The organism is Pseudomonas sp. YA1 (genome assembly GCF_058680555.1).
The window spans coordinates 57,198-111,451 of record NZ_JBZWBG010000015.1; the positions used below are offsets into that span (position 1 = coordinate 57,198).

At 67.9% G+C, this 54,254-nt stretch carries 55 protein-coding genes and 1 tRNA gene (2 of these 56 cut by a window edge); 31 read left to right on the forward strand and 25 right to left on the reverse strand.

The window, feature by feature from the left end:
• The 4 genes from AC4OR5_RS21300 to selB form a co-directional block, all read left to right on the forward strand.
• Window positions 1-122: the 3' end of a formate dehydrogenase subunit gamma gene (locus AC4OR5_RS21300; RefSeq protein WP_003095316.1), read on the forward strand. Its footprint begins 505 nt before the window's first position; only the last 122 of its 627 coding nucleotides appear in the window; the start codon falls outside the window, past its left edge; the stop codon is at window positions 120-122.
• 132 nt (window positions 123-254) lie between these two features.
• Window positions 255-1,184, forward strand: coding sequence for a formate dehydrogenase accessory protein FdhE (gene fdhE, locus AC4OR5_RS21305; RefSeq protein ID WP_003116089.1), 930 nt, complete (start codon window positions 255-257; stop codon window positions 1,182-1,184).
• Window positions 1,185-1,262: 78 nt separating this feature from the next.
• A complete protein-coding gene (selA, locus tag AC4OR5_RS21310) occupies window positions 1,263-2,669 on the forward strand; it encodes an L-seryl-tRNA(Sec) selenium transferase (RefSeq protein ID WP_003135280.1) in 1,407 nt (468 codons plus the stop codon).
• Window positions 2,666-4,591, forward strand: a complete 1,926-nt coding sequence (selB, locus tag AC4OR5_RS21315; protein ID WP_023092651.1) for a selenocysteine-specific translation elongation factor — start codon at window positions 2,666-2,668, stop codon at window positions 4,589-4,591. Before selA ends, selB begins: the two co-directional genes overlap by 4 nt.
• 3 nt (window positions 4,592-4,594) lie before the next feature.
• Here the strand turns inward: selB and AC4OR5_RS21320 are convergent, their stop codons facing one another.
• On the reverse strand, window positions 4,595-5,278 hold the full coding sequence (locus AC4OR5_RS21320; protein WP_004365407.1) for a response regulator transcription factor: 684 nt from the start codon (window positions 5,276-5,278) through the stop codon (window positions 4,595-4,597).
• Between the two features lie 281 nt (window positions 5,279-5,559).
• Between AC4OR5_RS21320 and AC4OR5_RS21325 the strand changes: the two genes are divergently transcribed.
• From AC4OR5_RS21325 to AC4OR5_RS21340, 4 genes are all read left to right on the forward strand, one after another.
• The gene (locus tag AC4OR5_RS21325) at window positions 5,560-6,966 is read left to right on the forward strand and encodes an aminotransferase (RefSeq protein WP_003111398.1); all 1,407 of its coding nucleotides are present in this window, start codon (window positions 5,560-5,562) and stop codon (window positions 6,964-6,966) included.
• A gap of 48 nt (window positions 6,967-7,014) precedes the next feature.
• A complete protein-coding gene (locus AC4OR5_RS21330) occupies window positions 7,015-8,412 on the forward strand; it encodes an APC family permease (protein ID WP_058155646.1) in 1,398 nt (465 codons plus the stop codon).
• 94 nt (window positions 8,413-8,506) lie between these two features.
• Window positions 8,507-9,124 carry a class I SAM-dependent methyltransferase gene (locus AC4OR5_RS21335; protein ID WP_003095305.1) on the forward strand — a complete coding sequence of 206 codons (618 nt, stop codon included), beginning with the start codon at window positions 8,507-8,509 and terminating at the stop codon, window positions 9,122-9,124.
• 131 nt (window positions 9,125-9,255) lie between these two features.
• A tRNA-Sec gene (locus tag AC4OR5_RS21340) sits at window positions 9,256-9,351 on the forward strand.
• A gap of 40 nt (window positions 9,352-9,391) precedes the next feature.
• Here the strand turns inward: AC4OR5_RS21340 and AC4OR5_RS21345 are convergent.
• Window positions 9,392-10,114 (reverse strand): carbon-nitrogen hydrolase family protein, encoded by a 723-nt coding sequence (locus tag AC4OR5_RS21345; RefSeq protein ID WP_058156336.1) that lies wholly within the window; start codon window positions 10,112-10,114, stop codon window positions 9,392-9,394.
• 262 nt (window positions 10,115-10,376) lie between these two features.
• On the opposite strand from AC4OR5_RS21345, the gene AC4OR5_RS21350 reads away from it, so the two are divergent.
• From AC4OR5_RS21350 to AC4OR5_RS21360, 3 genes are all read left to right on the forward strand, one after another.
• Entirely contained in the window at window positions 10,377-10,745 is a 369-nt protein-coding gene (locus AC4OR5_RS21350; protein ID WP_079980180.1) for a hypothetical protein, read from the forward strand.
• A gap of 295 nt (window positions 10,746-11,040) precedes the next feature.
• Complete coding sequence (locus tag AC4OR5_RS21355; RefSeq protein WP_058156338.1) at window positions 11,041-11,841, forward strand: class I SAM-dependent methyltransferase; 801 nt, start codon at window positions 11,041-11,043, stop codon at window positions 11,839-11,841.
• Complete coding sequence (locus tag AC4OR5_RS21360) at window positions 11,811-12,416, forward strand: P-loop NTPase family protein (protein WP_196740612.1); 606 nt, start codon at window positions 11,811-11,813, stop codon at window positions 12,414-12,416. Before AC4OR5_RS21355 ends, AC4OR5_RS21360 begins: the two co-directional genes overlap by 31 nt.
• A 22-nt stretch (window positions 12,417-12,438) precedes the next feature.
• Here the strand turns inward: AC4OR5_RS21360 and AC4OR5_RS21365 are convergent, their stop codons facing one another.
• The 5 genes from AC4OR5_RS21365 to AC4OR5_RS21385 all read right to left on the reverse strand — a co-directional run bounded on the left by AC4OR5_RS21365 (window position 12,439) and on the right by AC4OR5_RS21385 (window position 15,162).
• Entirely contained in the window at window positions 12,439-13,167 is a 729-nt protein-coding gene (locus AC4OR5_RS21365; protein ID WP_003111408.1) for a GrpB family protein, read from the reverse strand.
• 116 nt (window positions 13,168-13,283) lie between these two features.
• Window positions 13,284-13,751 (reverse strand): glycine cleavage system protein H, encoded by a 468-nt coding sequence (locus AC4OR5_RS21370; protein WP_058159916.1) that lies wholly within the window; start codon window positions 13,749-13,751, stop codon window positions 13,284-13,286.
• Entirely contained in the window at window positions 13,748-14,125 is a 378-nt protein-coding gene (locus tag AC4OR5_RS21375; RefSeq protein ID WP_003095286.1) for a DsrE family protein, read from the reverse strand. Before AC4OR5_RS21375 ends, AC4OR5_RS21370 begins: the two co-directional genes overlap by 4 nt.
• Window positions 14,115-14,597 carry a GNAT family N-acetyltransferase gene (locus AC4OR5_RS21380; protein WP_003135262.1) on the reverse strand — a complete coding sequence of 161 codons (483 nt, stop codon included), beginning with the start codon at window positions 14,595-14,597 and terminating at the stop codon, window positions 14,115-14,117. The genes AC4OR5_RS21375 and AC4OR5_RS21380 overlap by 11 nt, the downstream gene beginning before the upstream one ends.
• A 1-nt stretch (window position 14,598) precedes the next feature.
• On the reverse strand, window positions 14,599-15,162 hold the full coding sequence (locus tag AC4OR5_RS21385) for a DUF4136 domain-containing protein (protein WP_003095282.1): 564 nt from the start codon (window positions 15,160-15,162) through the stop codon (window positions 14,599-14,601).
• A gap of 130 nt (window positions 15,163-15,292) precedes the next feature.
• On the opposite strand from AC4OR5_RS21385, the gene AC4OR5_RS21390 reads away from it, so the two are divergent.
• On the forward strand, window positions 15,293-16,228 hold the full coding sequence (locus tag AC4OR5_RS21390; protein WP_003111412.1) for a glycerophosphodiester phosphodiesterase family protein: 936 nt from the start codon (window positions 15,293-15,295) through the stop codon (window positions 16,226-16,228).
• Here the strand turns inward: AC4OR5_RS21390 and AC4OR5_RS21395 are convergent.
• The 4 genes from AC4OR5_RS21395 to AC4OR5_RS21410 all read right to left on the reverse strand — a co-directional run bounded on the left by AC4OR5_RS21395 (window position 16,213) and on the right by AC4OR5_RS21410 (window position 18,889).
• Window positions 16,213-16,833: a DUF4136 domain-containing protein gene (locus AC4OR5_RS21395; protein ID WP_023098143.1), complete on the reverse strand. Its 621-nt coding sequence runs from the start codon at window positions 16,831-16,833 to the stop codon at window positions 16,213-16,215. The genes AC4OR5_RS21390 and AC4OR5_RS21395 overlap by 16 nt on opposite strands.
• 65 nt (window positions 16,834-16,898) lie before the next feature.
• Window positions 16,899-17,648 carry a methyltransferase domain-containing protein gene (locus tag AC4OR5_RS21400; protein ID WP_016562387.1) on the reverse strand — a complete coding sequence of 250 codons (750 nt, stop codon included), beginning with the start codon at window positions 17,646-17,648 and terminating at the stop codon, window positions 16,899-16,901.
• The gene (locus AC4OR5_RS21405; RefSeq protein WP_058159915.1) at window positions 17,645-17,950 is read right to left on the reverse strand and encodes a nucleotide pyrophosphohydrolase; all 306 of its coding nucleotides are present in this window, start codon (window positions 17,948-17,950) and stop codon (window positions 17,645-17,647) included. Before AC4OR5_RS21405 ends, AC4OR5_RS21400 begins: the two co-directional genes overlap by 4 nt.
• 81 nt (window positions 17,951-18,031) lie before the next feature.
• Window positions 18,032-18,889, reverse strand: coding sequence for a MaoC family dehydratase (locus AC4OR5_RS21410; RefSeq protein ID WP_058156340.1), 858 nt, complete (start codon window positions 18,887-18,889; stop codon window positions 18,032-18,034).
• Between the two features lie 260 nt (window positions 18,890-19,149).
• Here AC4OR5_RS21410 and AC4OR5_RS21415 point away from each other — a divergent pair, with 260 nt between their 5' ends.
• The gene (locus AC4OR5_RS21415; protein WP_003095270.1) at window positions 19,150-20,151 is read left to right on the forward strand and encodes an AraC family transcriptional regulator; all 1,002 of its coding nucleotides are present in this window, start codon (window positions 19,150-19,152) and stop codon (window positions 20,149-20,151) included.
• Window positions 20,152-20,261: 110 nt separating this feature from the next.
• Here the strand turns inward: AC4OR5_RS21415 and AC4OR5_RS21420 are convergent, their stop codons facing one another.
• Window positions 20,262-21,617 carry a 3-oxoacyl-ACP reductase gene (locus AC4OR5_RS21420; RefSeq protein WP_003161349.1) on the reverse strand — a complete coding sequence of 452 codons (1,356 nt, stop codon included), beginning with the start codon at window positions 21,615-21,617 and terminating at the stop codon, window positions 20,262-20,264.
• A 254-nt stretch (window positions 21,618-21,871) separates the two neighbouring features.
• Here AC4OR5_RS21420 and AC4OR5_RS21425 point away from each other — a divergent pair, with 254 nt between their 5' ends.
• Complete coding sequence (locus AC4OR5_RS21425) at window positions 21,872-23,149, forward strand: acetyl-CoA C-acetyltransferase (protein WP_003095263.1); 1,278 nt, start codon at window positions 21,872-21,874, stop codon at window positions 23,147-23,149.
• A 168-nt stretch (window positions 23,150-23,317) separates the two neighbouring features.
• On the opposite strand, the gene AC4OR5_RS21430 is transcribed toward AC4OR5_RS21425, so the two are convergent.
• Window positions 23,318-23,785 carry an Lrp/AsnC family transcriptional regulator gene (locus tag AC4OR5_RS21430; RefSeq protein WP_003095262.1) on the reverse strand — a complete coding sequence of 156 codons (468 nt, stop codon included), beginning with the start codon at window positions 23,783-23,785 and terminating at the stop codon, window positions 23,318-23,320.
• 154 nt (window positions 23,786-23,939) lie between these two features.
• On the opposite strand from AC4OR5_RS21430, the gene yedA reads away from it, so the two are divergent.
• The 6 genes from yedA to AC4OR5_RS21460 all read left to right on the forward strand — a co-directional run bounded on the left by yedA (window position 23,940) and on the right by AC4OR5_RS21460 (window position 28,961).
• Window positions 23,940-24,830, forward strand: coding sequence for a drug/metabolite exporter YedA (yedA, locus tag AC4OR5_RS21435; RefSeq protein ID WP_003102245.1), 891 nt, complete (start codon window positions 23,940-23,942; stop codon window positions 24,828-24,830).
• A 33-nt stretch (window positions 24,831-24,863) separates the two neighbouring features.
• Entirely contained in the window at window positions 24,864-25,109 is a 246-nt protein-coding gene (locus AC4OR5_RS21440; RefSeq protein WP_003102243.1) for a hypothetical protein, read from the forward strand.
• A gap of 107 nt (window positions 25,110-25,216) precedes the next feature.
• Window positions 25,217-26,398 carry a cyclic di-GMP phosphodiesterase gene (locus AC4OR5_RS21445; protein ID WP_003095256.1) on the forward strand — a complete coding sequence of 394 codons (1,182 nt, stop codon included), beginning with the start codon at window positions 25,217-25,219 and terminating at the stop codon, window positions 26,396-26,398.
• Window positions 26,399-26,521: 123 nt separating this feature from the next.
• Entirely contained in the window at window positions 26,522-27,415 is an 894-nt protein-coding gene (locus AC4OR5_RS21450) for a PA4780 family RIO1-like protein kinase (protein WP_058159914.1), read from the forward strand.
• 89 nt (window positions 27,416-27,504) lie between these two features.
• Window positions 27,505-28,398: an EamA family transporter gene (locus AC4OR5_RS21455; protein WP_003095252.1), complete on the forward strand. Its 894-nt coding sequence runs from the start codon at window positions 27,505-27,507 to the stop codon at window positions 28,396-28,398.
• Complete coding sequence (locus AC4OR5_RS21460; RefSeq protein ID WP_003095249.1) at window positions 28,395-28,961, forward strand: nucleotidyltransferase family protein; 567 nt, start codon at window positions 28,395-28,397, stop codon at window positions 28,959-28,961. The genes AC4OR5_RS21455 and AC4OR5_RS21460 overlap by 4 nt, the downstream gene beginning before the upstream one ends.
• On the opposite strand, the gene cueR is transcribed toward AC4OR5_RS21460, so the two are convergent.
• From cueR to AC4OR5_RS21505, 9 genes are all read right to left on the reverse strand, one after another.
• Window positions 28,930-29,328, reverse strand: coding sequence for a Cu(I)-responsive transcriptional regulator (cueR, locus tag AC4OR5_RS21465; RefSeq protein ID WP_003095248.1), 399 nt, complete (start codon window positions 29,326-29,328; stop codon window positions 28,930-28,932). The two genes, AC4OR5_RS21460 and cueR, sit on opposite strands and share 32 nt — an antisense overlap.
• Before the next feature lie 63 nt (window positions 29,329-29,391).
• Window positions 29,392-30,825 (reverse strand): two-component system sensor histidine kinase PmrB, encoded by a 1,434-nt coding sequence (gene pmrB, locus AC4OR5_RS21470; protein ID WP_031639494.1) that lies wholly within the window; start codon window positions 30,823-30,825, stop codon window positions 29,392-29,394.
• A 23-nt stretch (window positions 30,826-30,848) separates the two neighbouring features.
• Window positions 30,849-31,514 carry a two-component system response regulator PrmA gene (gene pmrA / locus AC4OR5_RS21475; protein ID WP_003095244.1) on the reverse strand — a complete coding sequence of 222 codons (666 nt, stop codon included), beginning with the start codon at window positions 31,512-31,514 and terminating at the stop codon, window positions 30,849-30,851.
• A 12-nt stretch (window positions 31,515-31,526) separates the two neighbouring features.
• Window positions 31,527-32,387, reverse strand: coding sequence for an RMD1 family protein (locus AC4OR5_RS21480; protein WP_019485585.1), 861 nt, complete (start codon window positions 32,385-32,387; stop codon window positions 31,527-31,529).
• Window positions 32,388-32,389: 2 nt separating this feature from the next.
• On the reverse strand, window positions 32,390-33,517 hold the full coding sequence (locus AC4OR5_RS21485; protein ID WP_016254383.1) for a fused MFS/spermidine synthase: 1,128 nt from the start codon (window positions 33,515-33,517) through the stop codon (window positions 32,390-32,392).
• Window positions 33,517-33,999 (reverse strand): adenosylmethionine decarboxylase, encoded by a 483-nt coding sequence (gene speD / locus AC4OR5_RS21490; protein ID WP_023434625.1) that lies wholly within the window; start codon window positions 33,997-33,999, stop codon window positions 33,517-33,519. The genes AC4OR5_RS21485 and speD overlap by 1 nt, the downstream gene beginning before the upstream one ends.
• 630 nt (window positions 34,000-34,629) lie before the next feature.
• On the reverse strand, window positions 34,630-37,446 hold the full coding sequence (locus tag AC4OR5_RS21495; protein ID WP_058160329.1) for an FAD-binding and (Fe-S)-binding domain-containing protein: 2,817 nt from the start codon (window positions 37,444-37,446) through the stop codon (window positions 34,630-34,632).
• A gap of 66 nt (window positions 37,447-37,512) precedes the next feature.
• On the reverse strand, window positions 37,513-38,658 hold the full coding sequence (gene lldD, locus AC4OR5_RS21500; protein ID WP_003100494.1) for an FMN-dependent L-lactate dehydrogenase LldD: 1,146 nt from the start codon (window positions 38,656-38,658) through the stop codon (window positions 37,513-37,515).
• A gap of 155 nt (window positions 38,659-38,813) precedes the next feature.
• Window positions 38,814-40,496, reverse strand: coding sequence for a lactate permease LctP family transporter (locus AC4OR5_RS21505; protein WP_058160328.1), 1,683 nt, complete (start codon window positions 40,494-40,496; stop codon window positions 38,814-38,816).
• Between the two features lie 328 nt (window positions 40,497-40,824).
• On the opposite strand from AC4OR5_RS21505, the gene AC4OR5_RS21510 reads away from it, so the two are divergent.
• Window positions 40,825-41,598: an FCD domain-containing protein gene (locus AC4OR5_RS21510; RefSeq protein ID WP_003095221.1), complete on the forward strand. Its 774-nt coding sequence runs from the start codon at window positions 40,825-40,827 to the stop codon at window positions 41,596-41,598.
• Between the two features lie 22 nt (window positions 41,599-41,620).
• Here the strand turns inward: AC4OR5_RS21510 and smpB are convergent, their stop codons facing one another.
• Entirely contained in the window at window positions 41,621-42,100 is a 480-nt protein-coding gene (gene smpB / locus AC4OR5_RS21515) for an SsrA-binding protein SmpB (RefSeq protein ID WP_003100496.1), read from the reverse strand.
• Between the two features lie 274 nt (window positions 42,101-42,374).
• On the opposite strand from smpB, the gene AC4OR5_RS21520 reads away from it, so the two are divergent.
• Together AC4OR5_RS21520 and AC4OR5_RS21525 are read left to right on the forward strand one after the other, a co-directional pair.
• A complete protein-coding gene (locus tag AC4OR5_RS21520; protein ID WP_003100497.1) occupies window positions 42,375-42,809 on the forward strand; it encodes a type II toxin-antitoxin system RatA family toxin in 435 nt (144 codons plus the stop codon).
• A complete protein-coding gene (locus AC4OR5_RS21525) occupies window positions 42,802-43,107 on the forward strand; it encodes an RnfH family protein (RefSeq protein WP_004365388.1) in 306 nt (101 codons plus the stop codon). Before AC4OR5_RS21520 ends, AC4OR5_RS21525 begins: the two co-directional genes overlap by 8 nt.
• A gap of 67 nt (window positions 43,108-43,174) precedes the next feature.
• Here AC4OR5_RS21525 and AC4OR5_RS21530 read toward each other — a convergent pair whose 3' ends face one another.
• Entirely contained in the window at window positions 43,175-43,705 is a 531-nt protein-coding gene (locus AC4OR5_RS21530) for an outer membrane protein assembly factor BamE (RefSeq protein ID WP_003109323.1), read from the reverse strand.
• 97 nt (window positions 43,706-43,802) lie between these two features.
• Here AC4OR5_RS21530 and fur point away from each other — a divergent pair, with 97 nt between their 5' ends.
• On the forward strand, window positions 43,803-44,207 hold the full coding sequence (fur, locus tag AC4OR5_RS21535) for a ferric iron uptake transcriptional regulator (RefSeq protein WP_003095216.1): 405 nt from the start codon (window positions 43,803-43,805) through the stop codon (window positions 44,205-44,207).
• A gap of 69 nt (window positions 44,208-44,276) precedes the next feature.
• Here the strand turns inward: fur and recN are convergent, their stop codons facing one another.
• A complete protein-coding gene (gene recN, locus AC4OR5_RS21540) occupies window positions 44,277-45,953 on the reverse strand; it encodes a DNA repair protein RecN (RefSeq protein ID WP_003135243.1) in 1,677 nt (558 codons plus the stop codon).
• A gap of 167 nt (window positions 45,954-46,120) precedes the next feature.
• Here recN and grpE point away from each other — a divergent pair, with 167 nt between their 5' ends.
• From grpE to carB, 7 genes are all read left to right on the forward strand, one after another.
• Window positions 46,121-46,681, forward strand: coding sequence for a nucleotide exchange factor GrpE (gene grpE, locus AC4OR5_RS21545; protein ID WP_003095213.1), 561 nt, complete (start codon window positions 46,121-46,123; stop codon window positions 46,679-46,681).
• A gap of 89 nt (window positions 46,682-46,770) precedes the next feature.
• The gene (gene dnaK / locus AC4OR5_RS21550; protein ID WP_003095212.1) at window positions 46,771-48,684 is read left to right on the forward strand and encodes a molecular chaperone DnaK; all 1,914 of its coding nucleotides are present in this window, start codon (window positions 46,771-46,773) and stop codon (window positions 48,682-48,684) included.
• 115 nt (window positions 48,685-48,799) lie between these two features.
• Window positions 48,800-49,933, forward strand: coding sequence for a molecular chaperone DnaJ (gene dnaJ, locus AC4OR5_RS21555; RefSeq protein ID WP_003095211.1), 1,134 nt, complete (start codon window positions 48,800-48,802; stop codon window positions 49,931-49,933).
• 56 nt (window positions 49,934-49,989) lie between these two features.
• On the forward strand, window positions 49,990-50,796 hold the full coding sequence (gene dapB, locus AC4OR5_RS21560) for a 4-hydroxy-tetrahydrodipicolinate reductase (protein ID WP_003095210.1): 807 nt from the start codon (window positions 49,990-49,992) through the stop codon (window positions 50,794-50,796).
• A gap of 182 nt (window positions 50,797-50,978) precedes the next feature.
• Window positions 50,979-52,115, forward strand: coding sequence for a glutamine-hydrolyzing carbamoyl-phosphate synthase small subunit (gene carA / locus AC4OR5_RS21565; RefSeq protein WP_003095209.1), 1,137 nt, complete (start codon window positions 50,979-50,981; stop codon window positions 52,113-52,115).
• A gap of 11 nt (window positions 52,116-52,126) precedes the next feature.
• Entirely contained in the window at window positions 52,127-52,777 is a 651-nt protein-coding gene (gene leuE / locus AC4OR5_RS21570; RefSeq protein WP_003095208.1) for a leucine efflux protein LeuE, read from the forward strand.
• Window positions 52,778-52,796: 19 nt separating this feature from the next.
• Window positions 52,797-54,254, forward strand: partial view of a carbamoyl-phosphate synthase large subunit gene (gene carB / locus AC4OR5_RS21575; protein WP_003095207.1) — the 5' portion only. It continues 1,764 nt past the right edge of the window; the window shows 1,458 of its 3,222 coding nt (coding positions 1-1,458); its start codon is at window positions 52,797-52,799; the stop codon falls past the right edge of the window.

Genomic DNA, 54,254 nt, shown 5'->3' on the forward strand with positions numbered 1-54,254 from the left:
ACGCCGGCATCTGGGTCAAGGGCTCGATGGGCGCGATGCTCTACGGCAAGGTCAGCCGCGCCTGGGCGCGCAAGCACCATAACGGCTGGCTGAAGGAAGTCGGCAAGGGCGAGGAGCACTGACGCGTATAGTGTCGCCATCGCCCGACCGGAGGCCCCAGCGATGGGGCCTTTGCATTCATTCCGCGCCCCTCCGGGCGCCCGATCGTTGCGGCGCGGCCCACCGGCCCGCCGGCGCAGACCCGAGGAGTTCCCGTGTCACGCACCATTCTTCAGCCGGGGCAGATCGAAGCCGCCGCCAACATTCCCCCGCACCTGCACCAGCCGTCGCGCGACCTGTTCGCCCGCCGCGGCGAGCGCCTGCTGCAACTGGCCGAGGGGCACCCGATGGGCGACTACCTGCGCCTGGTCGCCGGTCTCTGCCGGCTCCAGCAGGCGCTGCTGGACAACCCGCCGGCGCTGGCCCCGCTCGACCCCGAGCGCCTGCGCAAGAGCCGCGAGCACGGCATGCCGCCGCTGGCCTACGACCTGCTGGTGCGCGAAGGCGCCTGGCTGCCCTGGCTGGATGCCCTGCTCGCGGGCTACCCGGCGCCGGCCAACGCCGCCGTCGGCGCGGCACTCGAACAATTGCGCGAAGCCGACGAAGGCCAGCGCAAGGCCTGGGCCATCGCCCTGCTCAGCGGTCAGTTCGACCTCCTGCCGGCGGCCCTGGTGCCGTTCCTCGGCGCCGCCCTGCAAGTAGCCTGGAGCCATTGGCTGCTGGGACTGGAGGAGGGCGCGGTGGTCGAGACCGAGAGCCGGACCTTGTGCCCCGCCTGCGGCTCGCCGCCGATGGCCGGGATGATCCGCCAGGGCGGCAAGGAAACCGGCCTGCGCTACCTGAGCTGCTCGCTGTGCGCCTGCGAATGGCACTACGTGCGAATCAAGTGCAGCCACTGCGAGGAAAGCAAGCACCTGGCCTACCTGTCCCTGGAGCATGACGGGCAGCCGGCGGAAAAAGCCGTGCTGCGCGCCGAGACCTGCCCCAGTTGCCAGGGCTACCTGAAGCAGTTCTACCTGGAGTTCGACCGCCACGCCGATGCCCTTGCCGACGACCTGGCCAGCCTGGCGCTGGACATGCGCCTGGCCGAGGACGGCTACCTGCGGCGTTCGCCGAACCTGTTGCTGGCCCCCGGCGGCGAATAGCCGAAGACGCTGCGGGCATGCGCCGACGCGTCTATGATGGGCGTGTCGGTGACCCTACCCTGTGGATAAGGTTTCTCCATGAGTTCCGTTCGCTTGCCTTCGGTCGACCGCCTGCTGCGCAGCGCGGCGGCCGCTCCCCTGCACCAGCGCTATGGCCGCGAGGCGTTGCTGGCGACCCTCCGCGACCTGCTCGACGAACTGCGCGAGCCGGCCCGACACGGTGCCCTCGCCGAGATCGAACTGAGCGAGGCGGTGCTCGCCGGGCGCGCCGGCGAACGCCTCGCCGCGCAGCATGCCAGCCGCGTGCGGCGGGTGTTCAACCTGACCGGCACGGTGTTGCATACCAACCTCGGCCGCGCCCTGTTGCCGGACGAAGCCATCGAGGCGATCACCCTGGCCGCGCGCTACCCGCTGAACCTGGAGTTCGACCTGGCCAGCGGCAAACGCGGCGACCGCGACGACCTGATCGCCGGGCTGATCCGCGAACTCACCGGCGCCGAGGCGGTCACCGTGGTCAACAACAACGCGGCGGCGGTGCTGCTGGCGCTGAACAGCCTGGGGGCGCGCAAGGAAGGGATCATCTCGCGCGGCGAGCTGATCGAGATCGGCGGCGCCTTCCGCATTCCCGACATCATGGCCCGCGCCGGCGTGCGCTTGCACGAGGTGGGCACCACCAACCGCACCCACGCCAGGGACTACGAAGCCGCCATCGGCCCGCGCAGCGGCCTGCTGATGCGCGTGCATACCAGCAACTACAGCGTCCAGGGCTTCACCGCCAGCGTGCCCACCGCGCAACTGGCGGCCATCGCCCATGGCCACGGCCTGCCGCTGCTGGAAGACCTCGGCAGCGGCACCCTGGTGGACCTGACCCGCTGGGGCCTGCCCAAGGAACCGACGGTGCAGGAAGCCCTGGCCGACGGCGCCGACATCGTTACCTTCAGCGGCGACAAATTGCTCGGCGGGCCCCAGGCCGGGCTGATCCTCGGCAACCGCGAACTGATCGGGCGGATCAAGAAGAACCCGCTCAAGCGCGCCCTGCGCGTCGACAAGCTGACCCTCGCCGCCCTCGAGGCGGTGCTCGGCCTGTACCGCGATCCGGACCGCCTCGCCGAACGCCTGACCACCCTGCGCCTGCTCAGCCGCCCGGCGGCGGAGATCCGCGCCCAGGCCGAGCGTCTGGCGCCGGCGCTGGGCGAGGCGCTCGGCGAGGGCTGGGAGGTCGCCGCGGTCGACGCCCTGGGCATGATCGGCAGCGGCGCGCAGCCGGTGGCGCGGCTGGCCAGCGCCGCGCTGTGCCTGCGTCCGCGGCAGCCCAGGCGCCTGCGCGGACGCGCCCTGCGCAACCTCGAGGAAGCCCTGCGCGGGCTGCCGCTGCCGGTGATCGGTCGGCTCGACGACGACGCCCTCTGGCTCGACCTGCGCCAGCTCGACGACGAGCCGGCGTTCCTCGCCCAGTTGCCGCGACTGCGGAGCGAGCTGTCGTGATCGTCGGCACCGCCGGGCACATCGACCACGGCAAGACCTCGCTGCTGCGTGCCCTCACCGGCATCGAGGGCGACCGCCGCCCGGCCGAGCGCCAACGCGGGATCACCATCGACCTGGGCTACCTCTACGCCGACCTTGGCGACGGCAGCCCCACCGGCTTCATCGACGTGCCCGGTCACGAGCGCTTCGTCCACAACATGCTGGCCGGCGCCAGCGGCATCGATTGCGTGCTGCTGGTGGTGGCCGCCGACGACGGCCTGATGCCGCAGACCCGCGAGCACCTGGCGATCGTCGAACTGCTCGGTATCCGCCGGGCGCTGGTGGCGCTGACCAAGATCGACCGGGTCGAGCCGCAGCGGGTGCAGCAGGTGCGGACCCAGGTCGAACACCTGCTGGCCTCCGGCCCGCTGGCGCGCTCGCCGATCTTCCCGCTCTCCAGCAGCACCGGGGAGGGCGTCGCGGCGTTGCGCGAAGCACTCGGCGGGCTCGCCGGCGAAGTCCGCGAGCGTAGCCGCGAGGGATACTTCCGCCTGGCGGTGGACCGGGCCTTCAGCGTCGCCGGCAGCGGCATCGTGGTCACCGGCACGGCCTTCTCCGGACAGGTCGCGCTGGGCGACGAACTGCTCCTCGGCAACGCCGGACGGCCGGTGCGGGTGCGCGGCCTGCACGCGCAGAACCGGCCCGCGCAACAGGCCTGGGCCGGCCAGCGCGTGGCCCTGAACATCGCCGGCGAGCGCCTCGCGCTGGAACAGATCCAGCGCGGCGACTGGCTGCTGCAGGCAGCGCTGCACGCGCCGACCACGCGGGTCGACATCGACTTCCGCCTGTTGCCCGACGAACTCCGCGACTTCACCCACTGGACCCCGGTGCACCTGCACCTGGGCACCCAGGACGTCACCGGACGCCTGGCCCTGCTCGAAGGCGAACAACTGGAGCCTGGCCACCGCGCCTTCGCCCAACTGGTGCTGAACGCGCCGATCCAGGCCCTGCACGGCGACCGCCTGGTGCTGCGCGACCAGTCGGCGCAGCGCACCCTTGGCGGTGGGCGGGTGCTCGACGGCGCCGCGCCGGCGCGCAACCGACGAACGCCGGCACGTCTGGCACAGCTCCAGGCGCTGCGCCAGGAAAGCCTGGAGGAGGCGCTGCCGACCTTGCTCGGCGCGGCCGAGAACGGCCTAGACCCGCAACGCCTGGTGCAATCCTTCAACCGCCCGCGCGAGCACTGGCGGCTGCCGGAAGAGGTGGTCGAGGTGCAGACCCGCCTCGGCCCCCGGTTGTTCGCCGGGGAGCGCTGGTTCGCCCTGGTCGAGCAACTGCTCGCCGGCCTGCGGCGCTTCCACGAAGAGCTACCGGACGAACTCGGTCCCGACCGCGACCGCCTGCGTCGCTACGCCCTGCCGCAGCTGGAGCGGCCGGTGTTCATCGCCTTGCTCGAGGCCGCCCTGGCCGGCGGCGACGTGCACAGCAGCGGGCCCTGGCTGCACCTGCCCGGCCACGAAGTGCGCCTGAGCGATAGCGAGGAGCAACTGCGCGCGCGCCTCTGGCCGCTGCTCGAAGCCGGCCGCTACGACCCGCCCTGGGTTCGCGACCTGGCCCGCGAGCTGCGCCAGGACGAAGCCGCCATGCGCAACCTGCTGCGCAAGCTGGCGCGCCTGGGCCAGTTGCAGCAGGTGGTGCGCGACCTGTTCTACCCGGAAGCCACCCTGCGTCAATTGGCCGAGATCGCCGTGCAGGTGCGCGATCCCGCCGGGCTGATCCGCCCGGCGGAATTCCGCGACCGCCTGGGCATCGGCCGCAAGCGCAGCATCCAGATCCTCGAGCACTTCGACCGCATCGGCCTGACCCGCCGCATCGGCAACGACCGTCGCCTGCGCGAGGGCTCGGCGCTGGCCGAACAGTTGCTCGGCGGCGTCTCGCCCTGAGTCTCAGGGGGCGACGCGCTGCCCCTGGCTCAGGCACTCGATGAACAGCGCGAACAGTTCCGACTGCGAGCCGACTTCCAGCTTGGTGTAGAGATTCTTCCGGTGCATGCGCACGGTCTCCGGGGAGATGTCCATCAGCCGCGCGCTGGATTTCGCCGAGTGGCCGCTGAGCAGCAGGTGGCAGGCCTCGCGTTCGCGGTCGGTGAGCACGCCGCGACCGAAGCCGCGCAGCACTTCCTGAAGGCGCGGGGCGAGGTCGGCCTGCGGGTTCGGCGAGAGGTTGGCGCGGCCGGCGCAGAACTGCCGGGCCAGCTCCAGCACCGGCGGCGCCAGGCCGGCGAGGGCGGCGACCTGGGCGTCGCTGTAGCGGCTCGCCGAAAGGCCGTTGTAGAGACAGATCGAGAGCTTCTCGGTGGGGCCGAGGTCGAGGATGTAGTAGACGTCCTCCACCGCTCCGGCGCCGAGGTAGTAGGTCTGGTAGTAGGCGCTCTGGAAGAAGTCGTCGGGGGCGATCTCGCCGAGGGTGTAGAAGCCTTCCGGAAGGCCTTCCTCCACCGCCAGGCAGAAAGGGTCGAGCAGGTAGCCGCGGGAGAAGTAGCGGCGGATGATCGCCTCGCGGAAGCGCTCGGCGATGCCGCGCTCGTAGAGCAGGGTGGGCGCGTGGCCCTTGCGTTCCAGGCTGATCATGCTCGACTCGATCGGCACCAGTTGGTGGATGGCGTCGACCAGCGCGGCGAGGAAGTCGGGTTGGCGCAGGCGCCGGATCGCCAGCGCCAGGTGTTCGTGCCAGCGGTCGAGGGCGTTCGGGGCGATGGCCTGCATGGACGGTACGGCTCGTTCTTGTCGTTGTCGCCGCAGGATAGCAAGCCGCGTCGGCCGCACCCAGCGCTTACCCCAAAATGGGGTATGGCCCGCCGCGCGGTGCTCTTGCACCCTCGGAGCATCCATCCGAGAAGAGCGACAGCCCGATGAACGCAAGACTGCACGCCACGTCCCCCCTCGGCGACGCCGACCTGGTCCGTGCCGACCAGGCCCACTACATGCACGGCTACCACGTGTTCGACGACCACCGCGTCAACGGCTCGCTGAACATCGCCGCCGGCGACGGCGCCTATATCTACGACACCGCCGGCAACCGCTACCTCGACGCGGTGGGCGGCATGTGGTGCACCAACATCGGCCTGGGGCGCGAGGAAATGGCTCGCACCGTGGCCGAGCAGACCCGCCTGCTGGCCTATTCCAATCCCTTCTGCGACATGGCCAACCCGCGCGCCATCGAACTCTGCCGCAAGCTCGCCGAGCTGGCCCCCGGCGACCTCGACCACGTGTTCCTCACCACCGGCGGTTCCACCGCCGTGGACACCGCGATCCGCCTCATGCACTACTACCAGAACTGCCGCGGCAAGCGCGCCAAGAAGCACGTCATCACGCGGATCAACGCCTACCACGGCTCGACCTTCCTCGGCATGTCGCTGGGCGGCAAGAGCGCCGACCGGCCGGCCGAGTTCGACTTCCTCGACGAGCGCATCCACCACCTCGCCTGTCCCTACTACTACCGCGCTCCGGAAGGAGTGGGCGAGGCCGAGTTCCTCGATGGCCTGGTGGAGGAGTTCGAACGCAAGATCCTCGAACTGGGCGCCGACCGGGTGGGGGCGTTCATCTCCGAACCGGTGTTCGGCTCCGGCGGCGTGATCGTCCCGCCCGCGGGCTACCACCGGCGGATGTGGGAGCTGTGCCAGCGCTACGACGTGCTGTACATCTCCGACGAAGTGGTGACCTCCTTCGGCCGCCTCGGCCACTTCTTCGCCAGCCAGGCGGTGTTCGGCGTACAGCCGGACATCATCCTCACCGCCAAGGGCCTCACCTCCGGCTACCAGCCGCTGGGCGCGTGCATCTTCTCCCGGCGCATCTGGGAGGTGATCGCCGAGCCGGACAAGGGCCGCTGCTTCAGCCATGGTTTCACCTACTCCGGCCACCCGGTGGCCTGCGCGGCGGCGCTGAAGAACATCGAGATCATCGAGCGCGAGGGCCTGCTCGCCCACGCCGACGAGGTCGGCCGCTACTTCGAGGAGCGCCTGCAAAGCCTCCGCGACCTGCCCATCGTCGGCGACGTGCGCGGGATGCGCTTCATGGCCTGTGTCGAGTTCGTCGCCGACAAGGCGAGCAAGGCGCTGTTCCCGGAAAGCCTGAACATCGGCGAGTGGGTCCACCTGCGGGCGCAGAAGCGCGGCCTGCTGGTTCGTCCGATCGTCCACCTGAACGTGATGTCGCCGCCGCTGATCCTCACCCGCGAACAGGTCGATACCGTGGTCCGGGTGCTGCGCGAGAGCATCGAGGAAACCGTGGAGGACCTTGTCCGCGCCGGTCACCGGTAAGCGCCGGGGCGCCGCCGGCGCCCCACCCGAACATTCAGGAGAACCCCAATGGACGACAACAAGAACAAGGTCCTGCGGTTGCGCGATGTGGTGCTCTACACGGTCTCGGCGATGCTCTTCATGGACCAGATCGCCCTGGCTTCCTCCCTCGGTCCGTCGAGCCTGTTCTGGTGGCTCTACGTGCTGGTCCTGCTGTTCCTGCCGATGGCCATGATGACCTCCGAGCTGGGCACCGCCTTCCCCGCCAACGGCGGCGTCTACCACTGGGTGCGCAGCGCCTTCGGCTTCCGCTGGGGGGCCCGGGTGTCATGGATGTACTGGGTCAACAACGCACTGTGGATGCCTTCGGTCTACACCCTGTTCGGCAGCATGCTCGGCGCCTTCTATTTCCCCGAGCTGAGCCTCTGGGGCAAGATCGCCATCGGCATCGCCCTGGCGCTGCTCACCGCGGCGTTCAACGTGGTCGCGCTGCGCTTGGGCAAGTGGCTGCCGAACCTCGGCGCGCTGCTCAAGCTGCTCGCGGTGCTCGCCCTGGGCGTCGGCGGCCTGCACCACGGCTGGAACCATGGCTTCGCCAACGACTTCAGCCTGGACTCCATCGTCCCGTCCTCGCCGGGCCAGATGGCCGCGCTGGGAGTGATGGTCTACGGCATCATGGGGACCGAGCTGGCCTGTTGCAGCGCCGCGGAGATGCGCAACGCGCGCCGCGACATCCCGCGCGCGGTGCTGATCTCCGGGCTGATCGTCGGCGCCTTCAACATCTTCGGCACCCTCGGCGTGCTGGCCGCGGTACCGGCCGAGGATACCGACGTCACCCGGATCTTCGCCCACACCCTCTACAACATCTACGGCCACGACGGCGCCGGCGGGATGCTCGCCGACCTGGTCGGCGTCTTCGTCCTGTTCACCCTCTTCACCAACATGGTCACCTGGAGCATGGGCACCAACCGTGCCGCGGTGGAAGCGGCCAAGGCCGGCGAGCTGCCGGCGCTGTTCGGCGTGGTCCATTCGCGCCACGGCACGCCGATCGGCTCGGCGGTGCTGGCCTCGGCGGTGAGCATCGTCCTGCTGCTGCTCTACGGCCTGGTGGCGCACACAGCCGAGGAACTGTTCTGGACCCTGCTGTCGATCTTCGCCATGGTTTTCATGATGCCCTACGTGCTGATGTGCCTGGCCTTCGTCCGCCTGCGCCGCGCCGACCCGCGTCCACGGCCCTACCGGATGCCGCTGGGCGACCGCCTGGCCAGTCTCTGGGCGCTGTTCGTCGCGCTGCATGTGCTGGCCGGCATCTGCCTGTTCGTCGTCACCCCCGGCGCGCCGATGGACTGGGCCTACGCCGGCAAGATCGTCGGCGGCGTGGCGCTGGCCCTGGCCGTGGGCGAACTGCTGATCCGCCAGGCGGCGCGAAGGCGCGGCGTGACGTCGCTGCGCGGTGCCTACGGTTGAGGAGCGGCCCTGTCGCAACAGCGCCTATGGCGTTAATGTGCCGTTAACGCCCTTGGTGGGTAATGGGTCGCAGCGCAACACGGAGAAGGTCGTCATGTCCGAACGAGAGCACTGGCAACGGGTATACGAGAGCAAGCCGTCCGACGCGGTGAGCTGGTTCCAGGCCGAGGCGACGCTGTCCCTCGACCTGATCCGACGCATCGGCGCGCCCCGCGAGGCGGCGATCATCGATGTCGGCGGCGGCGCCTCGACCCTGGTCGACGGCCTGCTCGCCGAAGGCTTCGGCGACCTGACGGTGCTCGACCTTTCCGACGCCGCCCTGCGCGTCGCCCGCAACCGCCTCGGCGCGCGCGGCGAAGAGGTGCGCTGGATCGCCGGCGACATCACCGGCGTCGACCTGCCGGAAGCCACCTACGATGTCTGGCACGACCGCGCCGTGTTCCACTTCCTTACCACTGCCGAAGCCCGCCGCGCATACGTGCGCCAGGTGATGAAGGCGGTCCGCCACGGCGGCCACGTGATCGTCGCCACCTTCGCCGCCGACGGTCCGACCGAATGCAGCGGCCTGCCGGTCATGCGCTACGACGCCGACGAACTGCACGCCGAGTTCGGCTCCGCCTTCCAGCTCACCGAGCACCGCGACGAACACCACGTCACTCCCGCCGGCCGGGTCCAGCACTTCGTCTACTGCCATTGCCTGAAACGCCTGTGAAGTGCTCCGAGGCTGGGCTACGCTCTGCTCGCCCGGCCATGCGAGCGACTTTCCATGACATCCGGCATTTCTTCTTCGGACCCCGGCCTGATAAGCTCCCGTCTCGAGGAAAACCTCTTGCAAATCAAAGAGGAAGGCAATCACGCCCGGTGGCGTGGCCGGACTTCAAATCCGGTGGGGGACGGCAGCCGTTCCTGGGTGGGTTCGACTCCCACTGCCTTCCGCCAATTCTCCGCTCGCTTTCGGCGGCCATCGTGTCTCACAGGATCAAGCGTCTATCTCGGTCCGTTCCAGCAGAAGCAGCGTCTCACCCGTCCCCGTCGTCTCCCTGACCAGCGCTCCCCGCTCATTCCAAAACGCACTCCTGCCCGCCGCCTTCCAGCCACCCGTCGGCCCGCCATGGTTGGCCAGCAGCACGCCCATTCCGTGCTCGCGGGCATAACCGGCCAGTAGGGTCGAGTCGGCCGGGTAGCCATTTTCTCCGATCAGCGCGCTGGCGATGTAGAGGCGAGCGCCGGCACGGGCGGCGTGGGCCGGGTGGCTGGGTTGGCTGAAGTCGGCGCAGACCGCCAACGCCATCGGCAGGCCGTCGATCTCCAGCAGGGGGCCGCCGTCGCCGGATGAGAAGTGGCGTTCCTCGCCCGCGTGCAGGTGCTGCTTGGCATAGACGCCGAGGCTGCCGTCGGCGCCGAGGATCAGGGCGGCGATCAGCGGCTTGGCATGCTTCGGCGAGCGCAGCGGCAGGCCGACCACCGTGGTCATCCGTGCCTGCTCGGCGAGCTGGCGCAGCGGTTGCAGCAGGGGCGTGTCCGCGGGCTGGGCGAGGGCGGCGGCAGCGGTGGGTTCGTAGCCGGTGAGCGACAGTTCGGGAAACACCAGCAGGCGCACGCCCCGTGCCTGGGCGATACGCATCAGGCGCAGGTGGTCGTCGAGGTTGCGTGGCAGGTCGGCGGGGTGGGCGCAGCTCTGGGCGGCGGCGATCAGCGTCATGGGGCTGTCTCGGGTATGGATGGCACAAATTCGCCAGTAGAGCCGAAGGCAGCATTTCCGGGAAGAGGCGATTAGCGGCTGCGCTACGTTTGGCTGGGGAGGGCGCTTTCGTCGCCGCGAAGCCGTAAGATAACGCGCTTCATGGCGCGCCCGACGGACGAGTGCGCACGCTTGCCTCGGGAGAACAGGGATGGCCGAGATCAATCCGCTTTCAACGGACCTGCAACAGCAACTGGCGGAGCTGCAGGCACAGGGGCTCGCCTTGCTTGGCGTCGCCGCGGACGAGACGCCGGCGCAGATCGTCGCCGCCATCACCGACTACGTGCGCGATGCGAGGGAGCAGGGGCGCAGCCTCGACGACGAGGCGGTCTTCGCCCTCGGCGCTCTGATCGGGGCGCAGTACGTGCGTGGCCTCGGCTGGCACTGGGGCGACGTGACCTGGGACGGCGACCCGGACAGCGCCGCCGTCGGCGTGCTCAGCCCCGACGAATCGCTGTTCAACAACCCCATCGGCTGGGTAAGCCAGATCGCCGAAAGCGACGGCGGGGTGCCGTTCATGCTCAGCTACAACATGATCCTGGCCAACCAGGTGCCGCTGTTCGAGCGGGGCAGCGCCACCGGTCTCTATTGAGCATGCAGGCGGATCGCCGCGACGCGCCGGCGCATCCCGCCAGGCGGGGCCGACAACCTGAACGGCCGGCGTCAGGCGCCGCGACCCGCCGAGCAGCGCCAACCGGCGAACGAGGTGCGGGTGACCGTGGTGGCACAGACGCTGCCTCTGAAGGACCGCGCCTGTGGCGTTTTCCAGGAAGGCAGCCTGGAACGACGCGACTGCCGAGCCCATATCGGGCTGCAATTCCGTGATTGAGTGGGCTGCGGGTTCGCGACTCGGCTGGCCTTCCTGGGAACACTTCTGAGGTTTTCGCATGACGGATCTTGAACACGCGGTGGAAAGCAACCGACGCGCCTGGGACGCGTCCGCCGACAGTCACCTGCGTGGCAGCGGCTGGCAGGAATTGTCGCTGGCGGTACAGGAAACCGGCTTTAGTTGCCTGGACGAGACCCTGGCTGGCGTGCTGCGCAATCTGGACCTGGCCGGCAAGGCGGCGATCCAGGTCGGCTGCAACAACGGCCGGGAAGTGCTTTCGCTGTACGCCTTCGGCGTTGCGCGGGCGGTGGGGATCGACCAGTCCGCCGCCTTCCTCGCCCAGGCGCGACACCTGGCCGAGCGCTCGCCGCACCAGCCGCGTTTCGTCGAAGCCAATGCCTACGAGCTGCCGGCCGAGCTGAACGGTCAGTTCGACCTGCTGCTGATCACCATCGGTGTGCTCAACTGGATGCCCGACATCGCGCGCTTCTTCGCCTCGGTGAGCGGCCTGCTGAAGCCGGGCGGGCAATTGGCGATCTATGAAACCCACCCGTTCCTGGAGATGCTCGAACCCGAGTCGGAGCGACCGTTCGAACTGCGCAACGACTACTTCACCGACACGCCCCACGTATCCCAGGAGGCCATCGTCTACGAAGGCAGCGGCAGCGATACCGGCATCGCCAGCTACTGGTACGTCCACCCGCTCGGCGACATCCTCGGCGGGCTGCTCAACGCCGGCCTGCGCCTGAGTCACTTCAAGGAGTACCCGCACTCGAACCGCGAGGAACTCTACGACCTCTACGAGGACGGACCGTTGGCGATCCCGATGTGCTACACGCTGGTCGCGGTCAAGGCATGACTCGCGTCGAGGCCGAGCGAGGCGCGCCGCTGCGTGTGGTGGTGGTCGGCACCAGCGGGGCCGGGAAGTCGACCTTCTCCGCCGCGCTGGCCGCCAGGCTGGGTTGTACGCATGTCGAACTCGACCGACTCTACTGGGGCCCCGGCTGGCAAGCCGTGCCCCACGAACGCTTCGAGCACGCCGTGGAGCAGGCGACGACGGGGCCGCGCTGGGTCGCCGACGGCAACTACAGCGCCGTCCGCGAGCTGCTCTGGGGCCGCGCCACCCATGTGGTATGGCTGAATTTCGGGCGCTGGACGGTGTTCTCCCGGGTCCTTCGCCGCACCCTGGCCCGGGGCCTGCTGCGCACCCGCCTGTCCCACGGCAACCGTGAATCGCTGCGGATGGCGTTCTGCTCCAGGGATTCGATCCTGCTCTGGTCATGGACCACCTTCGCAGGCAACCGCCGCAAATACACCGGCCTGCGCGAGGATCCGCGGTTCGCGCATTTGCGCTGGGTGGAGGTTGGCGAGCCGGGGAGGGTGGGGGAGGTGATCGAGAGGTTGGTGGAAGCCGTGCTCGCACAGTCGCAGTAGTGAGCGAAGCACGCTATCCGCCTCAGTCCTGGGGCTTGCTTACCCGGCTGCGCAGCGACTCGAAATAGGCTGTATCGGCGGGGCCGCCTGGCGTCGATTCCGCGCCGGCGACCAGCGTTTCACGCAGTTCCCTGGCGTGCATTTCGCGTTCTCCCCTTACCAGGCCACTCTGTATCATTGGGTGCCGCGTCGCCGCCAGCGCCCGGCCGAGAATCCTTGCGACGACCTCGTCCTTGCCACGGGTATAGGCCTCGCGGTCGGTGGGGTAGCGGCGGGCCAGGGCGTGCTTGGCTTCGGCGTAGAGGCGGGCGTCGTCGGGGTGGTTGCGCAGCCAGTCGCGGAACAGCAGGTAGCGGTCGGCCTGGGCCAGGGGCATGACATGGACATGGTGGGTGCGGCCATGGCCGAAGGGCGGCATGCCTTTGACGAAGAACATCCGCTGGGTGTTCGGGTTCTCGCGCCAGAACTGGTAGCCGAGGCCCTCCAGCGGGGCTACCAGCCGCTGCGGATCGTGGCCGGGCGGCGGCAGCAGGAGGATGTCGATGATCGGCTTGGCGTCGAGCCCGGGCACCGCGGTGCTGCCGACATGCTCGATGCCCAGCCCGGGCAGCGCCAGCGCCGTGCGGATGGCCTCGGCTTCGGCGGCGAAGTGTTGTGGCCAGGCGGGGTCGGCAGGCAGCACCTCGATGCGGTCGTCGTCGGCGTTGCTCCAGCGTTGGCCGTCGAAGCGGGGCGGTTGGGGTGAGGACATGGCGGACTCCGGGGATATGCGGGAGATTGGCGGCGATGGAGAGCTGGGGTAGGGCGAATAACGCCAGCGGCGTTATCCGCCTTCCGCGAGCGGGGTGCGGGTAAAACCCGGGAGTCTCAGAAGTCCAGCGCCTGCACCCCTGGATGCTGCGGATCGAACCCATCCAGGCGCATGCGTTCGGCGAATGCCTCCCGCGCCGCGTCTCCCTGGAGAAACGCGCTCCGCGCCGAGGCCCAGTCGTCCGGTTGCAGCCGTACCATCCAGCCCTCGCCGTAGCAATCCCGGTTGATCAGCGCCGGGCGCTTGACCACCGCCGGGTTGCTCGCCAGCAGGGTCCCGGCCAACGGGCTGCGGGCCGAGGAGGCAGCCTTGGCGAACTCGACCACGCCGAAGCTGCGGTCGCGTTCGATGTGCCAGCCGTCGCGCTTGGGGGTGAAGGCGAAGATTTCGCCATACAGCGCGCAGCCGTAGGCGCTCAGGCCCAGGGTCAGGCTGCCTCCGACTTCCTCGCGCAGCCACAGGTTGTAGTCCGGGGCGTAGAACAGCCCGTCGGGGAATTCCAGGCCGTGCAGGTTCGCGCTCATAGGGTCAGCACCCGCTCGGATTCGAGGATCAGCCGTGCCAGTTCGCCGCCGCTGGAGATTTCGTCGAGTTCCTCGATCAGTTCGCTTTCGTCGATGTTCACCCCGGGTTGGCGGCACATCAGCAGGCGCGCGCCGGCCTCGCGGGCCTGGCGGATGAAGTGGCGCAGCGGCTCGCCGCCGTCCAGCGCGCGCAACTGGTCGGCGACGGCGCGGCGCGCCAACTGCACGCCTTCGCCGCTGAGGAACAGGGTCACCTCGGCGTCCATGCAGGCCAGCAGGGTCGCGGTGTGGAAGGGCGCGGCGCAGCGGGCCGGGGTGCTCGGGCCGCTGGAGACGATGATGAGGACGCGCTGGGCGTGGGTGTCAGGGTTCAAGGGGCTTGTCCATCTGGATCAGCGCCACGCGCCGTCCGTCCGGATCGTGGCGTTCGGCGATGGCGCGCGGCTGGTAGCCGAGCTGGGTATAGAGCAGCAGTCCGGCGGCGTTGGCGTTGAAGCAGGAAATTTTCATCAGGCGCGCTTTGTACTGTTCGCGGGCGAGGTTTTCCATGACCCCGATCAGGTAGCGGGCCACGCCCAGGCCGCGCGCGGCGGGCGCCACCATCATGTTGCCGAGGGCGCAGAAGTCGCCGTGCTGCCACTGGTAGAAGTTGGCGAAGCCGACCACCTGTCCGTCGTGCACGGCCACGGTGCTGCCGCGACGTTCGGCGATGGCGGCGGCCAGTTGGGCGACGCTGAACGGCCAGATCGCCTTGGGGTAGCAATAGAAGAGTTCGTCGCGGTCCTGGGGGAAGCCGGCGACCGTCTCCAGGTCGCCGGTCTCCGCCGGGCGGTGGCTGAGCTGCATGTCAGCGCGGCGGGTATTGCGACATGACTTTCTGTACCGTCTCGCGGATCGCCTGCTCGCGCTCGGCCGGGCTCGGCGGGCTGGTGCGCATGATCTGCTCGCCGCTGCCGCGCCAGACCAGCTTGCCGTCCTTGCCGTCGAACAGGTCGACCTGGAGGGTGGCAACCTTGTAATTCACGGTGCGCGTCTCGGCCATCGCCGGGCCGCCCCAGTATCCTCCCCAGTAGCCGCCCCAGTAACCGCCGCCGTAGTTGGTGGTGATCTGGTCCTGGCGATCGTCGACGATCAGGTAGGCGCGCACCGTGACGTCGCCCCTGGCGTTGCCCTGGGCCGGACGCAGGCCGCGCTGGTCGAGCTGCTGGGCGACGGCTTCGCGGATGCGTTGCTCGGTGAGGTCGCTCTTGATGCGTGGGTCGTCGGGGCGGTATTCGAAGGCGGGTTGCGACCAGCTCCAGCTGCGGTAGGCGGCGAAGTCGCGGGAGCTGTCGAAGTCGCGGTCGAGCTGGGTGGTTTCGCAGGCTGCGAGGCTGAGGAGCAGGCCGAGCAGCAGGATTCGGCGGATCATGGTTTTTCTCCAGTCAGAGTTCACATCCAAGCTCAGCGCCGGATGAAAGGCAAGAGGAAACGCGGGTTTGAAACGTCTTCACAAGTAACGTTGGCGAGCGCCCGCCCTATAGGCGCGACGGGAGAATGAAATGAATCGAAGTATTGCGATCCTGCTGCTGGGCCTGTCGCTGACCGGCTGCGTCGAGGCACGCTCGGTGGTCCCGGCGGATGGCCCGGGCCCGCTGCTGGTGGCCCACCGCGCCGGCACCGCGGACTACCCGGAGAACACCCTGCTGGCGATCCGCAAGGCGCTGGACAACGGCGCCGACGCGCTATGGCTGTCGGTGCAGTTGAGCGCCGATGGCCATCCGGTGCTCTATCGCCCCGCTGACCTGGCGGTCCTGACCCAGGGCGCCGGCGCGGTCGGCCAGTCGAGCCTGGCCGAGCTGGCGCGCTTGAACGCCGGCTATATGTTCAAGGCCGAGGACGGCAGCTATCCCTACCGCCAGAAGCCGCTGCGGATTCCTACGCTGCGCCAGGCGCTGCGGGCGATCCCGCCGCAGGTGCCGGTGTTCCTCGACATGAAGTCGCTGCCGGTGGAGCCGCTGGTCGATGCCGTGGCCGGCGAGCTGGAGCGGCAGAAGGCCTGGTCGCGGGTGCGTTTCTATTCCACCGAGAAGGCCGCCAACGACTACCTGGCGCAGCGCTACGCGGACCGCGCGCGACAGTTCGAAAGCCGCGATGCGACGCGCAACCGCCTGGTCGGCCTGGCCTTCGGCGAGCGCTGCGAGGCACCGCCGGCCGGCGGCACCTGGATGGGCATCGAGCTGCGCCGCGAACTGACGGTGACCGAGCGCTTCACCCTTGGCGAGTCTTCCTACAAGGTGCCGGCGGCGCAGTTGTGGACGCGCAAAGCGATGGACTGCGTGCGCCGCGAGCCGGTGAAGGTGGTGATGTTCGGCATCGAGACCGCCGAGGACTACCGCACCGCGCGCGCCCTGGGCGCCGACGCGGTGATGAGCAACTCGCCCAGGAAGATGGAGGCGATCCGCCGCCGGGTGCTCGCCGATCAGCCCGGCGGGTAGCTCGACAGCGCCCGTTTCACCGCTTCGCGCAGGGCCTTGGCCTGTTCGCTGACGGAGTCGCCGGAGTCGAACTCGGCGCTGTTGCCCCACACCGGCTGGCCGCTGCGGGCGTCGTTCAGCTCGACGCGGACCACGGTGACCTGCACGGTGTAGCTGCGGGTCACCGGGTAGCTGGCGCCATAGCCGTACCAGGGATCGCGCCAGCCGCCGTAGTTGCCGTAGTAGCCGCCGTAGTAGTCGGTGACCTGGCGGGTGCGCAGTTCGTTGCGCAGGAACGCGCTGACCTGCAGGTCGGACGCGCTGCCCGGCCGCGCCGGGCGCAGGCCGCGCTGGTCGAGCTGCTGGCTGACGGCGTCGCGCAACTGGTTGTCGTCCAGGCCCTGGGGAAAGCCGCTGACCCCGGCGGCGGCCCAGCTCCAGCTACGGTAGCGGGCGTAGTCGCGCGGCGCCGCCGGATAGGCGCCGGGATCGAGGCCGGGATTGGCCGCGGTGGCCGGCTGCGGCGGGTAGGGCAGAGAGCTGGCGCGGTAGGGATTGTCGCCCTGGCAGGCACCGAGGGCGGCCAGGCTGGCGAGTAACGGCAGGATCAACAGTCGCGATTGCATGCTCGACGCTCCGTGGCCGCGCTACGTCGGCGGCCCTTGCAGGCTCAGACTGCATTCTGCGCCTTTCATTGCGGGCGGCACAGCCAGTGCAGGTAGCGGCCAAGCCCGGCAAAGGCCGGGTGGCGGCGGTAGGCCAGTTCCATTTCCACCAGGTCGAGCCGTTCGGCCTTGGCCTGGAACTCGCTCGGCATGTAGTCGTGGAACACCCGCACGCCGCTGCGCGCCTCGATGCGCCAACGCGCTGCCAGCGCCTGTTCCAGCTCGCGCGGGTCGAGCGGGCGCTGCGGGGTCAGGCTCTGCCCCTCGCCGGCGAAGCGCTCCTTGCGCAGCTTGCGGAAGTGGCCCTTGAGCAGGTTGCGGTAGATCAGCGCGTCGCGGTTGTAGAAGGCCAGCGACAGCCAGCCGCCGGGTGCGCAGAGTTGGTGCAGCACCGGCAGGATCGCATGGGGTTCGGCCAGCCACTCGAGCACGGCGTGGCAGAGCACCAGGTCGTAGGGCTCGGTGAGCTGGCCGAGCAGTTCCTGCCAGGGCGCCTGGATGAATTCGGCGGCCTGCCCGGCTTCGGCGAAGTGCTGGCGGGCGCCGTCGAGCATGGGTTGCGCTGGCTCGGCGAGGGTTACGCGGTGGCCGCGAGCGGCCAGCCAGAGCGACATGTGGCCGAGCCCGGCGCCGATGTCGAGGACCCGCAGAGGTCGCTCCGGGAGGGCCTCGGCGAGGTCGGCCTGGAGTACCGCGAGGCGGATCGCACCCTTGGCGCCGCCATAGATCTTTTCGGCGAAGCGCGTCGCCAGTTCGTCGAAATGGCGGTCGCTCATGGCAGGAAGCGCCGTTCGCAGTCGGCCAGCTTGGCGCGCACCACCTGTTCCAGGTCGAGGCCGGTTTCCCCGCAGAACAGCAGCAGATAAAGGACGATGTCGCCAACTTCCTGGCCAGCGTGTTCGAGCTGCTTGGCCGACAGCGTGCGCGACTGGTCTTCCGTCAGCCACTGGAAGATCTCCACCAGTTCGGCCATCTCGACGCTGGCGGCCATGGCCAGGTTCTTCGGGCTGTGGAATTGGCGCCAGTCGTTGCGGTCGCGGATGGCGTGCAGGCGCGCGGTGAGTTCGTGCAGGTCCATGGGGGATTCTTCGCGGTGGCGGTAAGCAGCCGCATAGCTTCGGGCTTTGCGCCCGAAGCTTCAAGGCATGGCGGACCGGCGTCAGCCCTGTAGCCGGCTCCAATGCCCGGCCATGTGCGGCAGGTCGTCCTTGCCGCGCAGGCTGAACTGGCCGTCCGCCGCCGCCGCGCTGGCCAGGAGGGTGAGGCTGGCCGGCAGCAGCACTGGCTTCTGGAAGCGCACCTCGACCCGATAGCCCGAGGCTGGCAGTCGCTCGCCGAGGGCGGCCAGGCTGCGAGCCTTGTTCCACAGGCCGTGGGCGATGGCGCGGGGAAAGCCGAACAGCTTGGCGCTGGGCGCCGACAGGTGGATCGGGTTGTAGTCGCCGGCGGCACGGGCATAGCGCCGGCCGATGTCGGCGGGCGCCTTCCAGTTGTCGACCGGCTCCAGCGGCAGCGGCTCCTGCTCGGCTTTCGGCGGAATCTCGCCGGGCACCTTGACGCCGCGGCAGAGCACCTTGCTGTCGCCGACCCAGAGCAGGCCAAGCTGGTCTTCCAGGCGGGTGACGATGCTGAAGGTGGCGCCCTTGTCGTGCGGTTGCAGGTTTTCCACCGCGACGCTCACGGTGAACGGGCCGAGGCCGCCGAGCGCGCGCAGCACGTCGATGCGGTTCTCCAGGTGGACCAGGCCGAGCAGCGGGAAGGGGAAGCGCTTGTCGGTGAGCAGCGCCATCTGCAGCGGGAAGGCGAGGATGTGCGGGTAGGTCGGCGGCAGCAGGCCGTCGTCGCGGAAGCCGCAGACCTGGCGGTAGCGCTCGAGGTGCTTCGGGTCCACCGTGACCTGGCTGCGCAGGCCGCGCTCGGGCAGGGCCTTGCCGCGGATGCCGCGGCGCAGTGCGGCGCGCAGGAACAGGCCGGGCAGGGCGGGTGGGACGGGCAGGTCGAGCCAGGCGGTGGGCATTGGACATCTCCTCGAAATAGGTGGCTGTCAGCTTAGTCGAGCACCCGCAGCAGGCATTGGCCGCCTGGCCGACGCCGCTGGCAGGGCGGTCAATCGGCTCCGGGATGCGTCTGCATCGAGATTTTCGACCACGCCGGCGGCTAGTCGATCTGAGGGTTTTTCCGTCATGCGGGATGGGTTATTTCTATGGCCTCTCCTTGAGAGGGGATGGCAAAGCTGCCTAAGATGGGCCCGCCCCATGGATAACTAGAAAAAACACCATGCGTGATCTGACCGACGATGTAGCGCTGATGCGCCCGGTGATCGACGCCCTGCGCGCCAGCGGCTGCGATCCGGACCGGGTCCTGGTCCGTGTCGGGCTGCCGCCGGGTGGCCTGCCGGCCGGCCGTTTCCCCCATTCCGCACAGAACCTGTTCTGGAAGGCCGCCGCCGACGAGTGCGGCGAAGAGCATGTCGGCCTGCACCTGGCCGAGCACCTGCCGGCGTTCCACGGCCTGCTCCTGGAATACCTGTTCCTCTCCAGCGATACCTTCGGCGCCGGCCTGCGCCATTCCCTGCGCTACGTACGCCTGCTGTCCGACACCCTGCAGGCGCAACTGGAGGTGGAGGGCGAGCGCGCGGTGCTGTCGCTGGGCGAATCGCCGGCGATCAACCGTCACTTCCCGGAAATGCTCGCCGGCGCGGTGATCCGCCTGTTCGGCGCGCTCACCGAGGGCGAGTTCAAGCCGCTGGAAGTGCAACTGATGAACGAAACCGGCGCGCCGATGGAGCGCTACCGTGCGGTCTACGGCTGCCCGACGATCCTCGGCATGCCGCGCTACGCGCTGGTATTCGATGCCGCGGTGCTGGACAAACCCTCGCGCCACGCCGCCCCGGAACTGCTGCGCATGCACGAGTCGCTGGCGCGCCGGCAACTGGCCGAAGTGGAGCGCCTGGACCTGGTGCGCCAGGTCCGCGAACTGATCGGCGAGTTGCTGGTGGACGGAGGCGCCACCCTGGAGCAGGTCGCCGCGCGCCTCGGCATGCCGGCCCGACGTCTGCGCGAACGCCTGGCGATGGCCGGGGTGCGCTTCAACGACCTGGTCACCGACTACCGCTGCCGACTGGCCAAGGAACTGCTGCTGAAGACCGACGAGCGCATCGAAGTGATCGTCGAACGCACCGGGTTTTCCGAGCCGAGCACCTTCTATCGCGCGTTCAAGCGCTGGGTCGGCGAGACGCCGGTGGAGTTCCGCCGGCGCGGGCAGCAGGGGCGCGGGTAGGGCCTGTCCGAAGGGGCTACCGGTGGTTTCCCGGTGCAGGGCCAGATAACGCCGTTGGCGTTATCCGCCCTACCGGGTCGGCGTCCTGTCGCCGGGGGGCAGGGGCCGCCTCAGGCCCCCAGCAGGCTCTGCCCGCACACCCTCAGCACCTGGCCGCTGACCGCGCCGGATGACGGCTGGGCGAACCAGGCCACCGTTTCGGCGACGTCCTGCGGCAGGCCGCCCTGGCTCATGGAGTTCATCCGCCGGCCGGCCTCGCGGATGGTCAGCGGAATGGCGGCGGTCATCTGCGTCTCGATGAAGCCCGGCGCCACCGCGTTGATGGTGATGCCGCGCTTGCCCAGCGCCGGCGCCCAGGCCTGGGCCAGGCCGATCAGGCCGGCCTTGCTCACCGCGTAGTTGCTCTGCCCGAGGTTGCCGGCGATGCCGCTGATCGACGCCAGCAACACCACCCGGCCGTTGTCATGCAGCTTGCCGCCGTCGAGCAGGGCCTGGGTCAGCACCTGCGGGGCATTGAGGTTGACGTTGATCACCGAGTTCCAGAAGTCGCTGCTCATCTTCGCCAGGGTCTTGTCGCGAGTGATCCCGGCGTTGTGCACGACGATATCGACGCCCTCAGGCAGCGCGTCCACCAGTTGCTGCCCGGCGTCCGCGGCGCAGATGTCGAGGGCCACGGCACGGCCGCCGAGGCGCGCGGCGAGGCCTTCGAGGGCCTCCCTGGCCGGCGGCACGTCGAGCAGCACCACTTCCGCGCCGTCGCGCGCCAGGGTTTCCGCGATGGCCGCGCCAATGCCGCGGGCGGCGCCGGTGACCAGCGCGCGCTGGCCGGCCAGCGGCTTGCTCCAGTCGTGGACCTGGGCGCTGTTGGCGGCAAGACGGATCACCTGGCCGGAGACGTAGGCGCTCTTCGGCGAGAGGAAGAAGCGCAGTGCGCCTTCCAGTTGGTCCTCGGCGCCCTTGCCGACGTACAGCAACTGCACGTTGCCGCCGCGACGGATTTCCTTGCCCAGGGAGCGGGTGAAACCTTCCAGGCTGCGTTGCACGCTGGCGGCGACCGGGTCCTTGAGAGACTCGGGGGGGCGTCCGAGGACCACCACCTTCGGGCATGTGTCGAGGCCCTTGAGCACCGGCTGGAAGAAGTCGCGCAGCGCCACCAACTGCTCGAAGCGGGTCAGGCCGCTGGCGTCGAACAGCACCGCCTTGGCCCGCGGGCTGTGTTCGGCGGTCCAGCGCGGCAGCTCGAACTGTCCCTCGACGGCGGCGAACACCGCGTCGGTCAGCTTGCCGGCGAAGGGCAGCACGGCCTCGGCCAGCGCGCCGCTCCCGCCGATCACCAGCGGGCCGTCCACCGGCCGCACCCGGCCGGCCTGCCAGCGCTCCAGGCGCAGCGGGGAGGGAAGGCCGACGGCGCCAACCAGGCGGCGGCCGACGGGGGAGTTGGCGAAGGCGATGTAACGATCGGTCATGGAACGGGCTCCCGGTGGAAAGGCTCCAAGGCTGAAGGTGGATTCCGCCGGCCAACGATGCCGAGGGAACGCGGGTAACAGTGTGGACAACTCTACGCAGCCACCTGTTCGCCGCAATTGACCGCGCTGACCGGGATAACGGCAGGGCGGCCAATGCGACGCGACCGGCTAAGGTTAGCCTGTGCGCCACTGACCGCTCAGTTAACGGGTCGAGCCTCGGCTCGGCGTAAACGATTCCAGCAAGGAGTTCTTCCATGACCCAGCTGCGCCGGGTCGCCATTGTCGGCGGCAACCGTATTCCCTTCGCCCGCTCGAACACCGTGTACGCCACGGCGAGCAACCAGGAGATGCTCACTTCCGCCCTGGAAGGCCTGGTGGAGCGCTACAACCTGCATGGCGAGCGCCTTGGCGAGGTGGTGGCCGGCGCCGTGCTGAAGCATTCGCGCGACTTCAACCTGACCCGCGAATGCGTGCTCGGTTCGCGCCTGGCCCCGGAAACCCCGGCCTACGATATCCAGCAGGCCTGCGGTACCGGCCTGGAGGCGGCGATCCTGGTGGCCAACAAGATCGCCCTCGGGCAGATCGACAGCGGCATCGCCGGCGGCGTCGACACCACTTCCGACGCGCCGATCGGGGTCAACGAGGGCCTGCGCAAGATTCTCCTCGAGGCCAACCGTGGCAAGAGCAACCTGGACAAGCTCAAGAGCCTGCTGAAGATCCGCCCGCGCCACGTGGTCCCGGCCATCCCGCGCAACGGCGAGCCGCGCACCGGGCTGTCGATGGGGGAGTCCTGCGAACTGATGGCGCAGACCTGGCAGATTCCCCGCGACGAGCAGGACAGGCTGGCCTTCGAGAGCCACCACAAGCTGGCCGCGGCCTATGAGGAGGGCTGGCAGAACGACCTGATGACGCCGTTCCGCGGCCTGACCCGCGACCAGAACCTGCGCCCGGATATCGACCTGGAGAAGATCGGCACCCTCAAGCCGGTGTTCGAGCGCGGCTCGCGCGGCACCCTCACGGCGGCCAACTCGACGCCGCTGACCGACGGCGCCTCGGTGGTACTGCTGGCCAGCGAGGAGTGGGCGAAGGCGCGCGGCCTGCCGATCCTGGCCTACTTCAAGGACGGCGAGGCGGCGGCGGTGAACTTCGTCGATCGCCAGGAGGGCCTGCTGATGGCGCCGGTCTACGCGGTGCCGCGGCTGCTGGCACGCAACGGCCTGAGCCTGCAGGACTTCGACTACTACGAGATCCATGAGGCCTTCGCCGCCCAGGTGCTCTGCACCCTGAAGGCCTGGGAAGACCCCGAGTACTGCAAGACCCGTCTCGGCCTCGACCAGCCGCTGGGCTCCATCGACCGCAGCAAGCTTAACGTCAAGGGCAGCTCGCTGGCCGCCGGCCACCCGTTCGCCGCCACGGGAGGACGGATCGTCGCCAACCTGGCCAAGCTGCTCTCGGTGGCGGAGCAGGGACGCGGGCTGATTTCCATCTGCGCCGCCGGTGGGCAGGGTGTGACCGCGATCATCGAGCGGTAATCCAATAGGGCGAGCGGCCTTGTCGCTCGACGATGTAAGCAACTCCGTGACTTGGGCGGTGCCGTGCGAACGGGACCGCCTTTTTTTTGCCGGTGCCCTACGGTTCGGGTTCGTGGCGGCGATGAAGGTACGGATCCCGACGCCTGCCGGATAACCCCGGCGAAGGGCTCACGCCGCACATCCGCCATTGCCGTCCTGCCCCCGCAGGCTTGCCGGCTGGCGGTCGGCGAAGGGGGTGGAGAGGATCATCGAGGTCTTGCTGATGCCGAACTTCATCAGCCGGTCGATCAGGTCCTGCAGCTCCGGCATCGAAGCCACGGCGGCCTTCATCAGCACGCAGGCGTCGCCGGTGATCCGGTGGCAGAGGGTCAGTTGGGGGATCCGGGCCAGTTCGTCGAGCACCGACTGGCAATCCTTCTCGGTGATCCGCAGTTCGATGACGCACTCGATGGGCAGGCCGAGCTTGGCCAGGTTCACCGAGGCGTGGTAGCCGGTAATCACCCCTTCGGCCTCCAGCTTGGCCACCCGGTCGGCCACCGCCGGGGGCGACAGGTTGATGCGCCGGGCCAGTTCGGCGAAGGTCAGGCGGCCGTTGTCGATCAGGGCGGCGAGGAGCGCACGGTCGTATTTGTCCATGATGGGTCCCGGTTGTCGAATCGACGGAAAGCATGGCCGATTTCCATGGAAAGAAAAGTGTTACGTCCCGATAACCAGCGGCTGTGTCTTAACCGGCGGGTAGCGACCTCATAAAATGAAGTCTTTCTCCCGCCTGCCCTGTCGAGTGCTTTCCATGCCTGCCCGTCGCATTCCGCTGTTGCTTTTCGGTGCGTTCTTCGCCCTGTACTTCATCTGGGGCTCCACTTACCTGGCGATCCGCTTCGGCGTCGAGTCCTGGCCACCGATGCTGATGGCCGGGGTGCGCTTCGTCATCGCCGGCGGCCTGATGTTCGCCTGGTTGCGCTGGCGCGGCGCGCCGCTGCCGACCTGGCGCGAGTGGCGCGGCGCGGGGATCGTCGGAATCCTCCTGCTCAGTTGCGGCAACGGCGGGGTGACGGTGGCCGAGCACTGGGGCGTGTCTTCCGGGGTGGCGGCCCTCGCGGTGGCTACGGTGCCGCTGTTCACCCTGCTGTTCAGCCAGTTGTTCGGCCAGCGCAACACCACCCTGGAATGGGGCGGCATCGTGCTTGGGCTGTTCGGCATCGTCCTGCTCAACCTCGGTTCGAACCTCCAGGCCAGCCCTGCCGGCGCCGGCCTGATCCTGTTCGCCGCCGCGTCCTGGGCCTTCGGCTCGGTGTGGAGCCGGCGCCTGTCGCTGCCGGCCGGACCGATGGCCAGCGCCGCGGAAATGCTGGTCGGCGGCGCGGTGCTGCTGGTCGGCAGTCTGGCCAGCGGCGAGCGCCTGGAGCATTGGCCGAGCACCAGCGGCTGGCTGGCGCTGGTGTACCTGATCCTGTTCGGCTCGATCATCGCCTTCAGCGCCTACCAGTACCTGCTGCGCAACGTGCGGCCGGCGGCGGCCACCAGCTATGCCTACGTCAATCCGGCGGTGGCGGTGCTGCTCGGCACCCTGTTCGCCGGCGAGCGGATCGGCGGTATCGAGGGGCTGGCGATGCTGGTGATCATCAGCGCCGTGGTGCTCATCGGCCTGCCCCAGTGGCGCGCCAGCCGCGCCGCCGCCTGAATGCCTTAAGCGATCCCTAAGGCGGGCTGCGCCATGCTGCGGCGCAGCGCCCGGATGGGCCGGGCTGACGGGGGTACGAAGATGAAAGCGCTGGTCATCGGTGTGGTCCTGGTGTTCCTTGGCGGTTGCGCCAGTCACGTGAGCCCCGGCGGCAAGGCCATCGAGTCGCCGATCAAGGAGTATTTCGGCCAGGACCCCATCGAGCGCCGGGCCTTCGGCGAGAGCGAGAACGGCGCCGAGGCCGAGGATTCGCCACTGCGTTTTCGCCTGACGCCCTGAACGGTCGCCCCGGGCGCCTGACCGGGCGTGCAGAAGTCGTCTCCAGCGTCTTCAATACGGAGTGACGGTCGCCGCCAGGCGGCCCCGTAGCGAAGGCCGGAGGGGCGATGGAGAGCATGCTGGACAGGCCCGAGCAGGAACTCGTGCTGGTGGTGGACGACACCCCGGACAACCTGCTGCTGATGCGCGAGCTGCTCGAGGAGCAGTACCGCGTGCGCACCGCCGGCAGCGGCCCGGCCGGGCTGCGGGCGGCCGTCGAAGAGCCGCGCCCGGACCTGATCCTGCTCGACGTGAACATGCCGGGCATGGACGGCTACGAGGTCTGCCGACGGCTCAAGGCCGATCCGCTGACCCGCGACATCCCGTTGATGTTCCTTACTGCCCGCGCCGATCGTGACGACGAGCAACAGGGCCTGGCCCTGGGCGCGGTGGATTACCTGGGCAAGCCGGTGAGCCCGCCGATCGTCCTGGCGCGGGTGCGCACCCACCTGCAACTGAAGGCCAATGCCGATTTCCTGCGCGACAAGAGCGAATACCTGGAACTCGAAGTACGCCGTCGCACGCGCCAGCTGCAACAGTTGCAGGACGCCGTCATCGAAGCCCTGGCGACCCTTGGCGATCTTCGCGACAACCCGCGCAGCCGCCATCTTCCGCGTATCGAGCGCTATGTCAGGCTGCTCGCCGAGCACCTGGCGGCGCAGAGGGCGTTCGCCGACGAGCTGACTCCGGAGGCTGTCGACCTGCTGAGCAAGTCGGCGCTGTTGCATGACATCGGCAAGGTCGCGGTGCCCGACCGGGTCCTGCTCAACCCCGGGCAACTGGACGCCGCCGACACCGCCCTGCTACAGGGCCATACCCGCGCCGGGCGCGACGCCCTGGCCAGCGCCGAGCGGCGGCTCGGCCAGCCTTCCGGGTTCCTCCGCTTCGCCCGGCAGATCGCCTACAGCCATCACGAACGCTGGGATGGCCGGGGCTTTCCGGAGGGCCTGGCGGGCGAGCGGATTCCCCTGGCGGCGCGGATCGTCGCCCTGGCCGACCGCTACGATGAACTGACCAGCCGGCACGCCTACCGGCCGCCGCTGGCGCACGCCGAGGCAGTGCTGTTGATCCAGGCCGGCGCCGACAGTGAATTCGACCCACGGCTGGTGGAGGCCTTCGTCGCCGTGGCCGACGCTTTCGCCGAGGTTGCCCAGCGCTACGCCGACAGCGCCGAGGCGCTGGACGTGGAGATGCAGCGGCTGGAACAGGCGGTGGCGGAAAGCATCGAACTCACCGCGCCACCAGCCTAGTACGCCGATCGGTGCGCAGTCCGGCGGAAAGCCGGCGCGTCCGGCTGTGCTCGGCACGGCGTTTGCCGTATAACGTCAGACCCTTTGCCTTCCACATTGGCCCCGAGGAACCGCGTAGCACCGATGAAGACACCCAGACGCCTGGAACCGTTGATCGAAGACGGTCTGATCGACGAGGTCGTGCGCCCGCTGATGAGCGGCAAGGAAGCCTCGGTCTATGTGGTGCGTTGCGGCGACAGCCTGCGTTGCGCCAAGGTCTACAAGGAGGCCAACAAGCGCAGCTTCCGCCAGGCCGCCGAGTACCAGGAGGGCCGCAAGGTCCGCAACAGCCGCCAGGCGCGGGCCATGGCCAAGGGCTCGAAGTATGGCCGCCGCGAACAGGAGGAAGCCTGGCAGAATGCCGAAGTGGCGGCCCTGTTCCGTCTCGCCGGGGCCGGTGTGCGGGTGCCGAAGCCCTATGATTTCCTCGATGGCGTGTTGCTGATGGAACTGGTGGCGGACGCCGACGGCGATGCTGCGCCGCGTCTCAACGACGTGACGCTGGAGCCCGACGAGGCACGGCGCCACCACGCTTTCCTGATCCGCCAGATCGTCGCCATGCTCTGCGCCGGCCTGGTGCACGGCGACCTCTCCGAGTTCAACGTCCTGCTCGATCCGGATGGCCCGGTGATCATCGACTTGCCGCAGGCGGTCGACGCGGCCGGCAACAACCATGCGTTCAGCATGCTCGAACGCGACGTCGGCAACATGGCCGCCTACTTCGGCCGCTTCGCCCCGGAACTCAGGCAGACCCGCTATGCCAAGGAAATGTGGGCGCTCTACGAAGCCGGCGAGCTGACAGCGGAAACCCCGCTCAGCGGCACCTTCGTCGAAGCCGAAGAGGCCGCCGACGTGCGCGCGGTGCTCCGCGAGATCGAGGCCGCGCAGCGCGAGGAGGCGCGTCGCCAGGCGCTGCGCCAGGCCGACGACGCGCCGCGTGGCGAGCGCGAGGAACCGCCGCCGCCCTGGTTGCAGTGAGCGGCTGGCGGATATTTTTTCCCGCCAACTGTATCGCGACCCTTGCGCGCGCAACTGCTAGCGTGGCTTGAGGTTTTCCGGAGGCCGCCATGCCTGTTGCACATATCCTGCTCGCCCTGCTGGTGACCCTGATCTGGGGTCTGAACTTCGTCGTGATCAAGGTCGGCCTCGGCGACTTCCCGCCACTGCTGTTCTGCGCCCTGCGCTTCGCCCTGGCGGCGCTGCCGCTGCTGGTCCTGCGCGGGCCGATGCCGGCGCCGTTCGGACGCATCCTGCTGATCGGCGTGCTCCTCGGAGTGGTCAAGTTCGGCCTGCTGTTCGTCGGCATGGCCCAGGGCATGCCGGCCGGGCTGTCGTCGCTGGTGCTGCAGAGCCAGGTATTCTTCACCATCCTCATCGCCGCCCTGTGGCTGGGCGAGCGGCCCTCGCCGCGCGGGTTGTTCGGCCTCCTGCTGGCGGCGGCGGGGCTGGTCCTGATCGGCCTGGAGCGGCCGCTGGGAGACAGCCTGCTGGCATTCCTGCTGGTGGTCGCCGCGGCGCTGGCCTGGTCCTTCGCCAACATCGCCACCAAGCGTTCCGGGGCCACCGACATGCTGCGCCTGATCTGCTGGGTCAGCCTGGTCCCGCCGTTGCCGCTGCTGGCGCTTTCCTATGTATTCGAAGGTCCGCACGCCATCGAGCGCGCCGTGCTGAACATGAGCTGGGGCGGCTTCGGCGCGCTGCTCTACATCGCCTTCGGCGCGACCACGGTGGGCTTCGCCATCTGGAGTTTCCTCCTGCGCCACTACCCGGCCAGCCTGGTGACCCCGTTCGCCCTGGCGGTGCCGGTGTCGGGCATGCTCGCCGGCTGGCTGCTGCTCGGCGAACGCCTCGACCTGGACAGCCTGCTGGCCTGCGCGCTGGTGTTCGTCGGGCTGGCCATCACCCTGTTGCCGGCCAGCCTGCTGCGACGCTTCGCCTGGCCGGTGCGGCGGTTGGGATGAAAACGGCGGAAGACATCCTCGCGCTGATCGCCGCCGATTCCTCGCGCCTGCATCTGCTCCGCGTGCTGCGCGAGGTCGGCCCGGAGGGCGCCTGGATCGGCGCCGGTTTCGTGCGCAACGCGGTATGGGACCATCTGCATGGCTACGGCGAAGCCACGCCGCTGGCGGACATCGACGTACTTCATTTCGCCCCGCGGGCCCTAGACCCACAGGTCGACGCCGACTTCGAGGCCGCGTTGCGCCGTCGCTGCGAGGCGCCCTGGTCGGTGAAGAACCAGGCGCGCATGCACCTGCGCAACGGCGACCGGCCCTACCGGGATTGCGCCGATGCGCTGTGCCACTGGGCGGAAACGTGCACGGCGGTGGCGCTGCGACTCGTCGGCGAACGCCTGGAGCTACTGGCGCCGCTGGGCGTCGACGACCTGCTGGCGCTGAAGGTGCGGCCCACCGCGCATTTCGCCGGCAAGCCGGAGGTCTACCGGCGGCGCCTGCGGGAGAAGAACTGGACGGCGCGCTGGCCGCTGCTGGATATCAGTGGCAGCAGCCAGACGCCAGGTCCTTGAGGATCGGGCAGTCGGGGCGGTGGTCGCCCTGGCAGTGCTCGACCAGGTCCTGCAGGGTGTCGCGCAGGGTGCTGAGTTCCTCGATCTTGCGGTTCAGCTCGCGCACGTGCTGCGCCGCCAGGGCCTTGACGTCGGCACTGGCGCGCTGGCGATCCTGCCAGAGGGTGAGCAGCTTGCCGACTTCGTCGAGGGAGAAACCGAGGTCCCGCGAACGGCGGATGAACGCCAGGGTATGCAGGTCGTTCTCGTTGTAGTGGCGGTAGCCGCTGGCACTGCGTCCGGCCGGGCGGAGCAGCTCGATGGACTCGTAGTAACGGATCATCTTCGGCGTCAGTCCGCTTTTCTTCGCCGCTTCACCGATATTCATCCGGGTCTCCTGGGAGGTTGCGAAGCCGCTAGCCTATCCCTTTCCCGGCCAATGCGCAGGCTATCAGATATGTGACCGCCCGCTGTCCGGACCTCTGGCCGGCGGCCGCGTCGCGTCCGGCTGGGTCTTCGGCAGGAACACCTGTACTTCCAGCCCTTTGCCCTCCAGTCCCTTGCCCAGGCCGATACTGCCGAAGTGCAGTTCGACGATGCGCTTGACGATCGGCAGGCCCAGGCCGCTGCCCTCGCCGCTGCTGGTGGCGGGGCTGCGGTAGAAGCGGGTGAAGATCGCCTGCTGCTCTTCCAGGGCGACCCCGGGGCCGTTGTCGCGCACCCGCAGCACGGCGTGCTGGGCGCGATTCTCGACGCGGATCTCGACCTGGCCCCCGGCCGGTGTGTAGCGCAGGGCGTTGCCCACCAGGTTGCCGACCATCGCCTTCAGCCACAGGTCGATGCCCATCACGTGCACGGTCTCCTGGTGCAACGACAGCTCGATGTCCTTGTCGATGGCCTGGCGCGCCAGTTCGGAGAGTACGTCTTCGGCCAGGGTGGCGAGGTTGACCGGGTGGAATTGCTCCAGCAGGGCGTCGCCGTCGAGGCGGGCGAGAAGCAGGATCTGCTCCATCAAGGTGCTGATCCGCTCGACGCTGCGACTGACTTGCAGCAGGCCGCGGGCGTGGGCCTTGGGGTCTTCCGAACGCAGCGCGACCTGGGCATGGGTGCGCAGGCTGGCCAGCGGCGTGCGGATCTCATGGGCGGCGTCGCTGGTCAGTCGGCGTTCGGCCTCGAGGGCGGTGCGCAGGCGCTCGAGCAGGAGGTTGAGTTCGTCGATGAGGCCGCGGATCTCCAGCGGCACCGCCTCCACCGCGATCGGCTGCAGGTGTCGCGCGGAGCGCTGCTGGACCTCGGCCTGCACTTCGCGTAGCGGCGCCAGGCCGCGGGCAACGCCGAACCAGACCAGGCCGCCGAGCAACGGCAGCGCCAGCAGCAGCGGGAACAGCGAGTAGAACAGCAGCAGGTTCATGGTGTGCTGGCGGTAGATCAGGTTTTCGCTGATCCAGATCTGGAAGCCGTCGATGTTCAGCTGGAGCACCCGCCAGTGGGTGCCCTGGGCTTCCACGGTGCTGAAGCCGGGGCCCTGGGTCGTGATCTCCGGCGGCAGGTTGAGGCTCGACAGCAGCGGCTGGCCGTCGCGCCACAGGGCGTAGCCGAGGGCGCTTTCGCGGCGCAGCAGGGGTAGACCCTGGATCGCTTCGCGGCTGCGTTCGATGATCTCGGTGATCGAGCCGTCCTCGCTGGCCTGGTCTTCGGTGGCAAGGTCGAGCAGGCGCAGGGCGGCTTCGCCGAAGTCCACCATGTCGTCGTCGAACAGTCGGTTCACCTGCTTCAGCGAGAGGTGGTAGGTCAGCGCCGCCACGCTCAGCCAGCACAGCACGAAGCCGACCAGCAGGTTGACCAGCAGGCGCCGGCGGACGGAGGGGACGGCGGCACGGGACATCGGGGGACTCCGGTAGGCGGTTTTCAGGGCGCCGGCTGGTCGATGCCGTAGCCGATGCCGCGGACGGTGCGGATCAACTGGTTGCCGAGCTTGCGCCGCAGGTGGTGGACGTGGACTTCGATGGCGTTGCTCTCGACGTCGCCGCTCCAGCCGTAGAGGCTCTGCTCCAGTTGGTTGCGCGAGAGCACCTTGCCGCTGTTCTCCAGCAGCAGGCGCAGCAGTGCGTATTCGCGCGGCGCCAGTTCCACCGCCTGGCCGGACAGGGTCACCTGGTGGGTCGCCGGGTCCAGGCGCAGCTCGCCGTGCACCAGTTGCGGCAGGGCGCGGCCGGTGGTGCGGCGGGTCAGGGCGCGCACCCGCGCCTGCAGTTCGTCGAGATCGAAGGGCTTGGTCAGGTAGTCGTCGGCACCGCTGTCGAGCCCGGCGACCCGGTCGGCCACCTTGTCCCGCGCGGTGAGCAGCAGCACCGGGGTGAGCCGGCCCTGGTGACGCAGGTTGCGCAGGATGTCCAGGCCGCTGCGGCGCGGCAGGCCGATGTCGAGCACCAGCAGGTCGAACTCGTCGGTGACCAGCGCGTTCTCCGCGGCCACGCCGTCGGTCACCCATTCCACGGTATCGCCTTCCAGGCGCAGCCCGGCGCGGATGCCGTCGCCGAGCAGCAGGTCGTCCTCGGCCAGCAGTATTCTCATGGCAGCCTCGTTTCAGTGATTCCACAATTCCCACAGGCTCAGGCCGGCCTCCAGCAGGAGGATGGCGACGATCAGCCATTCGACCCGCAGTTCGCCCCGGAAGTAACGGTATTCGCCGAGGCGGTCGGCGGCCAGTTCGTAGAGGTCCTGCAGCACTTCGATGCGGTCGTCCAGGGTCGCCAGGCGATCGTGCACTTCGGCCTGCATGGCCAGTTCGTTGTAGAGCCGGCGCACCGCGCCGTTCAGTTGCAGCGGCGGCTTCTCCAGGTGCGACTCCAGGCGGGCGTAGGCCATGCGCCAGAGTGTAGTGCGTCGTACCTGCCGGTTCACATGTTCCTGGCGCCGCAGGGCGGCGCGGCGCGGTAGCTGGGTCAGTTCGACATCGGCCTGGGCCGGTTCCCAGGCCGCCGCGGTCTCGTCTTCCAGGCGCCGCAGGTGACCTTCGTGCCAGGCGAAGACGGCCAGGCCTTCGAGCAGCTCCCGGCAGCGTTCGGGATTGCCGATGACCAGCGCGCGGCCGGGGCGCCACAGCACTCGCTCGCCGAACGAGGGCGCTTCCAGGGTCGGCTGGCGCTCGTCCTCGCCGGCGGCCATCCAGGCTTCCAGGCGCTGGCGCCAGGCGTGCCCGGTCTGTAGCCCGGCGTTGGCGAAGATCACCAGCAGCTCGTCGTCGACGGCGGTCTCCGGCAGTTCCGCGTCTTCGCTCAGCTCGATGCGTTGTGCCAGGACTGCCAGCGCCGGCTGCGGATCGCGCAGGGTGGCCAGCAGCGGCAGGCCGCCGCTGTCCGCGGCGGAGCGGAAGCGTACCCGGTGCAGCAGGCAGGGCGCGCGGTTGACGGCCAGCGGTACGCTGGCCAGGGGAGCGGCGGACATCTTCAGGTCCTCGCCAGGGCCGGCAATTGTGCCGGGCCGAACTCGATCTCCTCGATATCCGGCGGTGCGACGAAGGGTACGCCGTCTTCCAGTACCGGTCCCGGCTGGGCGAGCAGGAAGCGGGTTTCCCGGTCCATCACGAAGCAGGCCTTGAGGTAGTCGCCGTCGAGGTGGTCGAGCCACAGCGGGCCGAGCTTGCGTTCGATGCGTCGGTCGATGTCCTCGGCCTGCCAGTGGTTCGCGTCGAGCCAGTCGGAAGCCAACAGGAAGCCCCAGGAGGAGAGGAACGAGGGCACCGTGGCGCGGTAGCTGTGGACCTGGGAGAAGACACTGCGCAGGGTGCGGGCGAGGGCCGCGTGGGGCTTGTCGTCGCTGTGGGAGAACTCCAGTCCCTGCACCGCGACCACCCCGCCCGGTCGCAGGCGCGAATGCAGCAGCTCGTAGAACTGGCGGGTATAGAGGGCCTGGGCCGGGCCGTTGTCGAGCATGTCGACGACATCGATGATGACCACGTCGTAGAGCGACGGGTCGCGCTCGAGATAGGCCCGGCCGTCCTCGGCGAGCAGTTCGCAGCGCGGGTCGTCGAAGGCGCCCTGGTGCCACTGGAACAGGTGCTCACGGCACAGTTCCACCAGCTCCCGGTCGAGATCGACCATCACCGCCCGCCGCACGCTGGCATGGGACAGCACCTCGCGCAGGGTGGCGCCTTCGCCGCCGCCGATGATCAGTACGTCGCGCGGCTCGTCGTGGGCGAGCATGGCCGGCTGCACCAGCAGCTCGTGGTACAGCGACTCATCGCTCTCGGCGCTCTGGATCGCGCCGTCGAGCATCAGCACGCGGTCGTAGTTGTAGGTGTCGGCGATCAGCACGTTCTGCCAGCGCGTGCGGCCCTGGTAGAGCACCCGGCGCAGGCGGTAGACGTACTGGTCGAAGGGGTCGCTGTCCTCGATCGCGGTGATCGCGCCGTCGCCTTCCAGCAGCGGGTCCGGCGGATAGAAATAGAAGTGGTTCGGCGGCAGCGGCGGCAGCCCGGCGGCGACCTCCGCCGGCACCAGGCCGGTGAGGTCGACGGCGTAACGGGCCTGGCTCAGGTCGGGAGCCAGCGGGGCGCGTTCGATCGGCGTATCCATCAGACCACCCCCGTGCCCTGGCCCAGCGCCCAGCGCAGGGTCGGGCTGTCTTCGTCGACCGGGCCATTGCCGGCCAGGCTGCGGCTGAGCAGCCCCAGGCGATGGCCGCCGAGGCCGCGGTCCATGCTCGAGATCAGGTGCCGACGGCTGCCCAGGCGTTCGCTGAGCACGCGCACGGCCTGGGCGCCATCGAGCACGTCGCCGCAGGTGAACACGTCGACCGCGGCGTAGCCGTACTCCGGCCAGGTATGGATCGCCAGGTGCGATTCGGCGATCACCACCACGCCGGAGATGCCGATCGGGCTGAACTTGTGGAACGCCGAGGTGATGATGGTGGCGTTGGCCTGGCGGGCGGCCTCGAGCATGCTTTCCTCGATCCACTGGATATCGTCGAAGCGCTGGTCGACGCAGTCGAACAGCTCGATGACCAGTTGCTTGCCGAGCACGGTGATCGGATCGAGTCGCAACGGTTGAATTGCCATGAAGGCCTCCTGCTTCCGTTTCGGCGAGGGATGTCCTCGCGGTGGAAGGCACGATAGGCGCGGCTGACTTAAGAGGTGCTTAACGACGGATTTTTTGCCCGCCCCGGCGCGGGCCGACGACGCCGGAGCCCCATTTCGCCGGACGTAGGGCGAATAGCGCCAGCGGCGCTATCCGCCGTTTCTGCGGAGCATGGCCCGGCGGATAACCGCGAGCGGTTATTCGCCCTACCGGTGAGAGTCGTGACGTAGGGCGAATAGCGCCAGCGGCGCTATCCGCCGCTTCTGCGGAGCATGGCCCGGCGAATAACCGAGAGGCGGTTATTCGCCCTACCGGTGAGAGTCGTGACGTAGGGCGAATAGCGCCAGCGGCGCTATCCGCCGCTTCTGCGGAGTATGGCCCGGCGGATAACCGCGAGCGGTTATTCGCCCTACCGGTGAGAGTCGTGACGTAGGGCGAATAGCGCCAGCGGCGCTATCCGCCGCTTTTGCGGAGCATGGCCCGGCGGATAACCGCGAGCGGTTATTCGCTCTACCGGTGGGAGTCGTGACGTAGGGCGAATAGCGCCAGCGGCGCTATCCGCCGCTTTTGCGGAGCATGGCCCGGCGGATAACCGCGAGCGGTTATTCGCCCTACCGAGGCGCGCCCTTCGCCTGCGTCACCCGGTCCACCAGGTAGACCACCCCGCGGTAGTCGATCCCGCCGTGCTCGCTGAGGCCGATCTCGCAGGTACGGCTGGTGGATACGCCTTCCTCGCAGAACTGCACGGCATCCTTCAGGCTGCGCAGGGAGTGAGCGTTCAGTTCCGGCGTGGTGAAGCCCTTGTCGCCGGCGAAGCCGCAGCAGTGAATGCCTTCCGGGATCACCACCTCGCGGGTGCAGCGGCCGACCAGGTCGATCAGCGCCTGGCTCTCGCCGAGGTGCTGGGTGCTGCAGGTGACGTGCACCGCTACCGGTTTGTCCTGCGGGATGAACTCCAGGCGATCGAGCAGGTGACTGCGGATGAATTTCACCGGGTCGTGGATCTGCAGCCGCGGATCGTCCAGACCCTGGACCAGGCGCAGGGTGCAGGGGCTGGTGTCGCAGTAGATCGGGTCGAGGCCGCCGCGGCTGGCCTGGAGCAGGGCGGCGAGCAGCTCGTCGCGCTTGTCGTCGGCCTGCTTCGCATACCCCTTGGACGCGAACGGCTGGCCGCAGCAGAGGTTGTCCAGGCTATCCGGGAATACCACCTGGTAGCCGGCCTTTTCCAGCAGACGACGGGTCTTGTCCAGCAGCGGCTCGCGCTCTTCGTCGCCGAAGGCCGGGCCCATGGCGCGCGAGACGCAGGCGGCGAGATAGACCACCCGTGGCCGCTCGTCGTCGAGCGGGGCGGGCGGCGGCGCCAGGCGTACCGGCTGCGGCAGCGCCGGCGTCCATTGCGGCACGCGGCCGCCGCTGGCCTGGCTGAGGCCGCGGCTGGCCCTGGCCAGCAGGGGCGCGCCAAGCAGGCGCCGGGCAGCGTCGGTAGCGAGCAGGGCGAAGCGCGCAGCGCGCATGGCGCCGGCAAAGTTGCGCGCCAGCCAGGTGGCGCCTTCGGCGTGGCGGGCGTCGGCGCCGCGCAGCTTGCGGATCAGCTCGCCGGTGTTGATGTTCACAGGACAGCGCTGGGCGCATAGGCCGGTGGCGGCGCAGGTGTCGATGCCCTGGTAGCGGTAGTCGCGCTCCAGCGCCGTGGTGTCGACGCCGGCGCGCTTCTTCGCCTGGATGTCGCGCCACAGGACGATGCGCTGGCGTGGCGTGAGGGTCAGTCCGCGCGACGGGCAGACCGGTTCGCAGAAGCCGCACTCGATGCACTTGTCGACGATCTCGTCGGCGGCCGGCAGCGGCTTGAGGTTCTTCAGGTGGCTCTGCGGGTCGTCGCTGAGGACCACGCCCGGGTTGAGGATGCCGCGCGGGTCGAGCAGGCGCTTGAGCTGCCACATCAAGCGATAGGCGTCCTCGCCCCACTCCAGTTCGACGAACGGCGCCATGTTGCGCCCGGTGCCATGCTCGGCTTTCAGCGAGCCGCCGTACTCCACCGCCACCAGGTGCGCCACGTCGTCCATGAACGCCGAGTAGCGGGCGATCTGCTCGGGCGAGTCGAAGCCCTGGGTGAAGACGAAGTGCAGGTTGCCCTCCAGCGCGTGGCCGAAGAGGATCGCCTCATCGTAGCGGTGCTTGTCGAACAGCTCGATCAGGCGGTTGACTCCCTCGGCCAGTCGTTCGACGGGGAAGGTGACGTCCTCGATGATCACCGTGGTGCCGGTCTCGCGCACTGCACCGACAGCCGGGAAGGTGTCCTTGCGGATGCGCCAGAGCTGGTTGTAGACCGCCGGGTCTTCGCTGAAGTCGACCTGCTTCTCCAGCGGATATTCGGCGATGGAGGCCATGATCCGCCCGAGCTGTTCGTGCAGCAGCGTGCGGCTCGCCGCGCGGGACTCGATGAGCAGGGCGCAGGCACCGGCGGAAAGGCTCTTCACCCATTCCGGCATGCCCTGCATGTTCTCCACTGAGCGCAGGCTGCGCCGATCGAGCAGTTCCACCGCCGAGACCGGCTGGCGCTTGAGCACCGCGACCGCCGTGCAGCAGGTTTCCACCGTGGGGAAAACCAGCAGCGCCGAGGCCTTGTGCGGGTGTTCCGGGACGGTGTCGTAGGTCACCGCGCTGATGAAGCCGAGGGTGCCCTCGGAGCCGACCATCAGGTGGGTGAGGATGTCCAGCGGCTCGTCGTAGTCGACCAGCGCGTTCAGCGACAGGCCGGTGGTGTTCTTCAGCCGGTACTTGTGGCGGATCTTCGCGGCCAGTTCGGCGTTGGCGCGGGTCTCGCGGCCGAGTTCGGCGAGCCGTTCCAGCAGCTCGCCGTGGCTGGCGCGGAAGGCCGCGACGCTGGCCGGGTCCTCGCTGTCCAGGCGGGTGCCGTCGGCCAGCAGCAGGCGCAGGCCGGCAAGGGTGTGGTAGCTGTTCTGCGCGGTGCCGCAGCACATGCCGCTGGCGTTGTTGGCGACGATGCCGCCGATCTTGCAGGCGTTGATCGAGGCCGGGTCGGGACCGATCTTGCGGCCGAACGGCGCCAGCCAGGCGTTCGCCTGGGCGCCGATGACACCCGGCTGCAGGCGGATCTGCGCGCCGTCGGCGCGGATTTCCCGGCCGTTCCAGTTGTCGCCGAGGACGAGCAGCACCGAGTCGCTGATGGCCTGGCCGGAGAGGCTGGTGCCGGCGGCGCGGAAGGTCACCGGGACCTGCTCGCGGTAGGCGGCGGATAGGATCGCGGCGACCTCGTCCTCGCTTTCGACGCGCAGCACCAGCTTGGGAATCAACCGGTAGAAACTGGCGTCGGTGCCGAAGGCCAGGGTCGACAGCGGGTCGTCGAAGCGGCGTTCGCGCGGTATCAGCCGCTCGACGGTCTCGAGAAAGGGAATCGGCAGGCTCATCGGCTTTCCTCGGCCCTGGGACGACGGTCACGCCCCGGGCGTTTTCAGGCTTTTCTGGCGGGCGTCTCAGGCGCCCAGTTCGCGGACCAGCGAGTCGGCGCTGATCTCGCCGATCGACTTGGCCCCGGTGAGGACCATGGCCACGCGCATTTCCTTTTCGATCAGTTCGAGCAGGTTGCGCACCCCGGCCTCGCCGGCGGCGGCCAGGGCGTAGACGAAGGCGCGGCCGAGCAGCACGCTGTCGGCGCCGAGGGCGATCATCCGCACCACGTCGAGACCGGTGCGGATGCCGGAGTCGGCAAGGATCGCCAGTTCGCCCTTCACCGCGTCGGCGATCGCCGGCAGCGCGCGGGCGCTGGACAGCACGCCGTCGAGCTGGCGGCCGCCGTGGTTGGAGACGACGATGCCGTCGGCGCCGAACTTCACCGCATCCCTGGCATCCTCGGGGTCGAGGATGCCCTTGATCACCATCGGGCCGTCCCAGAACTCGCGGATCCACTCCAGGTCCTTCCAGGAAATCGACGGGTCGAAGTTGGCGCCCAGCCAGCCGATGTAGTCCTCCAGTCCGGTCGGGTTGCCGCGGTAGGCGGAGATGTTGCCGAGGTCGTGGGGCTTGCCCAGCAGGCCGACGTCCCAGGCCCAGGCCGGGTGGGTCATGGCTTGCAGGATGCGGCGCGGCGCGGCGTAGGGGCCGCTCATGCCGGAATGGGCGTCGCGGTAGCGGGCGCCGGGGACCGGCATGTCGACGGTGAACACCAGGGTGGTGACGCCGGCGGCCTTGGCCCGCTCCAGGGCGTTGCGCATGAAGCCGCGGTCCTTCAGCACGTAGAGCTGGAACCACATCGGCCGGTCGATGGCCGGGGCGACCTCCTCGATGGGGCACACCGATACCGTCGACAGGGTGAAGGGCACGCCCTTCGCCGCCGCCGCGCGCGCCGCCTGGACCTCGCCGCGGCGGGCGTACATGCCGGTGAGACCGACCGGGGCGAGCGCCACCGGCATCGCCAGGGTCTCGTCGAACAGGCGGGTCTCCAGGCTCAGCTCGGACATGTTCTTCAGCACCCGCTGACGCAGGGCGATGGCCGACAGGTCCTCGACGTTGCGGCGCAGGGTGTACTCGGCGTAGGCGCCGCCGTCGATGTAGTGGAAGAGGAACGGCGGCAGCTTGCGTTGGGCGGCGGCGCGGTAGTCGGTGGAAGCGGAAATGATCATTGGGCTCTTCCGTTGTGTCGAAAGGTTTTGCATCGAGCGCAGTGGAGCGGGACACGGCGGAAATGGCCAAGGGAGCCGGGCCTACGATCGTAGGCGAGTCTCCCCCGGACCATTTCCTGCGCAGTATCGCCGACGCGCGGCCGATCAGGGCGCGGTCAGTGCACCAGCATGCCGGTGAATAGGTATGCCTGGGCCAGGGTGATCAGTCCGACCAGCGCGGCGAAGATCAGGCTGTGCTTCAGGGTGAAGCGGAACAGGTCGGATTCCTTGCCGACCATCCCGGTCGCGGCACAGGCCACGGCGATGGATTGCGGGGAGATCATCTTGCCGGTCACGCCGCCGCTGGTATTGGCGGCCACCAGCAGGGTGTCGCTGACTCCGATCTGGTGCGCGGTGGTCGACTGCAGGGAGCTGAACAAGGCGTTGGAGGACGTATCCGAACCGGTCAGGAATACCCCCAGCCAGCCGAGGAACGGCGAGAAGAACGGGAACGCCGCGCCGGTACCGGCCAGGACCAGGGCCAGGGTGGTGGACATGCCCGAGTAGTTGGTGACGAAGGCGAAGGCCAGGACCATGCCGATGGACAGGATCGGCCACTTCAGCTCCACCAGGACTTCCTTGAAAGTGGTAATACCAATTTTCGCTCCGATGCGCAGGATGAACATCGATACCAGCGCCGAGAGGAAGATCGCCGTGCCGGTGGCGGAGATCGGGTCGAACTTGAATACCGCGGCGATCGGCGTGGCGCTGGTGGCGATCGGCGCGCCCTTGATCACCAGTTGGTCGAGGTGCGGGATGGCGAAGTTGAACACCAGCCAGTAGAGTTCGCCGCCCGGGGCGAACAGGGCCTTGAAAGGTTTCAGGGTCCAGATGGTCACCAGTACGGTGAGCACCAGGAACGGCGACCAGGCCTTGAGGATCTCGCCGAAGCTGTAGGCGGACGGTTCGACGCTGCGTTGCCCGCCGAAGCCGCCACCGGCCACGACCGCGCCGCCGCTGGCGGCGAGCGCTTCGCTGGCGCCCTGCGGCTGCCAGACCTTGAGGAACAGGGTCAGGGAGACCAGGCTGACCAGTGCCGAGGTGATGTCCGGCAACTCCGGGCCGATGAAGTTGGACGTCAGGTACTGAGTGATGGCGAAGCTGCCGCCGGCGACGATGGCGGCCGGCCAGGTTTCGCGGATGCCGCGCCAGCCGTCCATCATGAACACCAGCCAGAACGGTACCAGGATCGACAGGAACGGCAGTTGGCGGCCGGTCATGGCGCCGATCTTGAAGGCGTCGATGCCGGTCACCTGGCCGGCGACGATGATCGGGATGCCCAGTGCGCCGAAGGCCACCGGCGCAGTGTTGGCGATCAGGCACAGGCCGGCGGCGTAGAGCGGATTGAAGCCGAGGCCGACGAGCAGGGCGGCGGTGATCGCCACCGGCGCGCCGAAACCGGCGGCGCCTTCGAGGAAGGCCCCGAAGGAGAAGCCGATCAGCAGTACCTGCAGGCGCTGGTCGCCGGTAATCGACAGCACCGAGCTGCGGATCACCTCGAACTGGCCGCTCTTCACCGTCAGTTTGTAGAGGAAGACCGCGGCGACGATGATCCAGGCGATCGGCCAGAGACCGTAGAGGAAGCCGTAGCCGGCGGCGGCGAAGGCCATGTCGGCGGGCATGTGGAAGGCGAAGATGGCCACCGCGATGGCCAGCGCCAGGGTGATGCTGCCGGCGATGTGGCCCTTGAGGCGGAATACCGCCAGGGCGAGGAAGAAGAACACGATCGGGATGACGGCCGCGGCGGCCGACAGGCCGAGACTGCCCAGGGGGGTATAGAGTTGTTGCCAGGCTTGCATGGGGGTTGGCTCCCTAATTGTTGTTGGGTTTGCCTGTGACCAGATCGGACACGCGCCAAGACCTGTGTGTGCAAGGGCGCTGGGCAGCCGAACCTGGCAAAGCTCGCATAATTGGTAAGACCAATTTACAAAAGCGAGCGCTCAGGTTAAGAGTCGAGCGTTCGGCGTGTCAATTTGCCCGTCTACGACTTTTGTCTAAGGATGCTCGTGCGGGGCTCGTGGCGCCTCGCTTGTGGTGCGGGGAGCGGCTCGGTACGCTTCCTCTCTTTTTCGCGCTGGGCGCATGGCAGAGGCTTTGCGACGAAACTTCGGGTAAGGGTGTCGGGATATGGAATTTGGTCAGGTCAGGCAGCGCCGTCTGTCGGATGACATCGTTGCGCAACTGGAGGCGATGATCCTGGAGGGCACGCTGAAGTCCGGCGAGCGGCTGCCCGCCGAGCGCGTGCTTGCCGAGCAGTTCGGGGTTTCCCGGCCGTCGCTGCGCGAGGCGATCCAGAAACTGGTGGCGAAGGGGCTGCTGGTCAGCCGCCAGGGTGGCGGCAACTATGTGACCGAATCGCTGGGCGCGACTTTCAGCGATCCGCTGCTGCACCTGCTGGAGGGTAACCCGGAGGCCCAGCGCGACCTGCTGGAGTTTCGCCACACGCTGGAAGGGTCCTGTGCCTACTACGCGGCGCTGCGTGCGACCTCCCTCGATCACCAGCGCCTGACCGAGGCCTTCGAGGCGCTCCAGGCCTGCTATGCGCGCAACGACCAGGTCAGCGCGGAAGAGGGCGCCGCCGACGCGCGCTTCCACCTGGCGATCGCCGAGGCCAGCCACAACACCGTGCTGCTGCACACGATCAAGGGCCTGTTCGACTTGCTGCGGCGCAACGTGGTGACCAATATCGGCGGGATGTACGCGCAGCGCACGGAAACCCGCGCGCAACTGATGGAGCAGCACCAGCGCCTATACGATGCGATCATCAGCGGTCAGGCGGAGCTGGCCCGGGAGGTGTCCAACCAGCACATCCACTATGTGCAGGAGGTCCTGGCGGAGGTCCAGGAAGAGGCGCGCAGGATGAAGCGCTCGCAGCGCCGGCGCAGCGTGCAGGAAGACTAGCGAGGCGCGGGCAGGGACGCGCTCAGTCGTCCTTGCCGTGGCGCATGGCGCGCTGGATCTCCCGATCGGAGTCGCGCTCCTTCTCGGTGTGGCGCTTGTCGAAGTCCTTCTTGCCCTTGGCCAGGGCGATCTCGCACTTGACCAGGTGCTTCTTCCAGTACATCGACAGGGCGACGCAGGCGTAGCCCTTCTGTTGCACGGCGCCGAACAGCTTGCCCAGTTCGCGCTTGTGCAGCAGCAGCTTGCGCGTGCGCACCGGGTCGGCGATCACGTGCGTGCTGGCGGTGGTCAGGGGCGTGATGTGGCTGCCGAGCAGCCAGGCCTCGCCATCCTTGAGCAGCACGTAGCTGTCGACCAGTTGGGCCTTGCCGGCGCGCAGGCTTTTCACTTCCCAGCCCGCCAGGGCGACGCCCGCCTCGAAGCGTTGTTCGATGAAATAGTCGTGCAGAGCCTTCTTGTTCTGCGCGATGGTCCCCGAAGGGTGTTTCTTCTGCTTAGCCATAGGCGGCGCATTATAGGGAGTCGCCGGCTTCACCGCTATGGGGCGGCGTCGCGCTTGAGGGATAGAGGTGAATTTCGGACAATGCCCACTCTTTTCCTGGCCGCTGGCCAAGGTTTTGTAAGAAAAGTCTTCAAGTGGCGTCAGGCTGCGCTGAGCGTTTTTCTGCCGAACCCTGGCCCCGGTCGACGGGCGCAGCGCGCCGCCGTGGCGGATGCCGCCGTCCCGCCGGCTATGCTTGGGGAGTCGCCCGCTCGACAGCAGAAGTGAGAGTTCTATGAGCACCCATATCCAGCGTTCGGCGCTGTTGCCTTATCCCGCCCGTGCGCTGTTCGATCTGGTGAACGACGTGAAGCGCTATCCGGAGTTCCTGCCCTGGTGTTCGGCCAGCCAGGTCCTGGAGGAGAGCGAAAGCCTGATGCGCGCCGAGCTGACCGTGGCCAAGGGTAGCCTCAGCCAGCGCTTCACCACCCGCAACGTGCTGGTGCCGGGAGCTTCCATCGAGATGAACCTGGAAAACGGACCGTTCACCGAACTGCATGGCGTCTGGCAGTTCAAGGCGCTGGGCGAGAAGGCCTGCAAGATCACTCTCGACCTGACCTTCGATTACGCCGGGCCGCTGGTCAAGGCGACCCTCGGGCCGCTGTTCACCCAGGCCGCCAACACCATGGTCGACGCGTTCTGCCAGCGCGCCAAGCAACTCTATGGCTGAGATCGCCGTCGAGGTGGTCTACGCGCTGCCGGAGCGACAGGCGTTACTGCGCCTGAGCGTGCCGGCAGGTACCAGCGCACGCGAGGCCGTGCTGCTCTCCGGCATCGCCGAGGCGTTTCCAGGGCTGGATGTGCAAGGTTGTCCGCTGGGTATCTTCGGCAAGCTCCTGGCTCGCCCGGAGGAGCGGGTGCTGGAGACCGGCGAACGGGTGGAGATCTACCGCCCGTTGATCGCCGATCCCAAGGAGGTGCGCAAGCAGCGTGCCGCACGGGCCCGGAGCGAGCGCGAAGGCGGTTAGCCGTGGGGTTTCCTGCGGAAATGAAAAAGCCCGGCGAATGCCGGGCTTTTTCGTGGAACGCCAGCCGTCATTGCGGGCTGGGGTCCAAAGGTTCGGGGGTCGGAACCGGTACCGGCTGGGCTTCGTCCACTTCGCGCTGGAGCTGTTCCAGGGTGGAGCCCGGTTTCGGCGGCTCTTCCTTCTGCTCTTCCGGTTTCTGCTGGTCGGCCGGCTGGGTGACGGTGGTGCTGCCTTCCTTGCCGAGGATCGCTTCGTCGCGGCTGACGCCGGGCATGAAGTCGCCGTTCAGGCCGGCCAGTTGGTCGCTGTCGTTGAAGAACAGGCTGACGCGTTCCTGCTGGCGACGACCGCCGCCCGGCTGGATGCTGTAGAGGTAGTCCCAACGATTGGCGTGGAAGGTATCGACGATCAGCGGGTTGCCCATGATAAACCGCACTTGGCGTCGGGTCATTCCGGGACGCAACTGGTCTATCATGTCCTGCGTTACGACGTTGCCTTGCTGGATGTCGATTTTATAGACGCCAGGAAACGAGCAACCGGCGAGTGCGGCAAGCCCCGCGAAAGCGAGACAGGTCAGCATGAGCTTGGCGTTTTGCATCGGTGAGCGACTTCCACTATCTTGGCTGGGCAAATAAAAGCCCGATCATACCCGTATTCCGGGATACTGCGAAACATCCCGCGCTGAGAAAGCAGACATGGTTGAAAATAGCGAACTTCGAAAAGCCGGCCTTAAAGTGACCCTGCCGCGGGTCAAGATCCTGCAGATGCTCGACTCGGCCGAGCAACGCCACATGAGCGCCGAAGACGTGTACAAGGCGCTGATGGAAGCAGGCGAGGACGTGGGCCTGGCAACCGTCTATCGGGTGCTGACCCAGTTCGAGGCCGCCGGCCTGGTGGTGCGTCACAACTTCGATGGCGGCCATGCCGTGTTCGAGCTCGCCGATAGCGGCCACCACGACCACATGGTCTGCGTCGATACCGGCGAGGTGATCGAGTTCATGGACGCGGAAATCGAGAAGCGCCAGAAGGAAATCGTCCGCGAGCGCGGCTTCGAGCTGGTCGATCACAATCTGGTGCTCTACGTGCGCAAGAAGAAGTAGTCGCGCAACGGTACCATGCGAAAACGGCGACCCTGGGGTCGCCGTTTTCATTTTCCATTGAAGGAACGTTCAGTTCTGGGCGGCCAGGTTGACCAGTTTCTTCGCGTGGGCCAGGGATTCCTTGGTCAGGTCGACGCCGCCGAGCATGCGGGCGATCTCCTCGATCCGCTGGGCCTTGTTCAGGGTGGCGACCGCCGTGCGGGTTTCGCTGCTGCCGCGTTCCTTGTGCACGAACAGGTGCTGGTGGCCCTGGGCGGCGACCTGCGGCAAGTGGGTCACGGTGAGGACCTGGCCGCGTTCGCCGAGGCGACGCAGCAACTGTCCGACCACTTCGGCGGTGGGGCCGCCGATGCCGACGTCGACTTCGTCGAAGACCAGGGTGGGGATGCGCGAGGTCTGTGCCGTGATCACCTGGATCGCCAGGCTGATCCGCGACAGTTCGCCGCCCGAGGCGACCTTGGCCAGCCCTTTCAACGGCTGCCCGGGGTTGGCGCTGACCAGGAACTCCACGCTTTCCAGTCCGTTGGCTTGCGGCTCGGCGCTGTCGCCGGGATGCAGGACGATGGCGAAGCGCCCTCCGGGCATGCCCAGGCGCTGCATCTCCTGTTCCACGCTGGCGGCAAGAGGTGCGGCCGCGGCCTGGCGCAGGCGGCTCAGTTCGTCGGCTTTTTCCTGGTAATGCCGGGCGTAGGCGGCCAGCTCGTCGCCCAGGCGTCCGACCGCTTCGTCGTCGGCGTTCAGCGCCTCCAGTTCGTCGAACAGGCGCTGCTGCAGGTCGGCCAGTTCGGCGGGCTGTACCCGGTGCTTGCGCGCCAGGGAATAAATGACGTCCAGGCGCTCCTCGACCTGCTGCTGGCGATTGGGATCGGCATCGAAGTGGTCGACGAAGCGGTTCAGTTCGCCGATCGCCTCCTCGACCTGGATCTGCGCGCTGGACAACAGGTTGACCGCTTCGCCGAGGGCGGCGGGCTGGCCGCTGAACGAGGTCAGGCGGCTGAGGCTGGCATTGAGCGCGGAAAGGACGTTGCCGGCATCGCTCTCGCTGCACATTTCCACGACTTGGCGGCAGGCGGCGAGCAGGCTTTCGGCGTTGCTCAGGGTCTTCTGCTCCTGTTCCAGGCTTTCCAGTTCGTTTTCGCCGAGGGACAGGTTTTCCAGTTCTTCCAGCTGGTAACTGAGCAACTGGTGGCGGGCGCGCTGTTCGTCGCCGCTACGCGACAGGCGTTCGAGTTCCTGGCTGGTCTGCTTCCAGCGTTGCGCGGCGAGCTGCACCTGGCGCGCCAGCTCCTGGCAGCCGGCGTACTCGTCGAGCAGGCGCCGGTGGGTCTCGCTCTTCAGCAGCGACTGGTGCTCGTGCTGGCTATGGATGTCGATCAGCAGTTCGCCCAGGCTCTTCAGGTCGCCCAGAGGGCAGGGCGTGCCGTTGATGTAGGCACGCGAGCGACCTTCGGCAGTGATCACCCGGCGCAGGATGCACGGACCGTCCTGTTCCAGGTCGCGCTCGGCGAGCCAGTCGCGGGCCTCGGCGATGGCGCTGACGTCGAAGCTGGCGAGAATGTCGGCCTTGTCCGCTCCGGGACGTACCGCGCCGCTGTCGGCGCGGTCGCCGAGGGTAAGGCCGAGGGCGTCGAGCATGATCGACTTGCCCGCGCCGGTTTCGCCGGTGATCACGCTCATGCCGGTAGCGAGTTCGAGATCCAGGTGCTCGACGATGGCGTAGTTGTGAACGGACAGGTGAACCAGCATGGCGGGCGGCTCCGTGGGTTTTGTCTGGTTATTTATACAGTATTTTTTCCGGCTGGCAATTGCCGCTCGCCCCTTGAACCGTGGAAAGCCGTCCCCATATAGCCGGCAACGTTGCGAACTTATGCGTTCGCCTTGTATTTGCCAGCTTATTTTTGAAGGAGAGTGGCATGGCTGACGAACAGCAGACCCTGGATCAACAGACCCCCGAGCAGCCCACCGGCGCCGCCGAGGACCTGACCGCCCGCGTGCAGGAGCTGGAGGAGCAGCTGGCTGCCGCCCAGGACCAGGCGCTGCGCATGGTCGCGGATCTGCAGAACGTACGCCGGCGTGCGGAGCAGGATGTCGAGAAGGCGCACAAGTTCGCGCTGGAGAAATTCGCCGGCGACCTGCTGGCGGTGGTCGACACCCTCGAGCGCGGCCTGGAGATGTCCGATCCCAACGACGAGGCGATCAAGCCGATGCGCGAAGGGATGGAACTGACCCTGAAGATGTTCGACGACACCCTGCGCCGCTACCAGGTGGAGGCGCTGAACCCGGAAGGCGAGCCTTTCAACCCCGAGCAGCACCAGGCGATGGCCATGCAGGAAAGCGCTTCGGCCGAGCCGGGCAGTGTCCTCAAGGTGTTCCAGAAAGGCTACCTGCTCAACGGCCGCCTGCTGCGTCCGGCGATGGTGGTGGTCAGCAAGGCGCCGGCGGAAACCCCGCCTTCCATCGACGAGCAGGCTTGAAATTCGACGCGACGACCCCATCTGGGTAGTCAACCGAGCACGAGACCCACGGGCGGGTCGCACGGAATCAAAGTTTCTGGAGAGTGAATATGGGCAAAATCATTGGCATCGACCTGGGTACCACCAACTCCTGCGTGGCTATCCTGGAGAACGGTAACGTCAAGGTCATCGAGAACGCCGAGGGCGCGCGTACCACCCCCTCGATCATCGCCTACACCAACGATGGCGAAACCCTGGTGGGCCAGCCGGCCAAGCGCCAGGCGGTCACCAACCCGCAGAACACCCTGTATGCGGTGAAGCGCCTGATCGGCCGTCGCTTCGAAGAGAACGTGGTACAGAAAGACATCCAGATGGTGCCGTACAGCATCGTCAAGGCCGACAACGGCGACGCCTGGGTGGAAGTGAAGGGCCAGAAGATGGCGCCTCCGCAGATTTCCGCCGAAGTGCTGAAGAAAATGAAGAAGACCGCCGAAGACTACCTCGGCGAGCCGGTCACCGAAGCGGTGATCACCGTTCCGGCCTACTTCAACGACAGCCAGCGCCAGGCCACCAAGGACGCCGGCCGCATCGCCGGCCTCGACGTCAAGCGGATCATCAACGAGCCGACCGCGGCGGCGCTGGCCTACGGCCTGGACAAGGCCAAGGGCGACCACACCGTGATCGTCTATGACCTGGGCGGCGGTACCTTCGACGTGTCGGTGATCGAGATCGCCGAAGTCGACGGCGAGCACCAGTTCGAAGTGCTGGCCACCAACGGCGACACCTTCCTCGGCGGCGAAGACTTCGACATCCGCCTGATCGACTACCTCGTCGACGAGTTCAAGAAGGAAAGCGGCATCAACCTGAAGGGCGACCCGCTGGCCATGCAGCGTCTGAAGGAAGCGGCCGAGAAAGCCAAGATCGAGCTGTCCTCGACCCAGCAGACCGACGTCAACCTGCCGTACGTGACTGCCGACGCGAGCGGTCCGAAGCACCTGAACGTCAAGGTTTCCCGCGCCAAGCTGGAGTCCCTGGTCGAAGACCTGGTGCAGCGCACCATCGAGCCGTGCCGCACCGCGCTGAAGGATGCCGGCCTGGATGTTTCCGATATCCATGAAGTGATCCTGGTCGGCGGCCAGACCCGCATGCCGCTGGTACAGAAGACCGTTGCCGAGTTCTTCGGCAAGGAAGCGCGCAAGGACGTCAACCCGGACGAAGCCGTGGCTGTCGGTGCCGCCATCCAGGGTGCGGTCCTGGCCGGCGACGTGAAGGACGTGCTGCTGCTCGACGTGACTCCGCTGACCCTCGGCATCGAGACCCTGGGCGGCGTGATGACCGGTCTGATCGAGAAGAACACCACCATCCCGACCAAGAAGTCGCAGGTGTTCTCCACCGCCGACGACAACCAGGGCGCGGTGACCATCCACGTGCTGCAGGGCGAGCGCAAGCAGGCCGCGCAGAACAAGTCGCTGGGCAAGTTCGACCTGGCCGACATTCCGCCGGCTCCGCGCGGCGTGCCGCAGATCGAGGTGACCTTCGATATCGATGCCAACGGCATCCTGCACGTCTCGGCGAAGGACAAGGCCACCGGCAAGCAGCAGTCCATCGTGATCAAGGCATCCTCCGGCCTGTCCGAGGATGAGATCCAGCAGATGGTCCGCGATGCCGAGGCGAACGCCGAGGAGGACCGCAAGTTCGAGGAACTGGCTGCCGCTCGCAACCAGGGCGACGCGCTGGTCCACGCGACCCGCAAGATGATCACCGAGGCGGGCGACAAGGCCACCGCCGAGGACAAGGCGACCATCGAGAAGGCGCTGGGCGAGCTGGAAGCGGCGGTGAAGGGCGACGACAAGGCCGAGATCGAGGCCAAGATGAACGCTCTGTCCCAGGCTTCCACCCCGCTGGCGCAGAAGATGTACGCCGAACAGGCCCAGCAGGGCGAAGACGCTCCCCAGGGCGAGCAGGCGAAAGCCGCTGACGACGTGGTGGACGCCGAGTTCGAAGAGGTCAAGGACAACAAGTAAGCCCCGGCTTGCTTCTGCCCCGCGTGCCGGCCAGGCCGGTACGCATGATCCGCCACGCGGGAGCCTGCTCCCGCGTTGGCGTGTCTGGAGGGTCCTTAATTGAGACGGAAAGGTTATGGCGAAACGAGACTTTTACGAGGTTCTGGGGGTTGAGCGTGGCGCCAGCGAGGCGGACCTGAAGAAGGCCTACCGTCGCCTGGCGATGAAATACCACCCGGACCGCAATCCTGGCGACAAGGAAGCCGAGGACAAGTTCAAGGAGGCCAACGAGGCCTACGAGGTCCTCTCCGATGCCAGCAAGCGGGCGGCCTACGACCAGTACGGCCATGCCGGCGTCGATCCGAACATGGGTGGGGGCGCTGGCGCCGGTTTCGGCGGGGCGAGCTTCTCCGACATCTTCGGCGATGTGTTCAGCGATTTCTTCGGTGGCGGCGGCGCCCGCGGTGGCTCGCGCGGCGGCGCGCAGCGCGGCGCGGACCTGCGCTACACACTGGACCTCGACCTGGAAGAGGCGGTACGCGGCACCACCGTCACCATCCGCGTGCCGACCCTGGTCGGTTGCAAGACCTGCAACGGCAGCGGCGCCAAGCCCGGCACCACACCGGTCACCTGCACCACTTGCGGCGGTATCGGCCAGGTGCGCATGCAGCAGGGCTTCTTCTCGGTCCAGCAGACCTGTCCGCGCTGCCACGGCACCGGCAAGATGATTTCCGATCCCTGTGGCTCCTGCCATGGCCAGGGGCGCGTGGAAGAGCAGAAGACTCTGTCGGTGAAGGTGCCGGCCGGCGTCGACACCGGCGACCGCATCCGCCTCACCGGCGAAGGCGAGGCCGGCAGCATGGGTGGTCCGGCGGGCGACCTGTACGTGGTGGTCAATGTGCGCGAGCACCCGATCTTCCAGCGCGACGGCAAGCATCTGTACTGCGAAGTGCCGATCAGTTTCGCCGACGCTGCGTTGGGTGGCGAGCTGGAAGTGCCGACCCTGGATGGCCGGGTCAAGCTGAAGATTCCGGAAAGCACCCAGACCGGCAAGCTGTTCCGCCTGCGCGGCAAGGGCGTGGCCCCGGTGCGCGGCGGCGGCGCCGGCGACCTGATGTGCAAGGTGGTGGTGGAAACCCCGGTGAACCTGGACAAGCGCCAGCGCGAGCTGCTCGAGGAGTTCCGCAAGTCGTTGCAGAGCGACACCTCGCATTCGCCCAAGGCCAGTGGCTGGTTCGAAGGCATGAAGCGTTTCTTCGACGACCTATAAACAAAGCCATGGGCGCGGCCTGACCGCCGCGTCCGGGTTCTGCGTGGAGTGGTTTTATGCGACGTATAGCCGTAGTGGGCGCCGCCGGGCGCATGGGCAAGAACCTGATCGAGGCCGTTCAGCAGACCGGCGGTGCCGCCGGGCTGACGGCGGCGGTGGATCGTCCGGATAGCACCCTGGTGGGGGCGGACGCCGGCGAGCTGGCCGGTCTCGGCCGGATCGGCGTGCCGCTGTCCGGGGACCTGGGCAAGGTCTGCGAGGAGTTCGACGTCCTGATCGACTTCACCCATCCCTCCGTAACCCTGAAGAACATCGAGCAGTGCCGCAAGGCGCGCCGCGCGATGGTCATCGGCACCACCGGCTTCAGCGCCGACGAGAAGCTGCTGCTGGCCGAGGCGGCGAAGGATATCCCGATCGTCTTCGCTGCCAACTTCAGCGTCGGCGTGAACCTTTGCCTGAAGCTTCTGGATACCGCGGCACGGGTGCTGGGCGACGAAGTGGATATCGAGATCATCGAGGCCCATCACCGGCACAAGGTCGATGCGCCGTCCGGCACCGCCTTGCGCATGGGCGAGGTGGTAGCCCAGGCGCTCGGCCGGGACCTCCAGGAAGTGGCGGTCTACGGACGTGAGGGGCAGACCGGCGCGCGGGCGCGGGAAACCATCGGCTTCGCCACCGTGCGCGCCGGCGACGTGGTGGGCGACCACACCGTGCTGTTCGCCGCCGAGGGCGAGCGCGTGGAGATCACCCACAAGGCTTCCAGCCGCATGACCTTTGCCCGTGGCGCGGTGCGTGCGGCGCTGTGGCTGGAGGGCAAGGAGAACGGCCTGTACGACATGCAGGATGTGCTCGGTCTACGCTGAGACGCTGCCGCACGTCGTCTTATTGGTGGACCGGAATGTCGCGATTCTGTAAACTACAGCTTTAGTGTGTCCACTAAAAGCAGCGCAGCATGAATCGAAAAAAAGCGGGATGACTCTTCACGGTGTCATCCCGCTTTTTTACACCTGCGCGACCAGTCAGGCTTGATTTACGGGAGGTCTTCTTGACTAAGCCAGCCATACTTGCACTTGCCGACGGCAGCATTTTTCGCGGTGAAGCCATCGGTGCCGACGGCCAGACCGTTGGCGAGGTGGTGTTCAACACCGCCATGACCGGCTACCAGGAAATCCTTACCGATCCTTCCTACGCCCAGCAGATCGTCACCCTGACCTACCCGCACATCGGCAATACCGGTACCACCCCGGAAGACGCCGAGGCCAACCGCGTCTGGGCCGCCGGCCTGATCATCCGCGACCTGCCGCTGATCGCCAGCAACTGGCGCAGCAAGCAGTCGCTGCCTGACTACCTGAAAGCCAACGGCACCGTCGCCATCGCCGGCATCGATACCCGTCGCCTGACCCGCATCCTCCGCGAGAAGGGTTCGCAGAACGGCTGCATCCTGGCCGGTGCCGACGCTACCGAGGAACGCGCGCTGGAGCTGGCTCGCGCCTTCCCCGGCCTGAAGGGCATGGACCTGGCCAAGGAGGTCACCACCGCCGAGCGCTACGAGTGGCGCTCCAGCGTCTGGAACCTGGAAAGCGACAGTCACCCGGAGATCCCGGCCGGTGAACTGCCGTATCACGTGGTGGCCTACGACTACGGCGTCAAGCTGAACATCCTACGCATGCTGGTGGCGCGCGGCTGCCGCCTGACCGTGGTGCCGGCGCAGACACCGGCCAGCGAAGTGCTGGCGCTGAACCCTGACGGCATCTTCCTTTCCAACGGCCCCGGCGACCCCGAACCGTGCGACTACGCGATCCAGGCGATCCGCGAATTCCTCGATACCGAGATCCCGGTGTTCGGCATCTGCCTCGGCCATCAGTTGCTGGCCCTGGCCTCTGGCGCCAAGACCCTGAAGATGGGCCACGGGCACCACGGCGCCAACCACCCGGTGCAGGACCTGGACAGCGGCGTGGTGATGATCACCAGCCAGAACCACGGTTTCGCGGTCGACGAGAGCACCCTGCCGGACAACCTGCGAGCCACTCACAAGTCGCTGTTCGACGGTACCCTGCAGGGTATCGAGCGCACCGACAAGGTCGCTTTCAGCTTCCAGGGCCACCCCGAGGCGAGCCCCGGTCCGCATGACGTCGCCCCGCTGTTCGACCGCTTCATCTCGGCGATGGCCGAGCGTCGCTGAGGAGCAGAGCCATGCCGACCCTGGGGATAACCGATTTCTGGACCTACGTGCTGGGTGTGGTTTTCGTGATCCTGTTGCCCGGACCGAACTCGTTGTTCGTCCTCGCGACTTCGGCCCAGCGTGGCGTGGCGACCGGCTACCGGGCCGCCTGCGGCGTGTTCCTCGGCGACGCGGTGCTGATGCTGCTGTCGGCCCTCGGCGTGGCCTCCCTGCTGAAGGCCGAGCCGATGCTGTTCATCGGCCTGAAGTACCTCGGTGCGGCCTACCTGTTCTATCTCGGCGTCGGCATGCTGCGGGGCGCCTGGCGCAAGCTGCGCAATCCCGAGGCGACGGCGGCGCAGGCCGAACAGGTGGATGTCCACCAGCCGTTCCGCAAGGCGCTGCTGCTCAGCCTGTCGAATCCCAAGGCGATCCTGTTTTTCATCTCCTTCTTCATCCAGTTCGTCGATCCCGGCTATGCCTATCCGGGCCTGTCGTTCCTGGTGCTGGCGGTGATCCTGGAACTGGTCAGCGCCCTTTACCTGAGCTTCCTGATTTTCACCGGTGTGCGGCTGGCGGCCTGGTTCCGCCGGCGGCAACGGTTGGCTGCCGGCGCCACTTCGGGCGTCGGCGCCCTGTTCGTCGGCTTTGGTGTGAAGCTGGCCACCGCAACCCTGTCCTGATTATTGCAACGAGAGTCCCATGCCAAAACGTACAGACATAAAGAGCATCCTGATCCTCGGTGCCGGCCCCATCGTGATTGGCCAGGCCTGCGAATTCGACTACTCCGGCGCCCAGGCCTGCAAGGCCCTGCGCGAGGAGGGCTACCGCGTCATCCTGGTGAACTCCAACCCCGCGACCATCATGACCGACCCGGCGATGGCCGACGCGACCTACATCGAGCCGATCAAGTGGGCCACCGTGGCCAAGATCATCGAGAAGGAACGCCCCGACGCGCTGCTGCCGACCATGGGCGGCCAGACTGCTTTGAACTGCGCCCTGGACCTGGAGCGCCACGGCGTGCTGGAGAAGTTCGGCGTGGAGATGATCGGCGCCAATGCCGATACCATCGACAAGGCCGAGGACCGCTCGCGCTTCGACAAGGCGATGAAGGATATCGGCCTGGCCTGTCCGCGCTCGGGCATCGCCCACAGCATGGAGGAGGCCTACGGCGTGCTCGAGCAGGTCGGCTTCCCCTGCATCATCCGTCCGTCCTTCACCATGGGCGGCACCGGCGGCGGTATCGCCTACAACCGTGAAGAGTTCGAAGAGATCTGCGCCCGTGGCCTCGACCTGTCGCCGACCAACGAGCTGCTGATCGACGAGTCGCTGATCGGCTGGAAGGAATACGAGATGGAGGTGGTCCGCGACAAGAAGGACAACTGCATCATCGTCTGCTCCATCGAGAACTTCGACCCGATGGGCGTGCACACCGGTGACTCGATCACCGTGGCACCGGCGCAGACCCTGACCGACAAGGAATACCAGATCATGCGCAACGCCTCGCTGGCGGTATTGCGCGAGATCGGCGTGGAAACCGGCGGTTCCAACGTGCAGTTCGGCATCTGCCCGAACACCGGGCGCATGGTGGTGATCGAGATGAATCCGCGGGTTTCCCGCTCCTCGGCCCTGGCCTCCAAGGCCACCGGTTTCCCGATCGCCAAGATCGCCGCCAAGCTGGCGGTCGGCTACACCCTCGACGAACTGCAGAACGACATCACCGGCGGTCGCACCCCGGCGTCGTTCGAGCCGGCCATCGACTACGTGGTGACCAAGATCCCGCGCTTCGCCTTCGAGAAGTTCCCGAAAGCCGATGCCCGCCTGACCACCCAGATGAAGTCGGTCGGCGAAGTCATGGCCATCGGCCGGACCTTCCAGGAGTCGGTGCAGAAAGCCTTGCGCGGCCTGGAAGTCGGCGCCACCGGCTTCGATCCGAAGCTCGACCTGAACGACCCGGAGGCCGACAGCATCCTCAAGCGCGAGCTGACCGTGCCCAGCGCCGAGCGTGTCTGGTACGTCGCCGATGCCTTCCGCGCCGGCAAGAGCGTCGAGGAAGTGTTCGAGCTGACCCGCATCGACGAATGGTTCCTGGTGCAGATCGAGGACCTGGTCAAGGACGAGGAGAAGGTCAAGACCCTCGGCCTGTCCTCCATCGATCGC

Excerpts from the sequence above, each read along its gene's own strand:
- selA (WP_003135280.1), top strand. The coding sequence starts at position 1,263 with ATGAGTTCCGTTCGCTTGCCTTCGGTCGACCGCCTGCTGCGCAGCGCG.
- AC4OR5_RS21320 (WP_004365407.1), bottom strand. The coding sequence starts at position 5,278 with ATGATCAGCCTGGAACGCAAGGGCCACGCGCCCACCCTGCTCTACGAG.
- AC4OR5_RS21325 (WP_003111398.1), top strand. The coding sequence starts at position 5,560 with ATGAACGCAAGACTGCACGCCACGTCCCCCCTCGGCGACGCCGACCTG.
- AC4OR5_RS21330 (WP_058155646.1), top strand. The coding sequence starts at position 7,015 with ATGGACGACAACAAGAACAAGGTCCTGCGGTTGCGCGATGTGGTGCTC.
- AC4OR5_RS21335 (WP_003095305.1), top strand. The coding sequence starts at position 8,507 with ATGTCCGAACGAGAGCACTGGCAACGGGTATACGAGAGCAAGCCGTCC.
- AC4OR5_RS21345 (WP_058156336.1), bottom strand. The coding sequence starts at position 10,114 with ATGACGCTGATCGCCGCCGCCCAGAGCTGCGCCCACCCCGCCGACCTG.
- AC4OR5_RS21355 (WP_058156338.1), top strand. The coding sequence starts at position 11,041 with ATGACGGATCTTGAACACGCGGTGGAAAGCAACCGACGCGCCTGGGAC.
- AC4OR5_RS21365 (WP_003111408.1), bottom strand. The coding sequence starts at position 13,167 with ATGTCCTCACCCCAACCGCCCCGCTTCGACGGCCAACGCTGGAGCAAC.
- AC4OR5_RS21370 (WP_058159916.1), bottom strand. The coding sequence starts at position 13,751 with ATGAGCGCGAACCTGCACGGCCTGGAATTCCCCGACGGGCTGTTCTAC.
- AC4OR5_RS21380 (WP_003135262.1), bottom strand. The coding sequence starts at position 14,597 with ATGCAGCTCAGCCACCGCCCGGCGGAGACCGGCGACCTGGAGACGGTC.
- AC4OR5_RS21385 (WP_003095282.1), bottom strand. The coding sequence starts at position 15,162 with ATGATCCGCCGAATCCTGCTGCTCGGCCTGCTCCTCAGCCTCGCAGCC.
- AC4OR5_RS21390 (WP_003111412.1), top strand. The coding sequence starts at position 15,293 with ATGAATCGAAGTATTGCGATCCTGCTGCTGGGCCTGTCGCTGACCGGC.
- AC4OR5_RS21395 (WP_023098143.1), bottom strand. The coding sequence starts at position 16,833 with ATGCAATCGCGACTGTTGATCCTGCCGTTACTCGCCAGCCTGGCCGCC.
- AC4OR5_RS21400 (WP_016562387.1), bottom strand. The coding sequence starts at position 17,648 with ATGAGCGACCGCCATTTCGACGAACTGGCGACGCGCTTCGCCGAAAAG.
- AC4OR5_RS21405 (WP_058159915.1), bottom strand. The coding sequence starts at position 17,950 with ATGGACCTGCACGAACTCACCGCGCGCCTGCACGCCATCCGCGACCGC.
- AC4OR5_RS21410 (WP_058156340.1), bottom strand. The coding sequence starts at position 18,889 with ATGCCCACCGCCTGGCTCGACCTGCCCGTCCCACCCGCCCTGCCCGGC.
- AC4OR5_RS21415 (WP_003095270.1), top strand. The coding sequence starts at position 19,150 with ATGCGTGATCTGACCGACGATGTAGCGCTGATGCGCCCGGTGATCGAC.
- AC4OR5_RS21420 (WP_003161349.1), bottom strand. The coding sequence starts at position 21,617 with ATGACCGATCGTTACATCGCCTTCGCCAACTCCCCCGTCGGCCGCCGC.
- AC4OR5_RS21425 (WP_003095263.1), top strand. The coding sequence starts at position 21,872 with ATGACCCAGCTGCGCCGGGTCGCCATTGTCGGCGGCAACCGTATTCCC.
- AC4OR5_RS21430 (WP_003095262.1), bottom strand. The coding sequence starts at position 23,785 with ATGGACAAATACGACCGTGCGCTCCTCGCCGCCCTGATCGACAACGGC.
- yedA (WP_003102245.1), top strand. The coding sequence starts at position 23,940 with ATGCCTGCCCGTCGCATTCCGCTGTTGCTTTTCGGTGCGTTCTTCGCC.
- AC4OR5_RS21440 (WP_003102243.1), top strand. The coding sequence starts at position 24,864 with ATGCTGCGGCGCAGCGCCCGGATGGGCCGGGCTGACGGGGGTACGAAG.
- AC4OR5_RS21445 (WP_003095256.1), top strand. The coding sequence starts at position 25,217 with ATGGAGAGCATGCTGGACAGGCCCGAGCAGGAACTCGTGCTGGTGGTG.
- AC4OR5_RS21450 (WP_058159914.1), top strand. The coding sequence starts at position 26,522 with ATGAAGACACCCAGACGCCTGGAACCGTTGATCGAAGACGGTCTGATC.
- AC4OR5_RS21455 (WP_003095252.1), top strand. The coding sequence starts at position 27,505 with ATGCCTGTTGCACATATCCTGCTCGCCCTGCTGGTGACCCTGATCTGG.
- AC4OR5_RS21460 (WP_003095249.1), top strand. The coding sequence starts at position 28,395 with ATGAAAACGGCGGAAGACATCCTCGCGCTGATCGCCGCCGATTCCTCG.
- cueR (WP_003095248.1), bottom strand. The coding sequence starts at position 29,328 with ATGAATATCGGTGAAGCGGCGAAGAAAAGCGGACTGACGCCGAAGATG.
- pmrB (WP_031639494.1), bottom strand. The coding sequence starts at position 30,825 with ATGTCCCGTGCCGCCGTCCCCTCCGTCCGCCGGCGCCTGCTGGTCAAC.
- pmrA (WP_003095244.1), bottom strand. The coding sequence starts at position 31,514 with ATGAGAATACTGCTGGCCGAGGACGACCTGCTGCTCGGCGACGGCATC.
- AC4OR5_RS21480 (WP_019485585.1), bottom strand. The coding sequence starts at position 32,387 with ATGTCCGCCGCTCCCCTGGCCAGCGTACCGCTGGCCGTCAACCGCGCG.
- AC4OR5_RS21485 (WP_016254383.1), bottom strand. The coding sequence starts at position 33,517 with ATGGATACGCCGATCGAACGCGCCCCGCTGGCTCCCGACCTGAGCCAG.
- speD (WP_023434625.1), bottom strand. The coding sequence starts at position 33,999 with ATGGCAATTCAACCGTTGCGACTCGATCCGATCACCGTGCTCGGCAAG.
- AC4OR5_RS21495 (WP_058160329.1), bottom strand. The coding sequence starts at position 37,446 with ATGAGCCTGCCGATTCCCTTTCTCGAGACCGTCGAGCGGCTGATACCG.
- lldD (WP_003100494.1), bottom strand. The coding sequence starts at position 38,658 with ATGATCATTTCCGCTTCCACCGACTACCGCGCCGCCGCCCAACGCAAG.
- AC4OR5_RS21505 (WP_058160328.1), bottom strand. The coding sequence starts at position 40,496 with ATGCAAGCCTGGCAACAACTCTATACCCCCCTGGGCAGTCTCGGCCTG.
- AC4OR5_RS21510 (WP_003095221.1), top strand. The coding sequence starts at position 40,825 with ATGGAATTTGGTCAGGTCAGGCAGCGCCGTCTGTCGGATGACATCGTT.
- smpB (WP_003100496.1), bottom strand. The coding sequence starts at position 42,100 with ATGGCTAAGCAGAAGAAACACCCTTCGGGGACCATCGCGCAGAACAAG.
- AC4OR5_RS21520 (WP_003100497.1), top strand. The coding sequence starts at position 42,375 with ATGAGCACCCATATCCAGCGTTCGGCGCTGTTGCCTTATCCCGCCCGT.
- AC4OR5_RS21525 (WP_004365388.1), top strand. The coding sequence starts at position 42,802 with ATGGCTGAGATCGCCGTCGAGGTGGTCTACGCGCTGCCGGAGCGACAG.
- AC4OR5_RS21530 (WP_003109323.1), bottom strand. The coding sequence starts at position 43,705 with ATGCAAAACGCCAAGCTCATGCTGACCTGTCTCGCTTTCGCGGGGCTT.
- fur (WP_003095216.1), top strand. The coding sequence starts at position 43,803 with ATGGTTGAAAATAGCGAACTTCGAAAAGCCGGCCTTAAAGTGACCCTG.
- recN (WP_003135243.1), bottom strand. The coding sequence starts at position 45,953 with ATGCTGGTTCACCTGTCCGTTCACAACTACGCCATCGTCGAGCACCTG.
- grpE (WP_003095213.1), top strand. The coding sequence starts at position 46,121 with ATGGCTGACGAACAGCAGACCCTGGATCAACAGACCCCCGAGCAGCCC.
- dnaK (WP_003095212.1), top strand. The coding sequence starts at position 46,771 with ATGGGCAAAATCATTGGCATCGACCTGGGTACCACCAACTCCTGCGTG.
- dnaJ (WP_003095211.1), top strand. The coding sequence starts at position 48,800 with ATGGCGAAACGAGACTTTTACGAGGTTCTGGGGGTTGAGCGTGGCGCC.
- dapB (WP_003095210.1), top strand. The coding sequence starts at position 49,990 with ATGCGACGTATAGCCGTAGTGGGCGCCGCCGGGCGCATGGGCAAGAAC.
- leuE (WP_003095208.1), top strand. The coding sequence starts at position 52,127 with ATGCCGACCCTGGGGATAACCGATTTCTGGACCTACGTGCTGGGTGTG.